Below are 57,671 nucleotides of genomic sequence, written 5' to 3' on the forward strand. Positions count from 1 at the left end.
CGTTATTAGTCATAATCTTACGCGATATCGTGTTCGGTGGTGCGGTAGTTCAGTCGGTTAGAATACCGGCCTGTCACGCCGGGGGTCGCGGGTTCGAGTCCCGTCCGCACCGCCACCCTCCTTTATAGGGGCGTAGTTCAATTGGTCGAGCACCGGTCTCCAAAACCGGGTGTTGGGGGTTCAAGTCCCTCCGCCCCTGCCCCTATTAGAAAAACACCTTGATAAAACGACTGACAGAGTCAGTCGTTCCTCAAGTTTTTTAACACAGCCGCTCTAGAATAGGAAAATTAAGAATTTGCTGTATAGATGCTTGCTGATCGCTATTTTGTAACCATACTGCGTATAAAGGACGGACTACAATTGGTGTATTTGGGACAGTTATCAGGTCTTTGTATATATTTTTCCAAAAATCAGGTAGGAAAGCGCATGCACTAGTCGTATAAATAAGCTCCCGTGTTACATGAGCTGAAGTTGTTGTTAGCAATGGTACATCACCATTGCCAAAAAGATAGCTTTCATGTTGTTGAAAGTCAGCACCCCATTCTAACTTAATATAATCATATTTTTCTCGGTTGTCTATTTTACTTGCTCGAAAAAGAGCAAGAGAGATATGACCAACCTGTTGGCTAATTAATTCATCCATTTTAGAGGGTTCCGTCGTGAGTAACAGATCGAGCTGCCTCTCATGGAGCTGCTTAACAAGCAGATGGCGCTGGGATACGCGTGCTTCAAGATACAGATTTTTTTTGTTCCCATATAGAGTTTGTAACCACGGTGTCAGATAAGCTTCCCATAGTGAAGCACTGGCACCTATTGAGATTTCATGATGCTGCTGTGTATGCAAAACTTCTTTTTTTGCTATCATCCATGTGCTCATCAGACTTTCCGCATAGGGTAGCAGTCGTTCGCCTGCAGAAGTTAGTCTTATATTGTTACGATGACGAGTGAAAAGATTAACGCCTAACTGATTTTCTATCTGACGGATGCGAAAACTGACGGCAGACTGTGTGAGATAGAGTGATTCTGCAGCCCGACCAAAATGACGAGTTCTGCTTACTTCTAGAAAGGTTTTCAGTAATTCCGTATCCACAGCTTCCTCCTAAAAAATATTTCTCACACAGATTTAAATGTTTTGTTGTACACATTGTCAAGCCTATCTAATACTCCGCGCCACTAATAAGCCTGTCCTAAGAGAATTAGGAGTACCCTAAGATGGCAAAAAGCTTCTCAACTACAAATCGTTTTTTTGATAATAAACATTATCCCCGTGGGTTTTCACGGCATGGTGATTTCACAATTAAAGAGGCCCAACTTCTAGAACGTTATGGTTTTGCTTTTAATGAGCTGGACTCAGAGAAGAGAGAACCGGTAACTGATGAAGAATGCTTGTTTTTAGAAGTATGTCGTGGGCTTCGTGAGCCCCAAACTGAAGCTGAGCGAGTGTGGGCAAAATATACTGCTCGTATTAAGTGTCCTAAAAGGTTTCACACTCTTTCAGGTGGTAAACCTCAGATGGATAACTTTGAAGATTACAGCGAAACCGATGATTAAGTAGGATGTCGTAATACATTCTGGCTATATTTTAAAGGGCGATGATAAGCAAGTATCAGTTGATTACTAGTGTAATAATCTCACTACTTTCCGCGAATAAGGACACGAAGTACATAAAGTATTCTATTAGCTAGCTAGATTAGAAATCGTGTAAGCCGAACAACTAGGGTATGTTGACATTCTATATATAGTTAAAAACAGTACAATCAATAGAGTGAAACGATCAGGAAATTCGTTCAAGTGCAACTTCTATTGGGGTAACCAGAGATCATACTGGCATTGATAATGCTAAGGCAGGCTAGGGTTGTTACGGAAAAACAGTAGAAGCTTGCTAGATAAGTGATTTTCGTGCAGGTACAAGAAAATTACTACCTCGTCTCATTTGAGCAATACCTGGAATTAGCTTAGAACTTTAAAGTTACATTGTGGTAATCATCTAGAAAAAGAAAGTTTTAAACTGAATTGAAAGTAAATAGCGACGTGTGATTTTCTAATTGTGTCATCATGAGCAAGGTTCGGTAGTAGAATTAATTTTTCAGTTTTATAGGAAATACGGTTTATGGATTAAATACATAGGGTGATTGAAGGAATTGGAAGTTGTGCTCCTTTAGTTTTCACCAAACAGTAACTGACACACTGATACGGTAACGTATGAATACCGATCAGGTTAGACTAAATAAGTTAATTGCACTTAATTTCGCTACAGGAGGATCTAAAGCAGAATCCGCCTATATATGCTAAATATATCAATTTAAATTAGAGATAAAGTACGGAAGTAATCTCATAATCTCTTTATTATGAGAAATTTATACCATATATCTTAAAAGTTGCTATTAGCCAATTAGCAGCTTGGTATAGTTTCGTATCTCATAATTGGTATCATTGGTAGCTCTCTTTTGATGGTTACTACATCACGGATCATTATAATACATACCCCCCTAATTTCTGAAGCCACTTAACGTTTTTTATATTCTAAAACAGAGCATTATTCCATGGGATAAGGTTGAGGTGTAGTTTCTGTCCTATTGAATAGAGACGGTTCAGACTCCCTATATCTATAGGTTGTGTCCGATGAGCACGAGAACTTTTTCCCATTTGGTACCTATTATAATCATAGAGAAAATTTCATTAATGAGCATTTAGTATTTTTAGATATACACCATGCATATATATGTTTCTAATATGCAGAGTCACAAATTTGCGTTTAGTTGTAAAAATAAATAAATAAGTAAGAATGAAAACAAGAAAAGGTGAATATTATGTCTTACACACTGCATTATAATACTCCGTATTTAAGGTAATTCTTTATGATGATTATCACAAACGTCTAGTAGTGTGCTATCACTGGGAACACATGTAGCATCTCTACGACTTTGCTAAAATTTATTTTTCCCTGTGCACATATAGCTTCGACAAATTAATGCTCGCGACCCATGAGGTTCTGTGCGATAAGATAATGGTCTGCAAAGTCCCTACATCCGTTTGCTAGCGTTCGTAGAGAATGTTGGTCTGAGTGTAACTCCAGTAGATAGATGTCTACATCACATATGCGACTATTATCGCTTTTGCATAGGGCGCGTATTTAAGAGATGACACTCTAGAAAATAGAATTACTGAAATAGTCTTATTTTGGAATTGTGTAGTCCCAAACACTTTGTTCACCGCAGCTAAAGCAATAAGCCATCTTTATTAGTGGGCAGCTAAGCACAATACAACTGCTATCAGGAAGATATTACCTTGGAAACTAACAGTTACATCTCTGAAGATGTTGGCGAAAATTTGTTTAAAGTAAAAGACGGTATTTTGTTTACTCTGCCTTTTACTTTTATTGTAGTGCTGGTCATTTCACTTGAGACGGCATTATTAAACTGGCAAATGATTTGGGCTGAGGTGCACAAGCAAGTATTATTGCGCAATTTGCTCTATCTGCGCGCTAGTATTCAGTGTTGGTGAACTTTGTAAAACTGAAGACAAATGCAGCTAGTTAGATCAAATAAATACATAATAAAAAATTAATTCAAACGTAACGGTCCCGTGTTATTTTTCAGATTGGAGCAAAAAGAGCATGCCTAAGTACCGTTCTACTACTACCACCCATGGCCGTAATATGGCGGGTGCTCGTGCCTTGTGGCGCGCGACAGGAATGACTAATGATGATTTTGGAAAACCAATTATCGCCGTAGTCAATTCATTCACTCAATTCGTTCCAGGGCATGTCCATTTGCGCGACATTGGAAAACTTATTGCCCAGCAAATCGAAGCAGAAGGTGGTGTGGCTAAAGAGTTCAATACCATTGCAGTAGATGATGGTATCGCTATGGGCCATAGTGGCATGCTCTATTCACTGCCGTCTCGCGAGTTGATTGCCGACTCAGTAGAATACATGATTAACGCGCACTGTGCTGACGCCATGGTTTGTATCTCTAATTGCGATAAAATTACTCCAGGCATGTTAATGGCTTCGCTACGCCTCAATATTCCAGTAATTTTTGTTTCCGGTGGTCCAATGGAAGCAGGAAAAACTAAACTCTCTGACCAGATTATCAAACTTGATCTGGTAGATGCGATGATGCAAGGCGTTAACCCTAATGTCAGTGATTCCGATAGTATGCAAATTGAACGTTCTGCGTGTCCAACTTGTGGTTCTTGTTCTGGCATGTTTACTGCTAACTCAATGAACTGCCTGATTGAAGCACTAGGATTGTCACCTCCCGGTAACGGCTCTTTACTAGCAACACACGCCGATCGCAAAGCGCTTTTTATCAAAGCAGGTAAATGCGTTGTTAATCTAACAAAACGATACTACGATCAAGATGATGAGAGCGTTCTACCACGTAATATTGTTAATAAAGCTGCATTTGAAAACGCTATGATGTTAGATATTGCCATGGGAGGTTCTACTAATACCGTTTTGCACTTACTCGCTGCTGCACAGGAAGGAGAAGTCGACTTCAGCATCTCTGATATCGACCGCCTATCACGAAAAGTGCCACATTTGTGTAAAGTTGCTCCTAGTACAGAAAAATATCATATGGAAGACGTACATCGTGCAGGTGGCGTTATCGGTATTCTTGGTGAGTTGGACCGTGCCGGTCTGTTGCATACTGAGGTACGCAACGTGTTTTGTATGAGTCTGCGCGAAATGCTAGATCGCTACGATATTATGCTCACTCAAAACGAAAAGGTAAAAATTATGTTCCGCGCCGGACCAGCAGGTATCCGTACTACTCAGGCTTTTTCTCAAAATTGTCGCTGGGATACGTTGGATGAGGATCGTCAGGAGGGATGTATTCGCACATGCGAGCATGCCTTCTCGCAGGATGGTGGCTTGGCAGTGCTCTACGGCAACTTGGCTGAATATGGCTGCATTGTAAAAACTGCTGGCGTGGATAAAAATATCCTAGTTTTTCAAGGCACAGCTAAAGTCTACGAAAGCCAGGAAGATGCAGTTAAAGCAATTCTCGACGGTAAAGTGGTCGCGGGTGATGTGGTAGTAATCCGTTATGAAGGGCCGAAAGGTGGACCAGGTATGCAAGAAATGCTCTACCCTACCACCTATTTAAAATCTATGGGCCTCGGTAAAAGTTGTGCGTTGATTACAGATGGTCGTTTCTCTGGGGGTACCTCAGGTCTGTCAATTGGTCATGCCTCACCGGAAGCAGCTAGCAAAGGCACGATCGCGCTGGTAAAAGATGGCGATATCATAGATATCAATATTCCGAACCGTAGTATTAGTGTGGCGTTGCTGGACAGCGAACTACATGCACGTCGTACAGAAGAAGAAGCGCGTGGCGATGAAGCTTATACGCCGCACAGCCGTGTGCGTCAAGTTTCATTTGCGTTGCGTGCCTACGCATACTTTGCCACCAGTGCTGATAAAGGTGCTGTGCGAGATAAGAGTAAGTTGGGAGGCTAACTAATGTTAGAGTATCAACAATTTCTACCCTCATCGCTTGATGGTGCGGAATATTTACGTGCAGTGCTGCGTGCACCGGTATATGAAATTGCACAGGTGACACCATTGCAAAAAATGGAAAAAATTTCCACGCGTTTTGACAATATAATTTTAGTAAAACGTGAAGATCAACAGCCAGTACATAGTTTTAAGCTACGTGGTGCTTATACAATGATTTTTGGATTGAACGAAAAGCAGAAAATGCAAGGTGTAATAACGGCATCAGCCGGAAATCACGCACAAGGAGTTGCTCTTTCTGCTAGTCGGCTCAACATCAAATCTTTGATTGTAATGCCGTTGCCTACGTCAGAAATCAAGGTTGATGCAGTACGCTCATTTGGCGGTAAGGTTTACATGTATGGAGCCAACTTTGACGAGGCGAAAGCTAAAGCAATTGAGCTAGCGGAGCAAAAAGGATATACCTTCATTCCGCCGTTTGACCATCCGGCTGTAATTGCAGGGCAGGGTACACTAGGGCTAGAATTGCTGCAGCAAGACGCGCATCTTGATCGTGTCTTTGTGCCAGTTGGCGGAGGTGGCCTCGTGGCCGGTATAGCAGTATTGATCAAACAGTTAATGCCACAGATTAAAATAATTGCAGTGGAATCGGAAGATTCTGCTTGCTTAAAGGCGGCACTAAATGCTGGAGAACCAGTAGATCTGCTACGTGTCGGGCTCTTTGCCGAAGGTGTCGCGGTAAAGCGCATTGGTAGCGAAACTTTTCGAATTTGTAAAGAATATCTTGATGATATTATCACTGTGGATAGCGACGCTATCTGTGCAGCGATGAAAGATCTTTTCGAGGATGTACGAGCGGTGGCAGAGCCATCAGGTGCGCTAGCATTGGCTGGTATGAAGAAATATATCCAGCAGGAAGATATTAAAGGTGAGCGTCTAGCTCACATTCTTTCGGGCGCGAATGTTAATTTTCATGCCTTACGCTATGTCTCCGAGCGCTGTGAACTAGGTGAGCAACGTGAGGCATTACTCGCTGTAACGATCCCCGAACAAAAGGGAAGTTTTCTAAAGTTTTGCCATACGCTGGGCGGACGTTCAGTTACTGAATTTAACTATCGTTATGCCGATGCCGATAACGCATGCATTTTTGTTGGAGTTTGTTTAACGCACGGGCTAGAGGAACGTATGGAGATCATTACCCAGCTTGTACAGGGTGGTTATCAGGTAGTGGATCTATCGGATGACGAAATGGCAAAACTGCACATACGCTATATGGTAGGAGGACGTCCCTTAAAACTGTTGTGTGAACGTTTATTTAGTTTTGAATTTCCAGAGGCGCCTGGCGCGCTGTTAAAATTTCTACAAACCCTCGGTCCATACTGGAATATCTCGCTTTTTCACTATCGTAGCCACGGTACCGATTATGGCCGTGTGCTAGCGGCTTTTGAGATAAACGATAATGAGCAGGGTTTTGAATCTCATTTAACCGCTCTAGGTTATGATTTTCATGATGAGGGAAATAATCCAGCGTTCCGTTTCTTTCTTGCAGGGCGGGTTAGTAGTCATAATAACAAATGCCAAAAGGCATGAATAAGCGGCTCAGAGAGCCGCTTTTTTTGTACACAAACTCCCAACTCTAGTGGGGTCGCCGACTCTACATTTTCTAGCTTCAGCACGCGATTACGCATTGACTCCGGGCTATTTTCTAACACTACGTCCGGCAACATTGCAATACCACAGCCAAGCGCTACCATGGATACAATTGCTTCATGCCCAGAAGAAACAGTAGAATAAATCAGCGGATTAGAGATGCGATAGCGCCTAAACCACAGATCGATGCTGCGGCGCGCGGGCCCCTGTTCTGGCATGATGAATGGGATCTGGTCCCAGTTAGGCGACTTTTGTATCGCTTGACTACGTACTGGACAGGGCAGTGCTGGAGCGATTAGCACTAGCGGTATTAGTCCTAGTGGAGTAAAAATAATGCTGGGACGTAGTAACTCGGGCCTGACGGTAATCGCTAGATCTGCTGCTCCATATTGTACTATCTTAATGGCGTCGGCGACGTTGCCGGTAGTGAGTTTGATCTCTACTTGTGGATAATCAGTGTAAAACCGATCTAGGAGCGGTGGTAAATTATTATAAGAAGCAGTTACTGAACAGAACAAACGTAGTTCGCCGTTTAGTGATGGGGTATTAAGATCCATTACATGGCGCAATTGCTGATACTGCAACAGCGTCTGCTGTGCAAACTGTCGCAGTTGCTCGCCTGCATCAGTGAGTCCAACAGTGCGGTTATCACGTAAGAAGAGGGTGTGTCCCAAATCTTCTTCAAGGCGTTGGATCTGACGAGAGAGCGTAGATGGACTGACATGCATGGTACGCGCGGTGCGTCCAAAGTGACAACTCTCTGCTAAATGAAGAAACAACTTTAGATCTCGTAAATTCATATATTTTACTTTTAAAGTAATCTTGCAAAATTTGCAAGTCAATATTGTTAATATATCAATTTAAGCAATATATTTCCTGGCATATGATGGTGTTATTCACGGCGCTGCTGACAGGGTTGTTACCTAACAACAGCAAATATAAAACATGATCGGAGTACCCATGACTAACTACTTTAACAAATTGAATCTGCGCAATCAGTTAGCGCAGTTAGGCAAATGTCGCTTCATGGCGCGTGATGAATTTGTCGACAGCATCAATTTTCTGAAAGGAAAAAAAGTGGTCATCGTGGGTTGTGGTGCTCAAGGTCTCAATCAGGGCCTGAACATGCGTGATTCTGGCTTAAACATCTCTTACGCACTTCGTGATGAAGCCATTGCTGAGAAACGGTCCTCTTGGTACAAAGCCACTGAAAAGGGTTTTAAAGTAGGTACCTACAAAGAGATAATTCCGCAAGCAGACTTAGTAGTTAATTTGACCCCGGATAAACAACACTCCGCTGTTGTGAAAGCCGTACAGCCGCTTATGAAAACCGGTGCTGCCCTAGGTTACTCACACGGCTTTAATATCGTTGAAGTGGGAGAAACAATTCGTAAAGACATCACCGTAGTAATGGTAGCACCAAAATGCCCAGGCACAGAAGTACGCGAAGAGTATAAACGTGGTTTTGGTGTACCCACCCTAATCGCTGTGCATCCAGAAAATGATCCGCAAGGTGAAGGCATGGCAATTGCTAAAGCCTGGGCTACAGCAATCGGTGGTAACCGCGCAGGTGTAATAGAATCCTCTTTTGTTGCAGAAGTAAAATCAGACCTTATGGGCGAGCAAACTGTTTTGTGCGGTATGTTACAAGCCGGTTCTCTTCTTTGCTTTAATAAGCTAGTTGAGGAAGGTCATGACGTGGGTTATATCGGAAAATTAATCCAATTTGGTTGGGAAACCATTACTGAATCTCTAAAATTTGGTGGGATTACGTTAATGATGGATCGCCTCTCAAACCCTGCTAAACTACGCGCTTACGCCTTATCAGAGCAGTTAAAAGAAATTTTAACACCATTGTTCCAAAAACATATGGATGATATTATTTCTGGAGATTTTTCTTCAAGAATGATGGCTGATTGGGCTAATAACGATAAAAAATTGCTTACTTGGCGTGAATATAGTGGTAAAACCGCTTTTGAAACCGCCCCGCAATATGAAGGCAAAATTAAAGAGCATGAGTACTATAATAAAGGCGTTCTGTTGGTCGCGATGGTGAAAGCAGGAGTTGAGTTAGCTTTTGAAACTATGGTTGCCGTAGGCATTATTGAAGAATCAGCTTATTATGAATCTTTACATGAGCTACCGTTGATCGCCAACACCATTGCCCGTAAACGTTTATATGAAATGAATTTAGTTATTTCTGATACTGCTGAATATGGCAACTATCTTTTTTCATTTACTGCAGTACCTTTGCTTAAAGAGTTTATGGCCATGCTGCAGCCGGGTGATTTAGGAAATGCGATTGTTGAGAGCACACAGATTGATAACGCACAGCTGCGCGACATTAACGAAGCAATTTATAAGCATCCAATCGAGATTGTCGGCCGCAAGCTACGTGGCTACATGAGCGATATGAAGTGTATCGCACGGCTGCAGGGCTGAAAACATGTAACACAGTATTCAATATAAAAATAAAAAACCCCCGGATTGCCGGGGTTTTTTATAAAAAATTACCATCTTTATTAATTCTTATTCAGGATAGAATTATCCTGATCATTAACGCCTATTGTAGGGTTAAGAGATAAAATGAGCATCTTTCCTTAGTAAGTTATCTTGACTATCTATGCAGGTACACAGTAGTCACAAGATACAAGATCTTAGTGCGGTGCTTTGCAATACAATTAGCATTATTCTATAATGTATGACTAAGCAGATATTTCACCAAGTAAGAAACATTCAGATTAATGTTCATTAACTTTTGACATTCATAGAACCAACATATCTAATCTAGTATATTAATCTTTTTTAAGAATTGATTTTGTGAGAAAAGTAACAAACAGCATAAACAGATGCTACTGCTTATCTTCTGATAAGCGATTACTAATGTGATTTTTTATAAACTCTAAGTAGAAGGACAGTTTTTTTAATTCTTTAATATTATTAACATTTAATAAACGGGTTAATTAGATACTTTTTTAAAAATTCTGAGGTGAGATCATGGCGTTATTTAGAACTCTAACTAAATAGTTTTCCGGGCGCTTTCACGAATTGCTAATATCGAAGCTCCGGTAAAAAAACCACTATAATGATCTCTAAAAAACAGCACTCATTAGATAATTTGCATTCCGATTATAAATCTAACTTAACGTAAATTGATAATCATACTTCCATCCTTGCGGGTGCCCAGCTATACAAAGTATAGTCTGTAACTTGAAATACACATGCATAGGTCTAGCGCGATTATCTTTCTTTCGTTAAATAATTAAATTTAAATTTTAAGATATAAAGTGGGGTTACCTTGTTTTTTGCAGTATTATGGACTCTATTTAAAATGAGGGCTCGTTGATTTTATCTATGAATATAGGTATCACTATTAAAGTAGTGATAATGTTCAGAAGAAAAATGTAAAAAAATTACGAAATCTTTTAGTTATTTCTGTTAAACGCGGCCAGTGATAAATATCGTTAAAGACAAGAAGATCTTTGATCTGTACTCTAAGTTGTCAGATTTCTTAATTTTAAATTGTTTCTTCATTGGTCAATATTCATATATCCACAAAACTTATTGACAAAAGAAAAAGGGAGATGGATATGAGAAGTTTGCTTCAATGCTGATTTTAGGCTCTGTTAATACCCTCTAAACGGAGAGGCAAGGGATGTGACAAATTTTAGCCTCAATGTTTTTTATGCTTAACCATTTGAATATGTTGTATATGTAGCAAAGGTAGTAATAGTAAATTAAATAAGACAGTCTTGCATTCGTGGTGATGACACCCCTGTGGTTTAGTTGTACGAATCGGTCTAGATATTGTGTTGCTCGTCATGAATTTGGTCTATCGATGATGAATGCTGCTTGAAGCATTCGCTCGTGTTGAATTTGATCAACAACCTTAATTTGATGATTGAGGTTCCGGTTATCTAGTGGGTATTGTGACGGTGGCAATTAGTCTCTTACCCTTTAGCTTACAGCCTTCCCATTTCTAAGGGAACTTAAAAGCTTTAAAGTGCCGCTAGTCAAGTGACACAATTTAATCTACAAAGATGACTATATTAACAATAACCGCTTGGGTCCAGTAGAATAAAGCACGTGATGCCAGCGAGACTAGGTGGTAGTATTTGTCTGTTCGACTCGTTACTTAAATAGTATGTTGCAGGTGTTACCAAATCAGATCATGGATACATCGTGTTTCGTAGTGATGTAGGTTGATAAACGGGGCAGTCAGTATGAGTTGGAAATGATTTCTGGGTTGCCGAATCGTCAGGTTGATTTCCTATTTCATAACGACATCAACTTTCCATCCCTTTTTGGACGATTTTCTGAATAGCACAGACAGGATATATTTATGCTTAACTGGACTCCGACCCAAAAGAATGTAGCATTTGGCAGCTTTGCCAGCTGGACTTTAGACGCATTTGATTTCTTTATTTTGGTGTTTGTTTTAAGTGATCTCGCGCAATACTTTCATAACGCTGTTTATGATATGTCAATCGCCATTATGTTGACACTAGTAGTACGCCCAATCGGAGCGCTTCTATTTGGTAGACTAGCAGAAAAATATGGCCGTAGACCCATTCTGATGCTCAACATAGTAATATTTTCACTATTTGAATTGCTCTCCGCCTGGTCGCCAAACTTCGTTACATTTCTCGCTTTTCGCATGTTTTATGGCATTGCGATGGGGGGTATTTGGGGTGTTGCGTCGTTGCTAGTAATGGAGACTATTCCTGACCGGTCGCGTGGGATAATGTCCGGGATCTTTCAGGGAGGCTATCCCTGTGGCTATTTGCTGGCGTCGATCACTTTTGGGCTATTTTTTGACATGGTGGGATGGCGCGGCATGTTTATGATTGGTGCACTGCCAATTTTGCTACTGCCGTTTATATACTTTAAGGTACCGGAATCGCCAGTCTGGCTGGCTGCGCGGAAGCATCAGAAGAGCAAGGGACTGTTGTTGATAATTCGTCAGTATTGGAAGCTGAGTATTTATATGGTGCTGCTCATGGCCTGCTTTAATTTCTTTAGTCATGGAACCCAAGATCTTTATCCTACTTTCTTAAAGCTGCAGCACCAGTTTGATTCGCACACCGTTAGCCTTATCGCAATTAGCTATAATATTGCTGCGATATTAGGTGGGATTTTCTTTGGTGCATTGTCCGAGCATATAGGGCGGAGGAAAGCGATTATACTGGCTTCACTTCTTTCATTGTTAGTTTTACCTCTCTGGGCTTTTTCTAGCAGTTTCTGGGTGATCGGATTAAGTGCTTTTCTGATGCAATTTATGGTACAGGGCGCGTGGGGAGTGGTGCCTACTTATCTCACTGAACTGGTTCCCGCTAACGCGCGGGCAGTACTTCCAGGCTTTGTCTACCAGTTAGGTAACGTAATCGCTTCGGTAAATACTATGTTGCAATCACGCATTGCTGAGGCTTATAACGGCAATTATGGCCTTGGAATGGCTATTGTTGCTGGAACGGTGGCGGTGCTTATCTGTTTGTTTGTTGCTTTTGGGCGCGAAACTCGCGGCATTGAAATTTCAGGCTCTGTATCGAAGCCGCCGTATTAAAAAAATGGGCTTGCGTCTCTAGTTCGCACATGTACTAATACTAAGGATTAATACACATGGCACTATGGATGATACTCCCTACGATTTTTAGTGGAAATAATCATATAAAATATGGTGCCTAAAATTTAGTATGTTCATTATCCTGCATGGAGACACATCGCTGATCATATGCCCCATCTCATGGGATTGATCTTAATACCAACGTATGCACGTCTTTTAGTATGTGTATCTTGTCCCTTTTCACACATATATATGTCACATAATATACTACGTATGAATTTAGTGATCTACATAAATATTTACTAGATAGAATTGAAAAGATTTGGAACCCTAGATTGACTACATGCATTAGTCAGTGCTTGCTGTATGGGTAAGGTTTTTCTGGTATTTCTTCAAGTAGAGAAGATATCCAACAAGTTACTTGGCAGATTCAGTATTATGAATTCGCTGAGGGTCTTGTCTTTTAATAAGAGAAACCAAATTATGTAGCATCTGAAACAATGATTAGACAGAGTAATTATTGCACAGTCTATGTTACTAGTGTGAATACTGGATTCATCGAAAGGGGTTCAGATGATTAACAACTCAAAATATATAGCCAACGATAATTACAAAAACTATACTTTACTTTTAGTCAACATTACATCCTTCCTTGCAGGTTTCGCTAATGCCAAAAAGAATACCTCTGGTTGGTATGCGCGGACAATTAGACGGTCTCCATCCGCACTGAACTGTAGTTTTTGTATTGTCTATCAATAGAAACACGGTAATGAATAATATACTATTATAGCTCATAGCATTGATAGTGCTGCGTAACGTACTATCAGACGTGATAAATTCCTATCAGATCGATATGTCTAGTGATTTTCTAGAATCACATTGTTTTTTAGTAGCAAATGAAGGATAGAGTATGACATCCAGTCGTGCCTGGCTCTTACAGCAGATGGGAATAACGCAGTATCACTTACGACGTCCGCACTTGCTACAAGGTGAAATCGCGACGAAGTTGATATTACCAGGTACAAAGCTGATTATTGTTTCTAACGTGTTCTTTGGGTTAAACGAACCGTTGGTAGGTGATGTACTGCGTGTCCTTAGTGTACAATTAGCGCAGGTGATAACATTGATGCCCGATCAGCTGCCAATGCTGCCCAAGTCTCTCAATTGCACCGGCTGGTTGATAGGTGTCAACGATCATCCGCATCCTTTCAAAGGAGTCATACTATACTCATCTTCTTTCGGTGAACTTCTTAGTAACGCTAGAGCTAAACGAATGCTCTGGCAACAGATGTGTAAATATGATAGCGATCTCTTTCCTCAAAGCTGAGGACTCTGCTCAGGCTTTTGCCATTGAGTGCCGCAGCCATGCTTTTCCTTGTTGGAACGAGCAGATGTTTGCTAGCAATCAGGGTAAGCGTTTTCTGAATTATCGTCTTGACGTTAACGGAGTAATGGCTGCATTAGCTATTACTCAGGTAGTGCTAGATGAGGCGACTCTGTTCAATATTGCCGTCGATCCCTCCTACCAGCGTTGTGGATATGGCCGTCAGCTATTGAATAACCTCATCAGGGAGCTAGAGAAGCGCGAGATAATAATACTCTGGCTGGAAGTACGTGCTTTAAATTATCCTGCTATCGCGTTGTACGAACAGCTTCATTTCCACCAGATCAGCCGTCGTCTTAACTACTATCCGACTGCTACCGGATATGAAGATGCCATTATCATGGCACTGACATTGTAGTTTTTTAAAAAAATTTTAATATTGAAGACTAGGATTACATAACTTTTTATTTTAACTTTTTCGTCGTTTTAGATGTTACGAGATATATCGAATGACTGATAGTGATGGCATTTATTGGGTAATAAATAATTCTTGTGAGTTAAGAGCAGAATAGCCCATTCTGTATTACGGTTAACCTTTAAGATTAACACCACAATAGTTTTAATATTCTGCAGTAGCCGTGTATTTAAAGAGCAAGGGAGGGATTCCTTCACTACTTTTCTATTCTAATGGTCATCTCTAAGTATATTATCGTACTGGTGTTGAAGGTCACCATTCTTCAATGGGATGATTAATAAAATTGCAGCAAGATAAGGACAGTCCTTGTTTTATATAAGTTACATCCCAGTATTCTTTAGATTTAGATATTAACAGCAATATACAATGATATTATTATAACAAATAAAAGCTTCAGTTAGCAGAAGTGCTATAGACAAATTAGCTTTTCAGATAATTTTTTGTTCCCCCTGTAGGAGTTCTAATGCTGAATATTCTTACTTGGTACGATTTGCGCGCTGGACTTTCTAGATGGCCGGGCCTATTTTTTCCCATGAGCTGCGAAAAAGTGATGCCGATGAATTATTGTGATGAACAGAAAGAATGGCTACTGTATGGGCGCGGGCTAAATAAACAGCAAATTAATGATTACCAGAATCAGCTAGGCACTACTATGGTAATCATCAGTGCTTGGCATATCGATGAGTATCAAATGGTGCGTTTAACAGGTTCACTTCCGCTGCATGCTACGAAATTGGCGCATGAAAACGGCTTTGATGTCGCACCATTGTGCAATATTCCTAATTTAAATACACCAGGACTACTAGTGATGGACATGGATTCTACTGCAATTCAGGTGGAGTGCATAGATGAGATCGCCAAACTAGCAGGTAAAGAAAAGTTGATAGTAAAAGTCACTGAGCGGGCAATGCGAGGCGAATTGGACTTCACCACCAGCCTACGTCAGCGCGTGGCAATACTGAAAGGCACAGGCATCAATATTCTAAAACAGGTGCGTGAGGAACTGCAGTTGATGCCGGGGCTAACCAAACTAGTACACAAGATGCAGGCTTTAAACTGGAAAATAGCAATAGTTTCCGGCGGTTTTACTTATTTTACCGAATACTTACGTGACAAGTTACATCTAGACTATGTCATCGCTAATGAACTTGAGATACACGATGGTAAGATGACCGGTGAAGTCCTGGGTCGGATTGTCGACGCGCAATGTAAAGCTGATACTTTGAAGGAATTGGTACATTATTTTGATATATTGCCGGGACAAACCGTCGCTATCGGCGACGGTGCTAATGATCTACCAATGATAAAGGCCTCAATGCTGGGTATAGCATATCATGGTACACCCATAGTAAACAAGAAGACAGCAGTGACTATTCAGCATGCCGATCTGATGGGGGTTTTTTGTATCCTCAGTAGTAGCCTGATTCACTAAAAGCGTACTAAGTAAGGGGACTAATTGGTCAAATCGGCAAAACGCGCCTTCGTTTGTAACGAATGCGGGTTAGACTATCCACGCTGGCAAGGGAGATGTAGCGCCTGCCACTCTTGGAATGTCATCACTGAAATACGTGTTACATCATCACCTCTGACTGCGGTTCAAAATGAGCGCATGCGTGGTGGATATGCTGGTAGTGCCAGAGGTACTAGTCCAGTACAGAAACTTTCAGAAATTAGCATAGAAATGATGCCACGTTTTTCTAGTGGATTTCAAGAGTTTGATCGAGTATTAGGAGGAGGTGTAGTGCCGGGTAGCGCCATACTGATAGGCGGTAACCCTGGTGCAGGTAAATCAACGCTGCTGCTGCAGGTGATATGCCGACTAGCTCAGGAGATGAACACTCTCTACGTTACCGGCGAAGAGTCACTGCAACAGGTGGCAATGCGCGCACACCGTATCGGTCTGCTGAGTGAAGACCTCAATATGTTATCCGAAACCAGTATTGAGCAGATCTGCTTTCTCGCAGAACACTATCAGCCAAAGCTGATAGTGATCGATTCTATCCAGGTTATGTATATGGCGGATATCCAGTCTTCGCCTGGTAGCGTAGCACAGGTTCGTGAAACTGCCTCTTATCTGACACGCTTCGCAAAAAAATATGGTGTGGTGATTGTTATGGTGGGTCATGTCACTAAAGATGGCTTATTGGCAGGTCCCAAAGTGCTGGAGCACTGTATTGATTGTTCACTATTACTGGAAGGTGACGCTGATTCACGCTTCCGTACATTGCGTAGCCATAAAAATCGTTTCGGGACGGTGAACGAGATTGGTATATTTGCCATGACTGCACAGGGTATGCGTGAAGTCAATAATCCATCGGCGATCTTTCTATCGCGTGGCGACGAGCTTACTGCCGGCAGTTCTGTGATGGTTTTGTGGGAAGGTACGCGTCCGTTACTGGTAGAAATTCAGGCTCTAGTGGATCACTCGATAACAGGTAACCCACGTCGTGTTGCGGTGGGGCTAGAGCAGAATCGATTAGCAATTCTGCTAGCAGTGTTGCACCGTCACGGTGGTCTTCAGATGTCTGAGCAAGATGTTTTCGTCAATGTGGTCGGTGGTGTGAAGGTCACTGAGACTAGCGCCGATCTTGCGCTATTACTGGCGATGGTGTCAAGCCTACGTGCCTATCCTTTGCCGCATGATTTAGTAATATTTGGCGAAGTGGGGCTAGCAGGCGAGATCCGACCAGTACCGAGCGGTCAAGAGCGTATTGTCGAAGCAGCCAAGCACGGCTTCAAACGTGCCATCGTCCCAGTAGGGAATACACCGAAGAAAACTATAGATGGTATGAAAATTTATGGTGTAAAAAGACTAGTCGACGCGCTGGCGACATTGGATGAATTTTAAGGGTTTAGTATAGATGAAATTGCCACTACTTTAATACACGCGGAGACACCATGAGGTCGTTCGATTATCTGAAAACAGCAATTCGCCAGCAGGGGCATACATTGCAACAGGTAGCGGATGCCAGTTGCATGACCAAGGGATATTTAAGCAAGTTGCTTGACGCTAAAATTAAAAGTCCCAGTGTGCAAAAATTAGAAGCGTTGCATCGTTTTTTAGGTCTTGAGTTTTTACGCGGTGATAAAACCGTTGGAGTAGTTTTCGGTAAATTTTATCCACTGCATACTGGTCATATTTATCTAATCCAGCGCGCCTGTAGCCAGATGGATGAGCTGCACATCATCATGGGACACGACGAGTTGCGTGACCGTGAGTTGTTTGAGAACAGTGCCATGTCACAGCAGCCGACTGTCGGTGATCGGTTGCGCTGGTTATTACAAACTTTTAAGTATCAGAAAAATATTATTATTTATTCATTTAATGAAGAGGGAATTGAGCCATATCCGTATGGCTGGCATATCTGGAGTAAAGGAGTAAAAACCTTTCTCAGAGAGAAAGGTATAACTCCTAACTACGTCTATACTAGTGAAATTGCGGACGCCGAGATGTACCAACAGCATCTAGGAATTAATACTATGCTGGTAGATCCAGTACGTTCTTTTATGAATATTAGCGGTACTCTGATTCGTCAAGATCCGTTCCGTTACTGGGAATTTATTCCCACCGAAGTAAAGCCCTTTTTCGTACGTACTGTTGCCATTCTCGGTGGAGAATCTAGCGGTAAATCAACATTAGTCAATAAGCTAGCTAACATTTTTAATACTACTAGTGCCTGGGAGTATAGATGTGACTACGTTTTTTCTCATCTTGGAGGCGATGAAATCGCGTTGCAATATTCAGATTATGATAAGATCGCTCTTGGTCAGGCGCAGTATATTGACTTTGCCGTAAAATATGCCAATAAAGTCACTTTTATCGACACGGACTTTATTACCATTCAGGCGTTTTGCCTAAAGCATGAAACCTGCGAACATCCTTTTTTACAAGCCTTGATCGACGAATATCATTTTGATTTAGTGATTTTGCTTGAGAATAACGTACCTTGGGCGGGAGATGGCTTGTACAACCCAGGTGGTAGCTCAGTAGATTGTTGCCAGTTTCAGTCGATACTTATAACAATGCTGCAAAAGAATAATGTTAATTTCGTCCATATGCGAGAGGATAATTATGACATACTGTTTTTACGTTGCGTTGAGTTGGTTAAGGAACTTCTGAACGGAAAGATTGAACATAAAGATTAAGAATCTTATCTAATCGGTATATGTATGACAACTTTCTTTCTAGCAGATGTATAGATGTATAAATGTATTGGGGGAGGATGTATATGAGAATGTGCTAGCCTAAGGTCAGGTAAGTGCTTTTTTTACATAGAGCATATTAATTCATGACGAGTTCTCTATTATTGGAATACTTATTGATATATTTAAAATGTTTGGATGTCGGAAGATAACGTGTTAGCATTTTTTCATAAATGTACTTGGTTTAGTTCCTCATCTTTGATAAGTTATATAAAATAACGTCATCGGTTAAGTTTAGAATTATGCACACAAATTTTGTTGTGCATTATTGATACAATTAACGTCTTTTATGTACAAAGCAGTTGTCGTAAAACACAATTTATGACAGTGTCATATGTTTTAAAAACCATTCAACAATGAATTTATTTAAAACAATACTTAGATATAAGTATTTTCAATAGATTATATTTTGTGGAATAGTGTATTAGAATCAATAAAATTTTTTAAAAAATACTCACCGTACTTAAGTCGACAAATTTTTCAACGTATTGGTGTACGGACTTATTACAGATAGGGTTATCATGGAAGTTGTGGCTGAATTAGGTTTTTTTAGAACCCTCACTGATTAGGATTAATTAATAATATTAGTATATCTATTATAAATGAAATATTCAGCACTGATTGATGGAAGCAAGCTGGCATACATAGTAGTTCTAACTCAGAAATAAAGTACTTATGGGAACCGATATTTTGGGGAATTTTGTAATTAATTAAAATGGGATCATGAAATTAACCTAATCTACAGAAAAAGTCTTACCTCAGAGGTGAGACAGGCGTTTTTATTATTTTAATGCTATGGGGAAAATATATTTCAGAGCAATTTGCACGGAAATACATTACTCTGTAAACCATTTTGGCTAGGGAGTGAAATCCCGGGATTCATAATCTTATTTGCTGGCCTAAATTAATGTCTTAATTATAAAGTGATCGGTTATAATATACACGCATATATATAAAATATAATAAGTTTATAAACTTGACATGCGTATCTTGATTAAGATTCTTTTTCTAAAACTCACAGCTAACTGGTGCAGAACATGTTCCCCCTACGACGTACTGCTTTCTCAGCACACTGTAAAGATTCTTATCGAATAGCAAGTAGAATTGTGGTTACTGGTTGTGGTATGCTTCCGTACTCGTTAGTGAGTACGGAAGCATAATGATGAATCAATTTCCTATTAAATTGTTGCAACACTCTTTTTCTGAAGAAAATTGGCAACGTTTTATTGCCCTAATGAAACAGGCCTATGCTGATAATTTAGCCCTACATCTATTACAGTTGATGCTAACGCCAGATGAGCGCGAAGCGATTGGTACGCGCTTGCGTATTGTAGAGGAATTAATGAGTGGTGTAATGAGCCAGCGCGAGCTTAAGAACGAACTAGGAGTAGGTATTGCGACTATTACACGGGGTTCAAACAGCTTGAAAGAAGCGCCTTATGAACTGCAATGCTGGTTAGAAGAACACTTGGGATGCGCTACAAGTAAAGTTAATCAAGTAGATAAGCAAAAGAGTAGTCCTTAAAAATAAGTATTTAAGGTAAATGTTGTAGCTCATCCAACTTTCCCCTGGGGAGGGACACATTGATAGCACTGCTTCATCTCATCTATCTTACTTAATTGAAAAGCATTCCTTTTAATAGACAAGACATTGAAATAAATAGAGTAACACGCCCATTAAATAAGTAAGTGAGCATGTGAAACATCTTGGTATCGCTTAGTTTATTGTTACAAGCCGAATCAGATTTGACTCCGCCTATTGAACGTCCCTAGTTTAAATAAACTCTACAGTACTGATTTAAAATACCGTTTAATAATAGTATGATTGTTTTTCCAGTAGTTATGGGCGTATCGGAATCAGATATTCTCAGTGAATTTCTTTTGGTAGCTCGCTGCCCTTATTACCTGTGTGCTTGTAAATAAAATTGCTCAATATTTTGGCCATAACGGCGTATAAGTCCTAGATTTGTCATAAATGTGCTATGGAGAAACAGGATAAATTCTTGACACTCATTGCTAACTCCATTGTAAATGAACTTTACATACCCTCCCGCTTCAAGGATCACAATTTATCCGGAGTACATGTTAACATCTTTATCGACGTCACGACGCAGGTGTAGCAAATCCTGCTCATCGTCCCTTTACTGACTATAACCTTAACCCTACCTGGTGCAGGCCATAGATTTTCTGGAGGAACAATGTCTATTTCTAGTAAAAATTGTTTGCAAAAATGTATAATCCTTCTATTACGGTGGCTGGAAATTTGCTCTAGACTAGAGTGATATATTTATGTTTGACTTACCAGCAATGTTTCCAGCAGCGTAACAAATGACAAGTGTTTCATATTATTGTTTTCAAAGATAATTTGGGGCCTAGTATCGAACGAGTTCCAGTCTGATGAGTGGTAATAATACTATGTAGCAGGAGATAGTCCTGTTAAACTGCTTTCTAAAGGCACCCATGAATTTAGATATACTGAGAATCAAATCAGTACTGCAAGGCATCTCCAGCTAGAATTGGACAACTAGTGAGGCGCAGCGCTATCTCCGCTTTTTATAGGCGACGAATACGAATATAGGTGCCTATCTTATGGCCCGTTACATTCTTAAATATATTTTTTAGATACCATTGAGAATAACCCACCTTTCTCGAAAAAACTGGATTGGTCCATAAAACATCCTTATACTCTCTGAGACACGGCTAATACGGTATCCGAATAAGAATAGCACTGACTGCACCGTAAGGGGGCGGGCAGTTTCTTTGGAAAATCATGCTATATTAACGCAAGGTTAGGAGGATTTGATTTAGTTAACGCGGACGATTACCATTATGTTATATGCTGCTCTTTTATTACCTTTGCAATGGTAACACTATGACAATATATCGCTTTTTTTCAGTTTCACTCTTTATGCTACTATTAGTAGCTCCGGCAATATCTGAGGAAATTGGCTCAGTAGATACGGTATTTAAGTTATTTGGACCCGATCATAAAATCGTGGTCGAAGCATTCGATGACCCAGATGTAAAAAATGTAACTTGCTATATTAGTCGTGCAAAAACCGGTGGAATTAAGGGTGGCTTGGGGCTAGCGGAAGATACTTCTGATATGGCGCTTTCATGCCAACAGATTGGCCCCGTCGAACTCAGCAACACCATTTCTAAAGGTAAAGCGCAGGGTGAGGTAGTATTCAAGAAACGCACCTCATTAGTATTTAAAAAACTGCAAGTTGTACGCTTTTTCGATCAGAAGCGTAATGCACTAATCTATTTGAGTTACTCTGATAGAGTCATCGAAGGCTCGCCGAAAAATGCGTTGAGTGCGGTCCCAATCATGCCTTGGCGAGAATAAAAAAGCTCATAAGTCTTTATATTTTTTAATTATTTCCTAGATTGCCGAGGAAGCGGTAATTTTCTTTGCGGAGTACTACTACTTTCGAAGGTGTGATTATATGGCTTTAGTCGTATCCATTCATCTTCTAAAACAGAAAGGAGTGACACAGAATTCGCTGCACGACAGTTTTTTATATGTCTGCTAAAAATGCACAGTATACGGTTGTTGATATTCATTCCCTAGAATGTGAATGAGGATTATCATTATATTCTCGGTGCTGAACAAAAAGTTCAACACCGGTGTTCAACTTATATATGATAAATAGATTAGTGATACTATCAATTCTCCGATTCAATCTGTAGACCAATAATTTCATCCACTTTATCTTCATCGCGATCTGTGCAAAATATCAGCATCTCAAGTGCTTATTTCTAGATTAAACGTAAGCAACGGGCAGTTGAACGATAGATTCATATATATTGATATCCAATCAAACATCATTCTTGGAATAAAAATGAATTCATTTGAACACTATGGGCAATTTTATGTTTTTTACCTAAAATTTTCTAATAAATCTAAAACATAATAAATGAAAGAAAAGTAAGTCATGAGAATGACCTTTTCCAGAAGAGAATCTCCTGGTAAATATTTTATATAGTATTAAGGTATATAATCCTATTTAAATAAAGTTAAATTAATATTTATTAATTTTTATTGAAAAATAAGTAGGTTTTATTTTCTATTTTATTTCTGTTTTAGCTTTCATCCCAACATGTGTTATTAGATTACGTATGATATTATTTTTAATCTTGAGAACAGTAGGCTCTCTTAATGATGTAATAGGTCGACATCTAACTAACATTTTCATAGTGATATACCTATGACTCAAATTTTTCAGGTAATTCATACGCTTTCTACACTGACTTGAATATATCAGACCTTTGAATAGCTATTTGAAGCAACTAAAAGTAGGCATCATTTCAATGATAATTGATAAACCGATTGACCAGCATATCAGTTAACACGGTACAGCATAATAGCACTATGCTATGCTGTACCAGATTCTTCAAGGGCAAAAGGATATAAAAAAACTCATAGATAAATTTTCCTGAAAAATTTATTTTTTGCAGAAAATCTAGATATAAAGAAAGTATATAGTTATCAACTAACTGTATACTATTTTTTGATATTAACTGCATAAATGAGCAGTGGTAAAAAATGTAGGTTAGATAAGTGTGTTGACTTAAGTTGCACTTTGCTTTATGTCTAGAAAATAGATATTTCTATAGGATAGATAGAAAAAATTTTAATGTATAACTTAACCAGCCTAAGAATTGCCGTTGTTACCGCCACGATTAAAACAAGGTAGGGACACGGGCTGGTACGTACAGTAAAAATAGGGAAAAGCCCGCAATGTTAGAAATGCGGGCTTTTTTTCGGCATAAATTTCAGGAGAAGCTTTAACATGCGAGTGCTGAAATTCGGCGGGACATCAGTAGAAAATGCGGAATGCTTTCTTCGTGTTGCTGATATTATGGAAAGCAATGTACAGCAGGGACAGGTTGCCACTGTGCTCTCTGCACCCGCGAAAATTACTAACCATCTTGTAGAGATGATTGAAAAGACTATCAGAGGACAGAATGCTTTTCCAAATATTAAAAATGCTGAGTACATATTTAACGAGTTGTTAAAGGGGCTTGCAAAAATACAGCCAGGATTTGATTATGAAGAGCAAAAGCTGCGAGTCGATTTAGAGTTCTCACACTTAAAAAAGGTGATGCACGGTATTAAACTGCTAGGGCAGTGTCCTGATAGCATTAATGCCGCTATCATCTGTTGCGGCGAAAAGCTCTCTGTTACTATCATGAAAGCGCTACTGTTGGTGCGTGGTCATGAGGTAACGGTTATCGATCCTGTAAAGAAGTTGCTAGCTGTAGGCCACTATCTTGAATCTAGCGTTGATATTGCTGAATCAAAACGACGTATCTTTGATATTCAGATCCCGCCACAAAATATGATCCTTATGGCAGGTTTGATCGCCGGAAATAAGCACGGTGAACTTGTAGTATTGGGCCGCAATGGTTCTGACTACTCTGCCGCGGTGTTGGCTGCCTGCCTAAATGCCGATTGTTGTGAGATCTGGACCGACGTAGATGGTATATATACCTGCGATCCGTGTCAAGTTCCTGACGCACGGTTGTTAAAGTCTATGTCTTATCAGGAAGCGATGGAACTCTCCTACTTCGGTGCTAAGGTACTACACCCACGCACCATCGCGCCTATTGCACAATTCCAGATCCCGTGCTTGATCAAAAATACAGCTAATCCCCAGGCGCCCGGGACACTGATATGCGGCGAAGGAGAGAATAATGAGAATCCAGTTAAAGGTATCACCAATTTAAATAACATGGTGATGTTCAACATTTCTGGTCCTGGTATGAAGGGAATGGTTGGGATGGCTGCGCGCGTCTTTTCTGCCATGTCTCGTACCGGTATTTCGGTCGTATTGATTACGCAGTCTTCTTCCGAATATAGCATCAGCTTTTGTGTACCACAGAGTGAACAGGAGAGAGTACGTCTCGTTCTGGAAGAGGAGTTCTATATGGAAATAAAGGATAACTTGCTCGATGTATTAGAGGTAACAGAGCAGCTAGCAGTGATCTCTGTGGTTGGTGATGGCATGCGTACTCAGTATGGCATTTCTTCTAAATTATTCTCGGCGCTGGCACGCGCTCATATCAATATCATAGCCATCGCACAGTGTTCGTCAGAGCGTTCTATCTCCGTAGTAGTTAGCAATACTGATGTTATAACTGGAGTACGTGTAGTACACCAGATGCTTTTTGATACAGATCAGGTGATTGAAGTTTTTGTGGTCGGGGTCGGTGGTGTTGGTAGTGCTTTGTTAAGTCAGCTGCAACGCCAGCAGCGATGGTTAAAGCGCAAGCATATTGATTTACGTGTATGCGGTATCGCGAATTCGCGCGCAATATTGACTAACGTGCACGGTATTGACTTAAGTAACTGGAAGGGAGCACTGGCAGATGCCAAAGATAAATTTAATCTTGGTTACCTGAGCCGTTTAGTGAAAGATTACCATCTACTTAATCCAGTAATTGTTGACTGTACTTCCAGTCAAACGGTAGCTGATCAGTACGCCGATTTCCTTTCTGACGGGTTCCATGTAGTGACACCGAATAAAAAGGCGAATACCTCATCTTGGGACTACTATCAACAGATACGTACAGCTGCGGCAAAAGCACGTCGAAAATTTCTTTACGACACTAATGTGGGTGCAGGCCTACCTGTAATTGAAAATCTACAAAACCTATTACACGCTGGTGACGAGCTGATTAAATTCTCAGGCATCCTTTCAGGATCGCTCTCTTTTATCTTTGGCAAGCTAGATGAAGGGATTTTGCTGTCTGAAGCAACGAAAATGGCATGCGAGATGGGTTTTACCGAACCTGATCCACGTGAAGATCTATCTGGAATAGATGTTGCTCGTAAAATTTTGATTTTAGCACGTGAAGCAGGGTACAAACTAGAGCTGAATGACATTGATATTGAACCACTGCTACCGGCTAGTTTTAATGCTATTACTAATGTTGATGAGTTTATGAAGTGTCTGCCAGATCTAGATAAGTTGTTTACCACGCGAGTTGCCAAAGCACGCAATGAAGGTAAAGTATTACGCTTCGTCGGAATTATCGAAGAGGGTGGTATTTGCAAAGTGAAGATCGAAGCAGTAGATAGCAATGATCCACTCTATAAAGTAAAGAATGGCGAAAATGCTTTAGCGTTTTACAGCCGCTATTATCAGCCAATTCCTCTAGTGCTGCGCGGATATGGCGCGGGAAATGATGTGACGGCAGCAGGTGTTTTTGCTGATCTGCTGCGTACCCTGTCGTGGAAGTTGGGAGTTTGATGATGGTGAAAATTTATGCACCTGCCTCAATTGGCAACGTTAGCGTCGGCTTTGACGTACTGGGTGCGGCAGTGTTGCCGGTAGATGGCACGCTACTGGGTGACTGCGTGACGGTAGAAGCGGCACAACACTTTTCATTATATAATAGCGGACGCTTTGTCAGTAAGTTACCCGATGATCCTAAGGAAAATATCGTCTATCAATGTTGGCAGCGCTTCTGCGAAGCAAGCGGTAAAAAAGTGCAGGTGGCAATGACACTGGAAAAGAATATGCCCATTGGTTCCGGACTCGGATCCAGTGCATGTTCGGTAGTTGGGGGCTTGATGGCAATGAATGAATTTTGCAACAGACCACTCAATGACATCCAACTGCTGACGCTAATGGGTGAGCTGGAAGGCCGTATTTCTGGCAGTGTACATTATGACAATGTTGCCCCGTGTTTCTTCGGTGGAATCCAGATAATTTTGGAGGAGGATGGTATAATTAGTCAGTCAGTGCCGGGATTTGACGACTGGCTGTGGGTTATAGCTTATCCCGGCATCAAAGTCTCTACCGCCGAAGCGCGCGCTATTTTGCCCTCGCAATATAGCAGGGAAGATGCGATTAAACATGGGCGTCTGATGGCAGGTTTTATTCACGCCTGCCATACTTGCCAGCCTTTGCTTGCCGCTACACTGATGCAGGATGTAATTGCCGAACCTTATCGTACAAAATTGCTGCCGGGCTTTGCAGAGGCACGCAATGCTACTGCCGATATTGGTGCATTGGCCTGTGGAATTTCCGGATCCGGCCCCACACTTTTTGCTGTTTGCAATCAAATGGAAACTGCTCAGCGAATGGCTAGCTGGCTCAGCCAGCACTATCTGCAAAATGATGAAGGCTTCGTCCATATTTGCCGTCTTGATACGGCTGGTGCATGTAAAATGGGATAAGGAAGGCATGAAACTCTACAACCTTAAAGATCATAAAGAGCAGGTCAGTTTTTCACAGGCTGTAAAACAGGGCCTGGGATCACAGCAAGGGCTGTTCTTTCCTCTTGAATTGCCTGAATTCGAGTTAACCGATATCGACGCAATATTAGAAATGGATTTTCTCAGCCGCAGTATTAAAATACTCTCTGCATATATCGGCGATGAAATCGCGCTGCAGCAGCTGTCTGAGAATGTGAAAAACGCTTTTTCATTTTCCGTACCGGTAGTACAAATCAGTGATAATATCGCCTGCCTTGAACTCTTTCACGGTCCAACACTAGCGTTTAAAGATTTTGGCGGCCGGTTTATGGCACAGATGCTATCGTATTTATCAGGAGCAGATGATGAGCAGATTACTATTTTAACCGCAACCTCTGGCGATACTGGCGCTGCAGTAGCACATGCTTTTTATGGTATGAAAAATATGCGTGTTGTCATCCTCTATCCGGAGGGGAAAATCAGTCTGTTGCAGGAGAAGCTTTTCTGTACGCTGGGCGGCAACATTGAAACCATCGCCATAGATGCTGATTTTGATACCTGCCAGGTATTGGTAAAACAGGCTTTTAATGATGAAATACTGAAAAAAGCAATTAGTCTAAACTCCGCTAATTCAATCAATATCAGCCGTCTACTGGCACAGATTTGCTACTATTTTGAAGCCATTTCACAGTTACCTCAAAAGAAGCGTAATCAGCTAGTAGTATCAGTGCCTAGCGGTAATTTTGGTAATCTCACTGCGGGCCTACTTGCTAAGTCACTTGGCCTTCCGATTAAGCGCTTTATCGCCGCTACTAACGCTAATGATACCGTACCGCGCTTTTTACAGGGAGGTAGCTGGACACCCAATGCTACGGTGGCCACGTTATCGAACGCAATGGATGTCAGTCAGCCAAACAACTGGCCGCGTGTGGAAGAATTGTTTCGCCGTAAAACGTGGCATTTAACTGATCTTGCCTACGGCTCAGTAAGTGACGAAATGACGTGCTCCACGATCTGCGAGTTAGCGAAGATTGATTATATTTCTGAGCCGCACGCAGCCATTGCCTATCGTCTACTGAGTGATCAACTAGAGGAAGGAGAGTTTGGTCTTTTCCTCTGCACGGCGCATCCAGCAAAATTTAAGGTGAGCGTAGAAGAGATTCTGCAACAGACGCTGCCTTTACCTAAAGCACTAGCAGACCGCACTGATCTACCGCTATTATCCTATCACATGAACGCCGATTTCGCATCGCTACGCGAGTTTCTGCTGAAATCTTGAGTGGGATCTGCGCGGATACAGTGTATTTCCATAGTGCTACTGTTCAAATTTTATCCTACTCGCTTGAGGACTCAAGCGTCATTTTAGTATGTGATGGGGGTGACGCATTGAGTTTGTCTACAGAGAGGTCACTTAACCCTTCTAAAGCCTTTCTTAATCTTTATTATTCTCATAATATTTAAAGATGATTATGATATTGCTGGTGGCTTGCACATCATGTTGTTAGAAGTAATCATCTACACGAGATATTTTACACCTTATTGATCTATAAAGTAATGCTACGTTACTTAGTTACTTAACGATTTATGAGACAACACAATTTTTTCTTTGGAATCAATTTATTTTTAATGATCTGTTTGCTCATTGAAAAAACTAATTTAATCAAGTATTTTTTAGATGCATAGGATGAATCTATCTGCAGTATTTATCCGATGTTAGGGTAATAAACATATCATTGCTCTGTGTCTAATTGTATTCAATGATTCCGTGAGTAAGTATTTTAAAGAAATTAAAATAGGTTCCCTGGCAGGGTATTATACACAGGTGCCACAAAGTAAAATTGAAACCTGTATCATTGAAGGCTGCTTCTGAAAATCTTTAAATATGTTATCATTTAAAATGAACAGCATAATCTTTATGCAATGCATTCTTAGGCTTATCATCGTGTTCTACCTCTATTAAAAATAATAATTTTCTTAACATCTAAACTAATCAATTTGCTTTTAAATAAACGTAATCTCGAAAGATTAATTACTAATCTACTATAACTAGCGACCTTAGTAGACAGGCTATCATGGTTTTTTCCTTGCCTGATTTTCTATCATTCTTTTACTATTCTTTTTTGTTTCACCGAATTGGGTTTCATTTAGGTAAATAATTTTAGGTAAATAATTTATGAATACTTTATGCATTGGCCTAATTTCTGTTTCCGATAGAGCTTCGAATGGCATTTATAGGGATCAGGGTATCCCTACTTTGGAAGCTTGGCTAAGTAGAGCGCTAATTACCCCTTTTACTACCGAAACGCGTTTAGTACCGGATGAGCAAAAGCTAATTGAACACGCAATCTGTGAACTAGTCGATGATTATTTTTGCCAGCTAGTACTCACTACTGGGGGCACTGGTCCTACGCGGCGCGACGTTACGCCAGATGCTACGCTGGCGGTCGCTGATCGAGAGATGCCTGGCTTCGGTGAGCAGATGCGCCAGATTAGCTTACAATTCGTACCCACCGCCATTCTATCGCGTCAAGTAGGTGTGATTCGTAAACAGTCGCTGGTACTTAATTTACCTGGACAGCCAAAGTCTCTTAAAGAGACACTAGAAGGATTAAGAGATACCGCAGGCAAGATACGAGTACCGGGTATTTTTTCTGCTGTACCTTATTGTTTACAGCTTCTTGATGGTCCTTATGTTGAGACTCATTGTAAAATTGTAGAATCTTTTCGTCCTAAACAGATATGATGCATGATCTAAGATTGTAATATCCAGGATCTTCTTAAGATTATGCATATATGGAATTCTTCACCTGTAAAAGGAGTAAGAATGATAAAATTCTATCGCGTGACGATCTCTATAATACCTTAGAATTTTCTCACTCTGATTGTAGTTGCTTTAATTTTTTTCACTGTGATTGTCAGTAGATTTTATCTTCTATCCAACATTTTCGACTATCTGCATCAATAAAATTAGAAGCGAAAATAATAATGTGCGATCATCGGCATTGTTCTGATAGCTCTTCTGGATGCAGAAAATGCCTGGTTTGTAGCAAATGCAAAAACACAGCGTAAGGTATTAAAATACGCTATGTGTAACGGATTGGACATGATTTGATAAGAGAGGTAGGTGATGATAATCTAATCGTATCGTATGCTTAGTATACTAAGCTCCACAAGTAAACCTAGCACCATTCCCCCCCCCAACCGCCCTTCTAGGTTAGAAAAATCGCACAAAACTTTCGATGTTAAAATATTTTTTATCTATACAAACCTAGTTGAATGAATCTTATTTCTCAGATAATCAAAAGTGTTGTGCATATCCATTTATGTTATCCATAGGGAAGGCTAATGTTTATTCCTATGCAGGGATAGTATCTATGTGAGATCCATAAATATGGATATGGCCTCATAATATATTTACTTATTTTCATTGTTAAAGATATATAAAATGTAATGCGCTATTAATTATAAATCTAATTTAATAGAGATTGATGCCAGTGCTAGCAAGGAATCTTTTTGTGGATATGGCATCCAGTATAAATAAGATACTATATTATTAGTTCTGTTATTGGTAGATTGATATATGCACAGGGCACTGAATCAAAACTGCTTTTGTCAAATCGTTTTTTTATAATTTCTTTTTTACTTAAAAAGTGAGTCCGATTTTGGTTGACTCTTCAACTATTGATATTCGGAAAAAATTTTCCTTTTAACCCTTGATGCGCTTTGAAGCGTCCCCATCTAATTATCATCGAGTGTTGTGAGCGCGGTAAAAAATAAACTAATAGTATTTAGGTTAGTAAAAAGCGCCTGTACAAAAGGTTCACAACCCAAATTAACTAGGAGACGTTTAGATGGGTAAGATTATTGGTATTGACCTAGGGACAACCAACTCTTGTGTTGCGATCATGGATGGGGCTAAAGCGCGCGTACTGGAGAATGCTGAGGGCGACCGTACGACTCCCTCAATTATTGCTTACACGCAGGATGGAGAAACTCTGGTCGGTCAACCGGCTAAACGTCAGGCGGTCACTAACCCGCAGAACACATTGTTCGCGATTAAACGCCTGATCGGCCGTCGTTTCAAGGATGAAGAAGTACAGCGCGATATTAAAATTATGCCGTACAAAATCACCTCTTCTGAAAACGGCGATGCTTGGCTGGAAGTAAAAGGCCAAAAGATGGCTCCTCCACAGATCTCTGCAGAGGTGCTGAAAAAAATGAAGAAGACCGCTGAAGATTATCTCGGTGAACCAGTGACCGAAGCGGTCATAACCGTGCCAGCCTACTTCAATGATGCTCAGCGTCAGGCGACCAAAGATGCGGGGCGTATCGCTGGCCTAGAAGTGAAACGTATTATCAATGAACCAACCGCTGCGGCGCTAGCTTACGGTATGGATAAAGGCAAGGGCAACCGCACCATTGCAGTCTATGATTTGGGAGGTGGTACTTTCGACATCTCTATTATCGAAATAGACGATGTGGACGGTGAAAAAACGTTTGAAGTTCTAGCTACCAATGGTGATACCCACTTGGGTGGCGAAGATTTCGACAGTCGTTTAATTAACCATTTAGTAGCAGAATTTAAGAAAGATCAAGGTATCGATCTACACAACGATCCGCTAGCAATGCAGCGTCTAAAAGAAGCTTCAGAGAAGGCAAAAATTGAGCTTTCTTCTGCACAGCAGAGTGATATTAATTTGCCATATATTACGGCAGATGCAAGTGGTCCAAAACACTTAAATATTAAAGTGACTCGCGCGAAGTTGGAGTCGCTAGTGGGGGATTTAGTTAGCCGTTCTATCGAGCCTTTAAAAGTGGCACTGCAAGATGCAGGACTGTCTGTTTCCAATATCAATGATGTAATCTTAGTCGGTGGTCAGACGCGTATGCCGATGGTGCAGGCTAAGGTAGCTGAATTTTTCGGTAAAGAGCCACGTAAAGACGTGAACCCAGATGAAGCAGTTGCTGTGGGCGCCGCAGTTCAAGGTGGTGTATTAGCAGGGGATGTAAAGGACGTACTGCTGCTAGACGTGACACCGCTGTCTCTGGGTATCGAAACTATGGGTGGCGTAATGACTTCACTGATTAGCAAGAATACCACTATCCCAACCAAACATAGCCAAGTCTTCTCGACTGCGGAAGATAATCAATCCGCCGTGACTATTCATGTGCTACAAGGTGAGCGTAAGCGTGCTAATGATAACAAATCGCTTGGTCAATTTAATCTAGATGGTATTCAGTCAGCGCCGCGCGGTATGCCGCAAATTGAAGTGACCTTCGATATTGATGCGGACGGTATTCTACATGTCTCTGCAAAGGACAAAAACAGTGGAAAAGAGCAGAAGATAACCATCAAAGCTTCTTCTGGCCTGAATGAGGGAGAAATCGAAAAAATGGTTCGCGATGCAGAAGCAAATGCTGAATCGGACCGCAAGTTTGAAGAACTAGTACAGACGCGTAACCACGGCGACCAGGTCGCACATAGTACTCGTAAGCAGTTAGAAGAAGATGGTGATAAACTTTCTACGGAAGATAAAGCGCCTATCGAATCAGCACTAAGCGAGCTTGAAGCTGCGTTAAAAGGTGAAGAGAAACAGGTTATAGATGATAAGATACAGTTACTGATGCAGGTTTCTGGCAAGCTTATTGAAGCAGCACAGCAGCGAGCGCAGGCAGCTGACGTGAATGTAGGCGACAGTTCTACGAAAAAAGATGATAATGTGGTTGACGCTGAATTCGAAGAAGTGAAGGACAACAAAAAATAATTGCCCATAACCGGGCACAACGGTTGGCCTGACAGCTGTTGAAACCAGCACGGGTGTAGGAAATTCTCTACGCCCGTGCGAGCATGTGAAGGGTTAAAAATGGCGAAAAGTGACTACTACGAGATTCTAGGCATCTCTAAATCCGCAGACGAACGTGAAATTAAAAAGGCGTATAAGCGCCTGGCAATGAAGTATCACCCAGATCGCAATCCGGATAACAAAAAGGCTGAAGCCAAATTTAAAGAGGTTAAAGAAGCTTATGAGATCTTAACTGATCCACAGAAACGTACGGCGTACGATCAATACGGCCATGCAGCGTTTGAACAAGGCGATATGGGTAGTGGATTTGGCGGCGGTGCAAATTTCAGCGATATTTTTGGTGATGTCTTTGGTGACATTTTTGGTGGCGGTCGTCGTCAACGCGCTGCACGCGGCTCCGATTTATGCTACAACATGGAGTTAACTCTAAAAGAAGCAGTGCGTGGTGTAACTAAAGAGATACGTATTCCGACGTTGCAGGAGTGCGATATCTGTCACGGCAGCGGCGCAAAAACGGGTACACAGTCACAAAACTGTCCAACTTGCCATGGCACAGGTCAGGTACAGATGCGTCAGGGCTTTTTTACCGTGCAACAGACATGTCCGACCTGTCAGGGTCGTGGCTCTGTGATTAAAGATCCTTGCAACGCCTGTCATGGCAGAGGCCGCATTGAAAAATCAAAAGTTTTATCAGTAAAAATTCCTTCAGGTGTGGATATGGGAGACCGTATCCGTCTCAGTGGTGAAGGAGAAGCAGGTGCGCAGGGCGCTCCCGCTGGGGATCTTTATGTTCAAGTATCAGTGAAGCAACACCCGATCTTCAAGAGAGAAGATAATAATCTCTACTGCGAAGTACCAATTAACTTCGCTATGGCGGCTCTAGGAGGCGAGATTGAAGTTCCTACACTGGATGGACGCGTGAAGCTGAAAGTTCCTTCTGAAACTCAGACGGACAAGTTATTCCGTATGCGTGGCAAAGGCGTACGATCTGTACGTGGAGGTACGGTTGGTGATCTACTATGCCGTGTAGTAGTTGAAACACCTGTTAATTTGAATGAAAAACAAAAAAAACTATTGCATGATCTTGGGGAAAGTTTCGGCGGACCAACTGGTGAGCATAATAGTCCACGTTCTAAGAGCTTTTTCGATGGTGTGAAGAAGTTTTTTGACGATTTAACCCGTTAATTACTGCATATTCTTGTTCCTTGATTTTCCATGAAAGTGTTGTAAACTACTGCAGTTATCGTCCCAAAGCTGTTTGCTGGGGAGTATTAATTACTTAGAAAGATGGCACAAATATTAGATAGCACTATGCATAGATGCTATGAGCCGGTGTAGTGCTGTTCGTTGCAGCTGCTTTGATGGGATAGTCCATTTAACTATTTTAACGTGCGCAGCGAAGTTATTGAAAATAATACAACATGCTGCGCATAAATATATGTATGTCTGTTGGGTAAAGATAGTTTTTTCACGCATGTTCGAGCAAATGATAGAGCGTAGCGCACTATCTAGTTTTCATAGGGGACCCTACTGCATAAAATCAGAAGAACTAGTAAAGAGAAGAACTGGTAAAATGCCGTTTTATTGAAAAACGGCATTAGTGTGTGTTTACGTCATCTTTTTGATCTGAGCAAAAAGATTGGCTTTGTATCGTGCTGCTTTATTCTTGTGAATAAGGCCTCTAGCGGCTTGACGATCTACAATAGGTTGCATTTTGTTGAATGCGTTCTCTGCAGCAGTTTTATCTTCAGACGCAATCGCGGAGTACACATTCTTAACTAATGTCCGCATCATAGAACGACGGCTTGCATTATGCTTACGACGTTTTTCAGATGTTATAGCACGTTTCTTAGCTGATTTAATATTAGCCAAGTGTTAACTCCTAGTTGTATTCTACACTGACAAAGTAAAGGCTGAGGACTACGCCTTTCGATCTGTTTTTTTGTCAAAATATTTATGTAAAAGCATCACCATCCTAAAACCGCTAGATCCTACCAGGTTCTCCTCTTTTAATACACCTTTTCATAATAAAATTTTTACATAAGCGTATTACATGTGCCAGGTTCGGGACAATGGCGTTTCATGCTTCAGAAAGGTACCACTCACTGGTTAACCTTCGCCAGTTTCAAGGATATAATTAGTCGATTTCCACCGGGTTGGGTCAGCCATGAAGTTTATCCGTGGTATTCATAATCTGAACGAGCAGCATCAGGGTTGCGTCTTGACGATTGGTAACTTTGACGGCGTACATCGTGGTCATCAAGCGTTAATGTCACGACTATGCAAAGAGGGAAATAAACGCCAGCTTCCGGTTATGGTGATGTTGTTTGAACCACAGCCGCTAGAGCTATTTGCTAGAAATAATGCACCTGCACGTCTGACAAGATTAAGGGAAAAACTTAAATATTTATCAGAAGCTAGAGTTGACTACGTGCTTTGCGTGCGCTTTGATCGTGGCTTTGCGACGCAGTCGGTACAGGATTTTATCACTGAGCTTCTAGTAAAGAAGCTCAGTGTTAAATATTTGGCTGTTGGCGATGATTTCCGCTTTGGTGCTGGTCGTCAGGGAGATTTCTTGTTATTACGGAGGGCCGGTGCTAAATATGGCTTTGACGTAGTTAGCACAGAAACTTTCTGCAACGGTGGCAGGCGTATTAGTAGCACAGCTGTTCGTCAGGCACTGGCTAATAATGATTTATCGTTGGCACAAACTCTACTGGGTCATCCTTTTAGTATTTCTGGACGAGTTGTTTATGGTGATGCGATAGGACGCACTATTGGTTTCCCCACCGCAAATCTTCTCTTACACCGCATTGTCTCGCCGATGAAAGGTGTTTATATAGTAGAAGTACTTGGCCTAGAGTCAAGGCCGATTCCAGGTATCGCCAATATAGGTAACCGGCCGACGGTAAGAGGAATACGCCAACAGCTTGAAGTTCACCTACTTGATATCAATATGCATCTATATGGAAAGCGTATTAATGTAGTGCTAAAGCATAAGATACGGGATGAGCAGTGCTTTTCATCGCTAGAAGCTTTGAAAGAACAAATTGCGAAAGACGTGATAATAGCTCGAGGCTTTTTTGGGCTTTAATACTAAAAAAAGTAAGGTAAATATACTCTTATGCATAATTATAAATCCACCCTAAATTTGCCAGAAACAAAATTTTCGATGCGTGGCGACCTTCCTATCCGCGAGCTGGGAATACTACAACGTTGGTATGATGATAACCTATACGACATCATACGCAAGGCTAAAAAAGGAAAGAAAACTTTTATTTTACATGATGGTCCTCCCTATGCAAACGGCAATATTCATATTGGTCACGCAGTTAACAAGATTTTAAAAGACATTATCATTAAGTCAAAAGGTATGGCAGGATTTGATTCTCCTTACGTTCCAGGTTGGGACTGTCATGGGCTACCAATTGAGTACAAAGTTGAACAGATGATCGGCAAGCCAGGTGAAAAAGTGACTGCATCAGAGTTCAGAGCAGCTTGCCGTAAATATGTTACCGAGCAAATAGGAAAGCAAAAAGCGGACTTTATCCGTCTCGGTGTACTGGGAGACTGGCAACATCCCTATATGACGATGAACTTCCAGACAGAAGCCAATATTATACGAGCATTTGGCAAAATTATCGGTAATGGTCATCTCCATAAAGGAGTAAAACCAGTGCACTGGTGTCTTGACTGCCGTTCAGCGTTAGCGGAAGCTGAAGTTGAGTACTTTGATAAAATTTCTCCTTCTATCGACGTGATCTTCACCACAGTTGATTCCAACGCAGTGCTCGCTAAATTCGGCTGCGTATCTGTCAACGGTCCGATCTCATTAGTCATTTGGACTACCACGCCTTGGACCATACCTGCTAACCGCGCGATCTCATTACATCCAGAGTTTGATTATCAACTTGTCCAGATCGACGGCCGTGCGCTGATCCTTGCAAAAGCTCTATTGGGTAATCTAATGAAGCGCATAGGTGTCATGAAGTGGAAGGTACTCGGGGAATGCAAAGGCGCGATGTTGGAACGTCTTACCTTCCAGCATCCTTTCCTAGTGAATATAGCGTCACCGGTGGTGCTAAGCGAGCACGTTATGCTTGATTCTGGTACTGGTGTTGTACATACCGCTCCCGGGCACGGTACGCACGACTATGTTGTCGGCAAGAAATATGCCATTGAAATAGCAAATATAGTCGGTCCGGATGGTACATATCTTCCGGGCACATATCCTACGTTGGATGGCCTGAATGTTTTTAAAGCTAATGACGTTATTGTGCAACTTCTGAAAGATAAGGGAGCACTACTACATATGGAAAGCATGTTACACAGTTATCCGCATTGCTGGCGCCATAAAACGCCAATTATATTCCGCGCTACTCCCCAGTGGTTTATTGGTATGGATCAGAACGGACTACGCACTCAGTCGCTGCAAGAAATCAAAAAAGTGCAGTGGATCCCAGATTGGGGCCGTGCGCGTATCAAGGCTATGGTCGAGAATCGTCCAGATTGGTGTATTTCTCGTCAGCGTACTTGGGGTATTCCGATGGCTCTCTTTGTACATAAAGATACGGAAGAGCTACATCCTAATACTCTATTATTGATAGAAAAAGTTGCCCAGTGCATTGAGCAGAATGGTATTCAAGCGTGGTGGGATCTAGATCCCCGTGATCTACTGGGACATGATGCTGACAATTACGTAAAGGTGCTGGATACTTTAGACGTTTGGTTCGATTCCGGATCTACCAGTTACTCAGTCGTTAACACACGTCCAGAATTTAGCGGTCATTCTGCAGATATGTATCTAGAAGGCTCTGACCAGCATCGCGGTTGGTTTATGTCATCACTAATGATCTCCACGGCAATGACAGGAAAAGCACCTTACCGCCAAGTCCTAACACATGGTTTTATCGTAGATGGTCAAGGCCATAAGATGTCTAAGTCAGTGGGTAATACCATATCCCCTCAGGATATAATAAACAAACTAGGTGCTGATATTCTGCGGTTATGGGTTGCCTCTACCGATTATTCCGGCGAGATGGCAGTCTCTGAGAGGATCTTGAAAAGTTCTGCTGATGTATATCGTCGCATCCGTAATACCGCACGGTTCCTACTAGCGAACCTTAAAGGCTTCAATCCCCAAGCTAATGCTGTTAAACCGGAAGAGATGGTTGTGCTAGATCGCTGGGCGGTGGGCTGTGCGCAGTCCGCTCAGAAGGATATCATCGCTTCCTATACCAAATATAATTTTCATGAAGTTATTCAACGTCTGATGCAATTCTGCTCAATAGAGATGGGCTCTTTTTATCTTGATATTATCAAGGATCGTCAGTACACCGTGAAGCAAGACAGCTTAGCACGTCGTAGCTGCCAAACCGCACTGTGGCATATTATTGAGGCATTAGTGCGCTGGATCGCACCGATCATGTCTCTTACTTCAGATGAAATATGGGGCTATCTACCAGGCAACCGCTCTCAGTATATTTTTACAGAAGAATGGTATCAAGGACTGTTTGGCCTGTCACATAACGAAGCGCTTAACAACGCCTACTGGACGGAGCTGATGAAGGTACGCGGTGAGGTCAACAAAGCGATCGAGAGGGTGCGAGCTGATAAACGCATCGGAGGAGCGCTAGAAGTTAGCGTCACACTTTATGCAGATGTGCCACTCTTATCTAAGTTACAGGCACTGGGCAGTGAGCTGCGTTTTGTGCTACTTACCTCAAATGCAATAGTGGCAGACTACGCGCTTGCTAGTGATGTAGCTCAGCAGAGCGAATTGGTGCAAGGTTTAAAAATTGCGCTGAGTAAAGCAGAAGGTGATAAATGCCCACGTTGCTGGCACTACACTAAGGATGTCGGACAGAACGTGGAACATATAGCTGTGTGCGGTCGTTGTTACAACAACTTGGCTGGTAGTGGCGAAGAGCGTAAATTTGCTTAATGTGTAAACCTATTCTCTCAACTGGGTTAAGGTGGATATGGCTGGTGTTGGTAGTTATCCTGATGGATATTTCCAGTAAACAGTGGGTAATGCATCACATGATGTTGTATGAAACGCAGCCAATAATGTTGTTCCTTAATTTCTTTTATACACGCAACTATGGTGCGGCGTTCAGCTTCCTGGCGAATAAAAGCGGTTGGCAGCGCTGGTTCTTTACGGGTGTTGCCATCTCTATCATAGTAGCGCTATTGGTTATCATGTATCGCAACTGCGCTAGCCAAAAAATCACTAATATTGCCTACGCGCTGATCATCGGTGGCTCCGCAGGCAATCTGTTTGATCGTGCTTATCATGGATTTGTTTTCGACTTTATTGATTTCTATGTTGGTGATTGGCATTTCGCAACCTTCAATATCGCTGACTGCGGAATTTGTATCGGGACTACGTTAGTGGTGTTGGATGGTTGTTTAGTCTATCTAGCAAACAAGAAACACAGGAAAAAGTGATGACAAGTTTTATAGAGCACAATGGCATGTTAGGTTCATTTTGAACTTAGCATAGTAAAGATTCACCGGGTCATAGAGGCAAATAATGTACATTCTGCTAGCTAATCCGCGCGGGTTTTGCGCTGGAGTCAATCGCGCCATTAGTATTGTGGAGGGTGCGTTAAATATGTATGGAGCTCCGGTCTACGTTCGTCACGAAGTAGTGCATAACCGCTATGTAGTGAATAGTCTGCACGAGCGAGGCGCAATTTTTATCGAAGAAATTAGCGAAGTTCCAGATAATGCTGTCCTAATTTTCTCTGCGCATGGTGTGTCACAGGTAGTACGTACCCAAGCTAAAGCGCGTAATCTTACCATGTTGTTTGATGCTACTTGCCCACTGGTAACGAAAGTTCATATGGAAGTTGCACGCGCTAGTCGTAAAGGAGTAGAGGCGATCCTTATAGGTCATGGAGGACATCCAGAAGTAGAGGGCACAATGGGCCAGTACAGCAATCCCAATGGAGGTATATATCTAGTGGAATCGCTTGAGGATGTATTTAAGCTCCAGATAAAGGATGAGAGGAATCTCTGTTTTATGACGCAGACTACGCTGTCGGTAGGCCATACTTCTGGGATTATTGATGCACTCCGTATACGGTTCCCGGGTATTATAGGTCCACGTAAGGAGGATATATGCTACGCTACCACTAATCGTCAGGAAGCAGTAAGCGTATTAGCACGCACTGCAGAGCTAGTACTGGTGGTGGGTTCGAATAACTCGTCTAATTCTAATCGTCTAGCAGAACTTGCGCATCAAGCTGGCAAATTGGTAAAGCTGATTGATTCAGCAGACGATATCCAAGAAAGTTGGGTCAAAGGGGTTGTGTGTACTGGCGTCACCGCAGGCGCATCAGCCCCGGAGATTCTAGTGCAACAGGTTATCCAACGTTTGTGTAAGCTAGGTGGTAAAACCATAATTGAGATGACCGGACGTAAAGAAAAAAAGATTGTGTTTGAAGTTCCCAAAGAATTACGTGTTGATGTGCATATTTTACAGTAGGGTAAGATTATCTTTACCCATAATTTGGAGATGCTTAATTTATAATTCTAATTATCTCGGATTAGCAATAGCTTGGTTATTAACTGAACATTATACTGATTGCACTAATATGCATTATTTGCATTAGGAATAAATAAATATGGAAAATTATCGAATTGCCATTGCAGGTACGTTAGGAAGTATGGGACGTAATTTAATTGAAGCGACGCAGCAGGCTGAGGGCGTTGAGATCAGCGCAGCATTAGTACGCTTAGGATCCTCTTTTGTGGGCAGAGATGTAGGTGAAGTGACAGGGCTGTGTAAAAACGGTGTCATCATTACTGATAATTTACAGAGCGTGATGAATGATTTCGATGTACTAGTGGACTTTACACGTCCTGAAGGCACTTTATACTATTTGGGTTTATGTCGTGAATACAAAAAAGCGATGGTAATTGGTACTACCGGCTTTGATAAAGGAGGTAAAGCGGCAATTCAGGCAGCTGCCGCTGATATAGGTATCGTCTTCTCTGCAAATTTCAGTGTTGGTATTAATTTGGTACTTAAGTTGATAGAGAAGACGGCGAAAGTAATGGGCGACTATGCAGACATAGAGATTGTTGAAGCTCATCATCGTCATAAAGTCGATGCCCCGTCAGGTACTGCACTGGCAATGGGGGAAGCTATTGCTGACGCTATGAGCTGGAATTTCGATGAGCATGTTATCTATGCGCGTAAAGATTATACCGGCGAGCGCAAGCCCCAAACTATTGGTTTTGCCACAGTACGTGCTGGCGATATTATTGGTGATCACACAGCTATGTTTGCTGATATTGGCGAACGTGTAGAGATTACTCATAAAGCATCCAGTCGCATGATCTTTGCGAAAGGTGCAGTTAAGGCAGCTTTGTGGTTAAAGGACAAAAAATCCGGAATTTACGATATGCATGATGTGTTGGATTTATCCATGTTGTGAATATTACGAAACATAATTATATAGTGGTTGCTGTAATTTAAAAAATATCAAGTGAATCACTTAATGCGGTCATCTCTGAAAATCTTGTCGAGAAATTTTCCTTTACTTTCTACGTATAATTAATCTGTCATAAGTTTAGCTTTTTAGTATTCATTGACTTATAAATTGATCATATTTTCGCAATTTGCCGAGATTTTTCTTCTAAGATCAGCAAAGGCAAAAAATAGCTCGGATTGTAGACAATCAATAGGCTACTCATTAGAATGGTCTCAATTTAACGAGAATCTACTATTATGGTGATTTTACTTAGATTCATGGCTTAATTATTGAGTTAATATGCACATGTTCTGACTGTTTATCACCTGGAGGATGTTTTGATTAAGTCAGCACTCTTGGTTCTGGAAGACGGAACCCAATTTCACGGTCGGGCCATTGGGGTAACGGGATCGGCCGTGGGGGAGGTTGTTTTTAATACGTCAATGACCGGTTATCAAGAAATTCTTACTGATCCTTCCTATTCCCATCAATTAGTTACCCTCACTTACCCCCATATCGGAAATGTTGGCACTAACGCTGACGATGCAGAATCAGCCCAAATTCATGCACGAGGGTTAGTTATCCGTGATTTACCTCTTATTGCCAGTAACTTTCGTAGCAACGAGAGTTTGTCGGCTTATCTTCAGCGCAACAATATCGTAGCTATCGCTGATATAGACACGCGAAAGTTGACACGTTTATTGCGTGATAAAGGGGCACAGAATGGCTGTATCATAGCTGGCGATAACATAGACGAAGAGAAGGCGCTACGGAAAGCGCAGTCCTTTCCTGGTCTAAAAGGAATAGATTTAGTAGAAAAAATTACAACAAAAGAACCTTACATCTGGTTGCAAGGCTCCTGGAATCTAAAATATGGGTTACTGGGAGAACGACAGCGCGCTGATGCGCTCCCTTATCATGTCGTGGCCTATGATTATGGTGTTAAATTTAATATATTTCGTATGTTAGTGGATCGTGGCTGTCGCCTGACAGTAATGCCGGCGAAGACCCCTGCACATGAGGTGTTAAAACTTAATCCGGACGGTATTTTTCTTTCTAATGGGCCAGGAGATCCGGAGCCATGCTACTATGCTATAACAGCAATTAAGAATTTTCTCAAAACTGACATTCCCATGTTTGGTATTTGTTTCGGCCACCAGCTGCTAGCACTGGCGAGTGGGGCAAAAACTATAAAAATGAAGCTCGGTCATCACGGCAGTAACCATCCGGTACAAGATATAACCAATAATCATATTATAATCACAACACAAAACCATGGTTTCGCAGTTGATGACTCCCACTTGCCTTCTAATCTACGTGTGACGCACGTTTCACTGTTTGACAAAACTGTACAGGGCATTCACCGTACCGATAAACCTGCGTTTAGCTTCCAAGGACATCCAGAAGCGAGTCCAGGACCATATGATGCAGCACCACTGTTTGACCACTTTATTAAACTGATCGAAGCCTACCGTTCAAAAGCTAGGTAATCAGGAATCCTAAAATGCCGAAACGTATAGATATAAAATCCATCCTTATATTGGGGGCTGGCCCGATTGTTATTGGTCAGGCTTGTGAATTTGATTATTCCGGTGCGCAAGCATGTAAAGCACTACGTGAAGAAGGGTACCGTGTTATTTTGGTTAATTCTAATCCAGCGACCATTATGACAGATCCGGAGATGGCAGATGCTACTTACATTGAGCCTATCTGCTGGGAAATAGTATGCAAAATTATTAAAAAAGAGCGCCCGGATGCAGTGTTGCCGACCATGGGGGGGCAGACAGCACTAAATTGTGCGTTAGAGTTGGAGCGTCGGGGTGTGCTAGAAGAGTTCGGCGTCGAAATGATTGGTGCCACGGCAGACGCTATTAATAAGGCAGAAGATCGTCAGCACTTCGATAAGGCAATGAAAGCTATTGGCCTGGAAACCGCGCGTTCAGGCATCGCTCATACCATAGAAGAAGCGCTGCAAGTTACCGAAGAGGTTGGTTTCCCATGTATCATTCGTCCTTCATTCACCATGGGCGGAACCGGAGGAGGTATCGCCTATAATCGAGAAGATTTTGAAGAGATTTGCGTACTGGGCTTAGATCAATCACCAACTAATGAGCTACTTATTGACGAATCACTGATTGGCTGGAAAGAGTATGAAATGGAGGTGGTGCGTGATAAGAATGATAATTGCATCGTAGTTTGCTCTATCGAGAATTTCGATTCCATGGGCATTCATACCGGAGACTCTATCACTGTGGCACCAGCGCAGACTCTAACCGATAAAGAGTATCAGATCATGCGTAACGCTTCACTAGCGGTGCTGCGTGAGATAGGATTGGAAACAGGTGGTTCTAATGTGCAGTTTGCGGTCAATCCAGATAATGGACGCCTGATTGTTATTGAGATGAATCCGCGTGTATCGCGCTCTTCTGCGCTTGCGTCTAAAGCAACTGGGTTTCCAATCGCTAAGGTGGCAGCTAAGCTGGCTGTCGGCTTTACGCTTGATGAGCTGATGAATGATATCACCTGCGGCCTGACCCCAGCATCGTTTGAGCCTTCTATCGACTACGTAGTTACTAAAATACCACGCTTTAACTTTGAAAAGTTCGCTGGTGCTAACGACCGTCTAACTACCCAGATGAAATCAATGGGTGAGGTTATGGCAATTGGTCGTACTTTCCAAGAATCAATACAAAAAGCCTTGCGCAGCTTAGAAGTAGGTGCAACCGGATTTGATCCAAAAGTTTCTCTTGACGACACTGATGTTCTAATGTACATCCGCCGTGAGTTAAAATATGCCGGTGCCGAGCGTATCTGGTACATTACCGATGCGTTCCGTGCGGGCATGTCCGTGGATACTATTTATAACCTCACCAAAATCGACCGGTGGTTCTTAGTCCAGATTGAAGAACTGGTACGTCTGGAAGAATGTGTTTTATCTAAAGGGGTTAATAGCCTGAGTCGACATTTTCTACGTGTGCTAAAGCGTAAAGGTTTTGCTGATGCGCGTCTAGCAGCGCTAGCGGGAATTACTGAAGGTGAGATTCGTAAGTTGCGCGAGCAGTACAACCTGCATCCAGTATATAAGCGTGTTGATACCTGCGCTGCCGAGTTTGCTACTAATACTGCCTATATGTACTCTACCTATGAAGATGAGTGCGAGTCTAACCCAAACCATGATCGCGAAAAAATTATAGTGCTGGGAGGTGGACCAAACCGTATTGGACAAGGTATTGAGTTCGATTACTGCTGTGTTCATGCTGCGTTGGCACTACGTGAAGATGGTTTTGAAACTATTATGGTAAACTGCAACCCTGAAACTCTCTCTACTGACTACGACATCTCTGACCGTCTCTACTTTGAACCGATCACTTTAGAGGATGTGCTGGAAATTGTGCGAATTGAAAAGCCAAAAGGCGTGATCGTGCAGTATGGTGGCCAAACTCCTCTGAAACTGGCGCGGGCGCTGGAAGCGGCTGGAGTACCAATAATTGGCACCAGTCCAGATGCTATTGATCGAGCAGAAGACCGCGAACGTTTTCAAAAGGTTGTTGAGCACCTGAATTTGAAGCAACCTTCTAATGCTACAGTGACCACATTTGAGCAAGCAGTTGAAAAAGCAGCTCGAATCGGTTATCCGTTGGTAGTACGTCCTTCTTATGTACTAGGCGGTCGTGCAATGGAAATCATCTATGATGAGATCGATTTGAAGTGCTACTTTCATAACGCCGTTTCTGTCTCTAATGATGCGCCGGTTCTACTAGACGGCTTTTTGGATGATGCAGTAGAAGTAGATGTCGATGCAATCTGTGATGGTGAGCATGTACTGATTGGCGGCATCATGGAACACATCGAGCAGGCAGGTGTGCATTCTGGCGACTCTGCCTGTTCACTGCCAGCCTATACGTTGAACCAGGATATTCAGAACGTGATGCGCCAGCAAGTGGAAAAATTGGCCTTTGAACTCAAAGTACATGGCTTAATGAATGTGCAGTTCGCAGTGAAGGACAATGAGGTATATCTAATTGAGGTTAACCCTCGTGTCGCACGTACTGTGCCTTTCGTCTCTAAAGCCACCGGCGTACCATTAGCGAAAGTAGCAGCACGTGTAATCACGGGCAAAACCCTAGCAAAGCAGGGTATAACTAAAGAAGTGATTCCGCCTTACTATTCAGTTAAAGAGGTAGTACTGCCGTTCAAGAAATTCCAAGGTGTTGATCCAATTCTTGGACCGGAAATGCGTTCTACCGGCGAAGTGATGGGCATCGGTCGTACCTTTGCTGAAGCGTTCTCAAAAGCTATGCTGGCTGCACAGAGCAATATGAAGAAAAGCGGGCGTGCCCTACTGTCTGTACGTGAAGGCGACAAGAAGCGTATCGTAGATCTAGCGGCAAAGCTATTGAAAGTTGGTTTTGAGCTGGACGCTACGCACGGCACTGCAGTTGTACTAAGTGAAGCTGGTATTAATCCACGTCTAGTGAATAAAGTACACGAAGGAAGTCCGCATATTCAGGATCGTCTAAAAAATGGTGAGTACGCCTATATCGTCAATACTACTGCGGGGCGTCAGGCGATTGAAGATTCATACATAATTCGTCATAGCGCGCTACAGTACAAAGTACACTATGATACTACTCTAAACGGAGGTTTTGCTACTGCGTTGTCGCTGAATGCCGACCCAACGGAAAAAATTATTTCTGTCCAAGAGATGCACGCATTAATTAAGAGTTAAGGGTTTAACTACATTAGACCAACAATTATTCAGTCGATTTTTTATAAAGAATATTTCAGGTTAATAAATAATATTAAAAATAGAAATTTTCCCGTGTTTATCTTTGGTTTAGGTTTAGTATTGATAATAGAGCTAATGACTCTTTCTCCGTTCATTGTTTGAACGTAATTACTGACTGAAGTGCAGTGGCATTGTCATGAAAAGGTAATCCAAGCAATAGCAAATAGCAGTTTAATAACACTCAATAGTAAAATATGGTATATAGAAGTTAAAATTTTTATATTTATCCGGTTTTGGCGAAAGAATAAATCGCCTTTACTTAAGTAAAATAAGCCAATTTCTTATCTGTGAGTTTTTTAACATGATTAGTTTGATCGCGGCACTAGCAGCGGAACGAGTTATTGGTATAAGAGGTACCATACCGTGGAAATTACCGGCAGATTTAGCATGGTTTAAACGTAACACATTAAATAAGCCTGTAATTATGGGTCGTGTAACCTTTGAATCTATTGGTCGCCCGCTTCCTGGGAGGCTCAATATTGTGGTTAGCCACCAGCCAGGTATCGCGGAAGGCGTCACTTGGATGACATCGCTGGATAAGGCAATTAAAGAAGTAGGCAACGTAACGGAGATTATGGTAATTGGTGGAGGACGGATATATGAGCAGATGATTAAGCAATCTCACCGCCTATACCTTACCCATATTAATGTAGAAGTGGAAGGAGATACGCAATTTCCTCATTATAAACTAGAAGAGTGGCACTCAACCTTTAGCGAGTTGCATAATGTAGACGAGCAGAATTCTTACAGCTACCGTTTCGAAATTCTTGAACGCTGTTAAGCGTTGACTTTGTCAGAGACAAAGTTCTTTTTCAGCGCGTTTCCTAAAAAGAATATTTCATTGGAACGATATCCTTCATCTGATGGCAGTTAGAGGCCTGAGTGTAATAACGTTGGCCTTCCCAGTGCAATAATGTTAATACACCACCCCAGCAACAGCCGGTGTCTAACCCGATAATACTTTGCGGTGTGCCTTTGCCTTCCAAAGAAGCCCAGTGACCAAAAATCTGGGTGTAACCGTTAGGCAACTTGCTAGGAATTGCGAACCATGGCCTTAGTGGCGGCACCGCGAAATTGGGTGCTTCCTTCAGGTGCATATCGAGTTGTCCATTGGGAAAACAGAAACGCATGCGTGTCAGGGCAGTAGCGATGAAGCGCAGTCGTGATAAACCCTTAAGCTCCGGTGTCCAATGATTTGGCATATCTCCATACATTGCATCTAGAAATATCGGATAGCGATCACTTGCAAGGACTGACTCAAGCTCATACGCACAAGCTTTAGCTGTTTCAAGATCCCACTGTGGCGTAATGCCAGCATGCGTCATTACTAACTTTTTCTCTTTATCCACCTGCAGTAAAGGTTGGCAACGTAGCCAGTCAATTAATTGATTTGCTTCTTCTGCTTGCAGCAGCGCTCTCAGGCGATCCTTCAAGGTATTGCTACTAATACCGGCAAATACCGCCAACAGATGCAAATCGTGATTGCCTAGTACCATGCGCACGCTTGAGCCTAGTGATCTTATATAGCGCAACACCTCAAGCGACCTTGGACCACGTGCCACTAGATCGCCAGTAAGCCATAACGTATCCTGTTTAGGCGTAAATTCTACTTGCTTCAATAAGGCTCGTAGTTCATCATAACAGCCGTGGATATCTCCAACTAGATACGTACTCATGAAAATCATCCTAAATAAAAAACCAGCATATATCTATATAAAAAATCACGAAATTAGTGTATATGGGTTTCTAATGCAAGGCGGAAAACAGGAATGTCGACGTGGAAAGTTTTGCCTTCTTCATCCTGCATTACATAATGACCTTGCATAGTGCCTATCGGTGTTTCGATAACTGCACCACTAGTATACTGAAACTCACTACCCGGTGCAATGACCGGTTGTTTTCCTACGACTCCTTCGCTTTGAACTTCGGTTTCTCGTCCATTGCCATTAGTGATTATCCAGTAACGTCCCTTTAATTGAACTGCGTTCCGGCCTAGATTGCGGATAGTCATTGTGTAGGCAAATACATAGCGTTCCTCCTCTGGCGAGGATTGAGACGCAATATAGAGGCTTTGTGCCTGAATAGAGATCCGGGCCGACTCACTCATGTATTACTCCCAATATTTATTTTGATGCATCTTCAACCAGTTGGCTAACTGGCAATATTGTGCCACCGTGACATTTTCCGCTCGTAATCTTGCATCAATACCTAGCACGTCTAGCGTGTCGAGAGAAAAAAGATGCCCAAGACTATTGCGTAATGTCTTACGGCGCTTACTAAAAGCTTCGATAGTGATGTTGCTTAGGATGTACGTATCAATCACCGGATACGGTAGTTCAACAAAAGGAACTAAACGTACTACTACCGACTCAACTTTAGGCGGAGGCGTAAAAGCGTACGACGGTACTTCAAGAACCGGGATTACTCGGCAATAATATTGCGCCATCACGCTAAGGCGGCCGTAGGCTTTGCTGCCTGGTTTAGCGATAAGACGGTTAGCTACCTCCTTCTGTAGCATGAAATGCATATCTTTAACGGAGCTAGTATAGCTGAAAAGGTGAAACATTAGCGGTGTCGCAATATTGTATGGTAGGTTGCCAAACACTCGCAGCCGCTGGCCTTTTTGCTGCGCCAAAAGAGAAAAATCAAAAGTCATTGCATCCTGCTGGTAGATGGTCAGCTTAGCACTGAGGAAAGGATGTTTTTGTAGACGCGTGGCTAAGTCACGATCTAGTTCGATTACTGTTAAAGTGTCAAGATATTGGCTGATAGGCTCGGTCAGAGCACCAAGGCCCGGACCTATTTCGACCAGCTCTTCGCTACATTGTGCGTGTATAGCGGTGACAATATTTTCTATAACATTATTATCTTTCAGGAAATTCTGCCCAAAACGTTTACGAGCATAGTATCCTTGATGAACACGATTATTCATTACTGCTCTTGATCATAGTGATGGCAAAATTAAGCGCCGCAATAAAACTGGACGCTTTTGCTTGACCTAAGCCGGCTAGTTCTAGTGCAGTGCCGTGGTCAACGGATGTACGAATAAATGGCAGGCCAAGTGTGAGATTTACTGCATTACCAAATCCTTGAAATTTTAACACTGGTAAACCCTGATCATGATACATTGCCAGCACTGCATCAGCATGCTGTAAATATTTTGGCTGAAAAAGGGTATCTGCAGGAAGCGGACCGGTTAGTTGAATACCTTGTTGACGAAGCATATTCAACACTGGAATAATAATGTCAATTTCTTCACGCCCCATATGCCCTCCTTCACCCGCGTGGGGATTAAGCCCGCAAATTAAAATATGTGGTTGTGGGATAGCAAACTTTTGCTGTAGATTACGATGCAGAATAATAATTATATCCTGCAGACTATTTTGTGTAATGGCTGAAGAAACATCTTTTAATGGCAGATGCGTTGTCGCCAGTGCTACACGCAGCTCTTCCGTTGCTAGCATCATCACCACGCGATGACTACCTGCACGATTTGCGAAAAACTCGGTATGTCCGGTAAAATGGATGCCCGCATCGTTTATTATACCTTTATGAACTGGACCTGTGATCAAGGCTGCGAATTCGCCGTTAAGGCAGCCGTCGCAAGCACGTGCTAAAGTTGCGAGTACATAGGGACTATTAGCTGTTTCAAGAACGCCTGGGGTCACTGGCTGTGCGGTCTTAATAGGAAGAATGGTCAATGTACCTGCTTGCTGTGGCTGCGCTGTAACATCGGGCTGATATTCTTTCAGAGTTAGTAGCACACCTAAGAGAGAGGCGCGTTTATGCATCACTTGCGGCGACGCACATACTACTAGTTCAAAAGGCCAGCTCTGCTGGGACATCTGAATAGTAAGATCTGGACCAATCCCGGCAGGTTCACCGGGCGTAATGACAATACGCAAGTTACTGATCATTGTGGGACAGAATCTTTATATAAGATTCAGAAAGTTGTTCCTGCATCCAAGACTGCGATTCTTCGTTAAATTTGCGGTTGAATAGCATGCGATAAGCGTTCTCCCTCTGCTCCTCATCCCTTTGATCTATTTGACGCACATCGAGAAGTTGAATAATATGACAGCCAATAGAGGAATAAAATATCTGGCTGACCTGACCTTTCTGCAAATGCAGCAAGGTCTCGTAGAAAACAGGGTCAAGATCTTGCGGTGAGAACCAGCCTAGGTCACCACCGTATTGAGCAGACTGTGGATCTTCAGAGAACTTTTTCGCAGCAGCTACGAAAGTGATCTTGCGGCTGCGAATATCAGAGGCAATGTTTTCTAGTTTTATCTTCGCTTGGGCTCTGGGTATAACTGGAGACAACTTCAGCATAATATGGCGTGCACGCCATTCGGTTTTTGCAAATTTTTTACTCGCAACTTTTAAGTCATTAACCTTTAGAATATACAAACCGAATCTGGAATAGATTGGTCCGATGATATCGCCTTTCTTAGCGGTTGACAGCGCATCTATAAAAATGGTTGGGAAATCTTCAAGTTTTTCCCATCCCATATTACTATTTCTTATCGATATTGGACTAAGGGAGTGAATAACCACTAACTTATCAAAATCCATACCTCTTTTTAGGTCGGTTATTAACTGTTTAGCTAGTATTGCCTGATCTTCTATTTGCTGCTGTGACACATTTTCCGGCAGAGGCAGAAAAATTTGTCTGACATTTAGCTCGGTATCCTGGTTATTTTCTTCGCCTATCTGCCGGGCGAGCATATTTACTTCGTGTGGAAGGATATTAAAGCGACGACGCACTGCGTCGTCGCGTACTCTGGCTATCAAGATCTCCTTACGAATTTGCATTCGATACTCTCTATAATTTATACCGGAATAGGCTAAGCTACTACGCAGCTGTTCAATATTTATGTGATTATTCATAGCAATCATTGTGATCGCTTGGTCAAGTTGCTGATTGCTGATCTGTAGGCCTGCTCTTTCACCCATCTGTAAAATTATGTTGTCCATAATCTGCTTTTCAAGTACTTCTTGACGTAATATTTTTTCATCCGGCAATTGTTGGCCAGCATATCGCGATTGTATCCTTACAAGGTGTAGTATATGCTCTATTTCACTTTCCAGAATGATGCTATCGTTCACAATAGCAGCTACTTTATCAACCAATTGTGGTGCTGAGAACGCAGCATTGACAATTACCATAACACCTAGAATCAGCGTTATCCAATTCTTCATAATTTTCCCATTTTTGTTTCTGCATTGCGGTAATAATCAATTAGATATCACAATATCAGAAGGCACGTTGGTAAGGGATGATGCTGTTATTCAGCATTTGGTCGATACCTGACCCATAACCAGTGGTTAAACCACGCAGCTCAATATTAAATGAGATTTGGTTGTCATACTTACTGTCGTTGTTTTCCCAACCATTAATCTTGCGTTCGTAGCCAATGCGTAAAGCGTAGCAGCAAGAGCTATATTGAAGACCAATAAGCTGAGAAGTTAATTTGCTATTGCGCGTATCATAATAATACGCTCCCACCATTGACCAGTTATCTACAATCGGCCAACTAGCTGTGCCGCCTACTTGTGAAATTCCTTTTTCATATATTGGGTTGTTCGTGAGCAAGGAGTCGTTAAGTAAGGTAGACATATATTCGGGGTTACCATAGCGATAGTTCAATTGTAAAATACGATCTGGATCACGACGGTACTCCAGTACAGCATTGCCGTGCGAGATGTTCTCAAAACGAGAATCATATTGTAGTTCGCCATGCATACCCCAACTATTGTTAAATTTCCAATAGGTGTCGCCGGCCCACATTAGGCTGCCTATACCCTTGTTTTCTCTTTTAGTCTGATTGACACCGGTACGTGAAGGGGTCAATGAATATATTTGACCAATTGAAAAATTAATGCGTTCAAACATATCTTGATCATAAATACGTGTGGTAACGCCCATAGCTACTTCATTGGCAGATGCAATACGATCTAATCCGCTATAGGTGCGCCGGTCTCTAAATAGGCTCGTATAGTCAGTCTGCAACAGTGTTGAGTCGTAAGGATAGATATTGCTCTGGTTACGATAGGCAGTATAAAGATACTGAACGCGTGGTTCTAAAGTCTGAGTGTAACCTGCATTCCAGTCCATGCTGCGGTCAAAAAACAGACTCCCATTGATCTTCAATTGCGGTATAGTACGGGTTACAGAGCTCTTCAATTTCCTACTTTCATTGTTTTCAATACCCCCCCCCCCAATAGCGTTATAGTAATCCAGAGAGTTTTGATGGTAGTACGTTGCGAAAAATTTAAATTGAGCATCTAGGTTGGCCCAGTTGTTAGAGAGCGGTAAATCAAGCGTTGGTTCTATATGTAAGCGTATTGCTTCATATTTCTTCTTATTAATGTTAGTAAACTTCACTGCTTGCGCATAAATGCGCCCGTCAAAAGGACCAATACCCTTCTGGTAGAAATTTAATTCAAGCTGTGGTTGTGCGCGATAAATATTATATTTGCTCGTATCTCTAAATACTTGAAAATCCCTACTAAAGAGGGTAGCATCCCAGTTTGCGGCAGCATAACCGATACTGAATTTCTGCGTTGTATAGCCGTTAGCTGAGCTGTAATATTTCGAATTAAGATCGTTGAAGTAGTAAGGGTCGCTCACCCTACTGTAATCAGTGTTTAAGCGCCAATGCTCATTATATACGCCATTGTGCTGCCAGTAAAAAAACCAGCGGTCATCGCTCTCATCTGTCCCGATGCCGCGTCTTGCTTTATTTTTGTGATACTGATCGTCTGATGGAAGATAATCAAATTCCATCAAGCCTGCGCCGAAGTGAGTCAGATATCGGAATTCATTTTCTAGTTGAATGCCACGTTTTGACATATAGTGTGGTATAATTGTGGCGTCTGCCCGTGATTCGATATTCCAATAGTAGGGCAGCACAAACTCATAACCTTTACTGCTACCATAATTCACGTGCGGTATTAGGAACCCAGAACGTCGACGATTTCCAATCGGTAACTGTAAATAGGGGGTGTAGAAAATCGGTACTGAATGCAATTTAAAGCGAGCATTCCAGATCTTTACCACCTCTTCCTCACGATCTTCGATTACCTTAGAGCCTACTATATTCCAATTATTGTCTTCAGGTAGACAGGAGGTGAAGCTACCGTTTTCAAGGATGGTGTAGCGGTTATTATTGCGCTGTTTTATCAAATCAGCGGTGCCATATCCATGGCGACCTACCATCTGATAATTGCCATTCCAGACGTTGATATCTTTGTTGTTCAGATTTGACCAAGCTTTCTGACCTTTGAGAACAATATTATTATCGGCATAGAGAACATTCCCCATCGCGTCGATGGTACGAATTAGTGTCTTTTGCCCTTGCTGTTGTCGCTGATGTAGCTGTATTTCATCCGAATGCAGGAGGCTATCCCCCTGCTGAATATCTACATTTCCTGTAAATACCGTGTAGTCAGGATATTTTGACTTAGCTGTATCAGAGTGGATCGTGACAGGCCACTCATTTGTCTGGTCAGTAACCAGTGGTCGGTTGAACCGTGGTACTCCAAACATACACTGCGACATAAGATCGTCCGCTAGAACAGACTGACTGGAAATCGCTACGCTAACCAATATGGTAGTTATAAGTTTTTTCATACGTTGTATCGAGAATTCCATGAAAATTGGCATAATGCCAATTTGAGTAGGAAATTAATATACTGTTCAGTTTTGCGATAATGATAAATTCTGTATATTGACATTGATGTTAGATCCTGGGATAAGTAACAGGTATAGTAGTGGAATTATCAGCCACGCGCATGGCGAATTAAACAGTTTCTATTCTAGTGGATAAAAGTTATTGAGAAATTACTGGGTGAATGAGTGTATGTGTATATTTCTAATAAATTAGTTCTTAAAGGACGACTGCTCCAGAACAGAGCAGTCGTCTAAATTAGATTTACCTCGGCGCACCACGCACGTACAACCACTGCTTGAGACAGCTGATCAACTAGTGGCATATCGGCAGAGGATAAAAGAGTGGATATTCTGCCGATATGCCACTATACGTTCATAGCTTTTTTACGTTCCGCGAATACGCGACTGTCTTTTTATGTTTTCCACAAGACGAAGATCGGGAACTAACGACAGATAGCGGGGCTTATTTACCACCATGATGTGCGCATATTTCTATTTTTTTCTTCTTAATTGATAAAAAAATGGGGAGGAAGAATACCGCAGCCACACATGTATATAATTACTAATACGTAAATATGAGGAGAAGGGATAGTATATTCAGTAGCCAGCTAGCTTACTTCATATTACTCAACTATCGGTGATGATACTCCCTTCGCACCAGTGCGCGTTGACCTAATCAGTGTCTACTCTTATAAGATATAAGGTTCATATCCTGAAACACTGTATTTCTCTTTCAAGGAAAATTAAGATGCTGCATGGGTACACTTTATAGCCCTTTATTTAATACCGCTATTTATAGATCGCATTTTCACACAGGGACACTATGAGTTACCTTTCATGTTTTTGAGAAGTTATTGAGCGTGTTGCGGAATAGCATTCTGTGGCAAGTGCTATCATGGACTCTCTGGTTTTTCTATTCTTCCATTCTATTCACTTAATTCAAAAACGCAGGCTGGTTCTGTTCATAATTAAAAATAGCAGCCTCATGTTGTAGTGTCAGACTTATGTTATCAAGACCGTTCAGCATGCAGTGACGGTGAAGGTTGTCGATATCAAAAGAGTAAACTTTATTGCCTGCATCCACCATCTGCGCTTTAAGGTCAACGGTAAAACGGATGCCAGGGTGAGCATCGACCAGCTTAAACATCTCTTCAACCTGCTCGGTGCAGAGACGAACCGGAAGAAGTTGGTTGCTAAAGCTATTGCCATAAAAGATATCTGCGAAACTCGGCGCAATTACTACACGAAAGCCAAAATCAGTCAGCGCCCACAGTGCATGTTCACGTGAAGAGCCACAACCAAAGTTTTCACGCGCGAGCAGAATACTGGCACCCTGAAATTCCGATTTATTTAGTATAAAACTAGGGGTTGGTACTGTACCGGCGTCATCTTCAAAACGCCAGTCGTGAAATAGGTGCATACCAAAGCCGGTGCGAGTCACCTTCTGCAAAAACTGCTTGGGAATGATGGCGTCGGTGTCAACGTTCGCCACGTCTAGTGGAACGACAATGCCGTTATGATGAGTAAATTTATTCGTCATGACTAATCTCCTGTTATGTTAGATCACGTATATCTGCAAAATGGCCAGAAACAGCTGCCGCTGCGGCCATTGCTGGACTGACCAGATGCGTGCGTCCACCGCGGCCCTGACGACCTTCAAAATTACGGTTGCTGGTTGAGGCACAGCGCTCGCCAGGATTCAAACGGTCGTTATTCATCGCTAGACACATAGAGCAACCAGGTAAACGCCATTCAAAACCTGCTTCGAGGAAAATTTTGTCCAAACCTTCTGCTTCTGCCTGTGCTTTTACTGGTCCAGAGCCCGGTACTACCATCGCGAAGACACCTGGTGCAACTTTACGACCTTTAGCAATAGCCGCCGCATCACGCAAATCTTCAATACGCGAATTAGTACAGGAACCGATAAACACCTTATCGATTGTCACGTCAGTCAAACGGATGCCAGGCTTCAAATCCATGTAAGATAGAGCTTTTTCAGCAGAGTTGCGCTTAATTGGATCGGGGAAGGAGCGAGGGTTAGGAATTAATTGATCTACAGCGATAACTTGACTCGGGTTTGTCCCCCAGGTTACCTGAGGTGCAATATTGGCGGCGTTTAGGGTTATGACGGTGTCATACTGCGCTCCTTCGTCAGATTTTAGGGTACGCCAGTATTCTACAGCCTCCTTCCATTCTTTATCTCGCGGTGCGAACGGACGGCCTTTTAAGTAGTTTAAAGTAGTATCGTCGGGCGCTACCAGGCCCGCTTTAGCGCCCATCTCAATCGCCATATTGCACAGCGTCATGCGCCCCTCCATACTTAGTGCTTGTATGGCTGAGCCACAAAACTCCACGACATGGCTAGTACCACCAGCATTGCCAGTCTTTCCAATAAGCGCTAGCACAATATCTTTGGCGGTAATACCTGGTGCAGCATTCCCTAGTACTTCTATTTTCATGCTCTTGGCACGCCCCTGCTTTAAAGTCTGTGTAGAGAACACATGTTCAACTTCGGAGGTCCCTATACCAAAAGCTAGTGCACCGAATGCACCGTGCGTGGTGGTATGTGAATCGCCACAAACAATGGTCATACCAGGTAATGTTATACCTTGCTCAGGTCCGATAACGTGCACTATGCCTTGCAAGGGGTGGGTTAGATCGTAGAGCTGCACGCCAAAATCGGCGCAGTTCTTCATAAGCTTCTGCATCTGAATACGCGCCAACTCGCCGGAGGCGTTGATATCTTTAGTCTGGGTCGAAACATTGTGATCCATAGTAGCGAATGTTTTCGATGGCTGACGTACTTTACGGTTGTGCAGACGCAAACTATCAAAGGCCTGTGGCGATGTCACTTCATGGATTAGGTGACGATCGATATATAACAGAGGCATTTCATTTGGCGTTTCATAAATGACGTGTGAATCAAACAATTTTTGGTATAAATTTTTCATTACTTTATATTCCCTCAGCGATACAGCAGGCAATGATATTGCCCATTTCATCCGTTGTGACGGAGGGGCTGTTGCCAGCTAAATCTCTAGTGCGATAGCCTGCCTCTAGCACATGACTGATAGCACTCTCGATACTGTAAGCAGCGGCATCCGCATTCAGGCTATAACGTAGTAGTAGTGAAAGTGATAAGATCTGAGCTACCGGGTTGGCAATATTCTGTCCGGCGATATCTGGTGCAGAACCACCCGCCGATTCGTATAAACCAAAACTCTCTTCATTGAGGCTGGCCGACGGTAACATTCCAATTGAGCCAGCGATTATCGCGCATTCATCAGATATAATGTCGCCAAACAAGTTAGAGCAAAGTAGCACGTCGAACTGTAATGGATCCTTAATCAATTGCATGGTAGCATTGTCAATGTACATATGGCTTAGGTGTACATCCGGATAATTTTTTGCCACTTCATTTACAATTTCGCGCCACATAACTGAGGTTTGAAGCACATTAGCTTTGTCTATAGAAGTAACTTTATTGCGACGTTTACGCGCTGCTTCAAAAGCAACTCGGGCAATGCGTTCAATTTCAAAACGGTGATAAACTTCGGTGTCAAAGGCGCGTTCATGCGTTCCGCTGCCTTCGCGTCCTTTCGGCTGACCGAAATAAATGCCACTTGTCAGCTCTCGCACGCACAAAATATCAAAACCTTTAGCTGCAATATCTGCACGTAATGGGCAAAACGATTCCAGACCTTGATATAGCACAGCTGGACGTAAGTTACTAAATAATTTAAAATGTTTTCGCAGTCGCAGCAGTGCACCGCTCTCCGGCTGAGAGGCAGAAGGTAGATTCTCCCACCTTGGGCCACCAACTGAGCCAAACAAGATTGCGTCGGCTTGCTCACATCCTTCAATGGTAGAAAGTGGCAACGGTTCGCCGTGACGCTCGATGGCAATGCCGCCAACGTTATATTCACTAGTGGTAATGCGCATATCAAATCGTTTACGAATAGCTTCCAACACCTTTAGGGCTTGTACCATGACTTCAGGGCCTATACCGTCGCCAGGTAATACTGCGATATG

38 protein-coding genes, 2 tRNA genes and 1 pseudogene (1 of these 41 running past the window's edge) are annotated in these 57,671 nt (G+C 42.1%); 29 read left to right on the forward strand and 12 right to left on the reverse strand.

Annotation, left to right across the window (positions count from 1 at the left end; translation table 11 throughout):
- Nucleotides 1-38 precede the first annotated feature (38 nt).
- Together FD729_RS03435 and FD729_RS03440 are read left to right on the forward strand one after the other, a co-directional pair.
- Nucleotides 39-115: transfer RNA gene (locus tag FD729_RS03435), tRNA-Asp, on the forward strand.
- Nucleotides 116-126: 11 nt separating this feature from the next.
- Nucleotides 127-199, forward strand: a tRNA-Trp gene (locus tag FD729_RS03440).
- A 60-nt stretch (nt 200-259) separates the two neighbouring features.
- Here the strand turns inward: FD729_RS03440 and hdfR are convergent.
- A complete protein-coding gene (hdfR, locus tag FD729_RS03445; RefSeq protein ID WP_159931892.1) occupies nt 260-1,090 on the reverse strand; it encodes an HTH-type transcriptional regulator HdfR in 831 nt (276 codons plus the stop codon).
- A gap of 122 nt (nt 1,091-1,212) precedes the next feature.
- Between hdfR and FD729_RS03450 the strand changes: the two genes are divergently transcribed.
- The 4 genes from FD729_RS03450 (at nt 1,213) to ilvA (ending at nt 7,054) form a co-directional block, all read left to right on the forward strand.
- Nucleotides 1,213-1,551, forward strand: coding sequence for a DUF413 domain-containing protein (locus FD729_RS03450; RefSeq protein ID WP_159931893.1), 339 nt, complete (start codon nt 1,213-1,215; stop codon nt 1,549-1,551).
- Nucleotides 1,552-3,288: 1,737 nt separating this feature from the next.
- Nucleotides 3,289-3,504: a hypothetical protein gene (locus FD729_RS03455; protein ID WP_159931894.1), complete on the forward strand. Its 216-nt coding sequence runs from the start codon at nt 3,289-3,291 to the stop codon at nt 3,502-3,504.
- Between the two features lie 112 nt (nt 3,505-3,616).
- On the forward strand, nt 3,617-5,467 hold the full coding sequence (gene ilvD, locus FD729_RS03460; RefSeq protein ID WP_159931895.1) for a dihydroxy-acid dehydratase: 1,851 nt from the start codon (nt 3,617-3,619) through the stop codon (nt 5,465-5,467).
- 3 nt (nt 5,468-5,470) lie between these two features.
- The gene (gene ilvA / locus FD729_RS03465) at nt 5,471-7,054 is read left to right on the forward strand and encodes a threonine ammonia-lyase, biosynthetic (protein WP_159931896.1); all 1,584 of its coding nucleotides are present in this window, start codon (nt 5,471-5,473) and stop codon (nt 7,052-7,054) included.
- Here the strand turns inward: ilvA and ilvY are convergent.
- Nucleotides 7,027-7,914 carry an HTH-type transcriptional activator IlvY gene (gene ilvY, locus FD729_RS03470; protein ID WP_159931897.1) on the reverse strand — a complete coding sequence of 296 codons (888 nt, stop codon included), beginning with the start codon at nt 7,912-7,914 and terminating at the stop codon, nt 7,027-7,029. The genes ilvA and ilvY overlap by 28 nt on opposite strands.
- Before the next feature lie 160 nt (nt 7,915-8,074).
- On the opposite strand from ilvY, the gene ilvC reads away from it, so the two are divergent.
- The 15 genes from ilvC to dnaJ all read left to right on the forward strand — a co-directional run bounded on the left by ilvC (nt 8,075) and on the right by dnaJ (nt 33,877).
- Nucleotides 8,075-9,556 (forward strand): ketol-acid reductoisomerase, encoded by a 1,482-nt coding sequence (ilvC, locus tag FD729_RS03475; RefSeq protein ID WP_159931898.1) that lies wholly within the window; start codon nt 8,075-8,077, stop codon nt 9,554-9,556.
- A 1,900-nt stretch (nt 9,557-11,456) separates the two neighbouring features.
- Entirely contained in the window at nt 11,457-12,677 is a 1,221-nt protein-coding gene (locus tag FD729_RS03480) for an MFS transporter (protein WP_159931899.1), read from the forward strand.
- 910 nt (nt 12,678-13,587) lie between these two features.
- Nucleotides 13,588-14,004 carry a DNA polymerase III subunit psi gene (locus FD729_RS03485; RefSeq protein ID WP_159931900.1) on the forward strand — a complete coding sequence of 139 codons (417 nt, stop codon included), beginning with the start codon at nt 13,588-13,590 and terminating at the stop codon, nt 14,002-14,004.
- Nucleotides 13,976-14,419 carry a ribosomal protein S18-alanine N-acetyltransferase gene (gene rimI / locus FD729_RS03490; protein WP_159931901.1) on the forward strand — a complete coding sequence of 148 codons (444 nt, stop codon included), beginning with the start codon at nt 13,976-13,978 and terminating at the stop codon, nt 14,417-14,419. The genes FD729_RS03485 and rimI overlap by 29 nt, the downstream gene beginning before the upstream one ends.
- A 520-nt stretch (nt 14,420-14,939) precedes the next feature.
- Entirely contained in the window at nt 14,940-15,908 is a 969-nt protein-coding gene (gene serB / locus FD729_RS03495) for a phosphoserine phosphatase (RefSeq protein WP_159931902.1), read from the forward strand.
- A gap of 24 nt (nt 15,909-15,932) precedes the next feature.
- Nucleotides 15,933-17,324: a DNA repair protein RadA gene (radA, locus tag FD729_RS03500; protein WP_159931903.1), complete on the forward strand. Its 1,392-nt coding sequence runs from the start codon at nt 15,933-15,935 to the stop codon at nt 17,322-17,324.
- Nucleotides 17,325-17,374: 50 nt separating this feature from the next.
- On the forward strand, nt 17,375-18,622 hold the full coding sequence (nadR, locus tag FD729_RS03505) for a multifunctional transcriptional regulator/nicotinamide-nucleotide adenylyltransferase/ribosylnicotinamide kinase NadR (protein WP_159931904.1): 1,248 nt from the start codon (nt 17,375-17,377) through the stop codon (nt 18,620-18,622).
- A gap of 1,216 nt (nt 18,623-19,838) precedes the next feature.
- A complete protein-coding gene (trpR, locus tag FD729_RS03510) occupies nt 19,839-20,204 on the forward strand; it encodes a trp operon repressor (RefSeq protein WP_370461867.1) in 366 nt (121 codons plus the stop codon).
- Between the two features lie 1,383 nt (nt 20,205-21,587).
- On the forward strand, nt 21,588-22,028 hold the full coding sequence (gene creA, locus FD729_RS03515) for a protein CreA (protein WP_370461870.1): 441 nt from the start codon (nt 21,588-21,590) through the stop codon (nt 22,026-22,028).
- A 1,447-nt stretch (nt 22,029-23,475) separates the two neighbouring features.
- Complete coding sequence (gene thrA, locus FD729_RS03520) at nt 23,476-25,938, forward strand: bifunctional aspartate kinase/homoserine dehydrogenase I (protein ID WP_159931906.1); 2,463 nt, start codon at nt 23,476-23,478, stop codon at nt 25,936-25,938.
- Between the two features lie 2 nt (nt 25,939-25,940).
- Nucleotides 25,941-26,870, forward strand: coding sequence for a homoserine kinase (thrB, locus tag FD729_RS03525; protein ID WP_159931985.1), 930 nt, complete (start codon nt 25,941-25,943; stop codon nt 26,868-26,870).
- A 7-nt stretch (nt 26,871-26,877) separates the two neighbouring features.
- Nucleotides 26,878-28,167: a threonine synthase gene (gene thrC, locus FD729_RS03530; protein WP_159931907.1), complete on the forward strand. Its 1,290-nt coding sequence runs from the start codon at nt 26,878-26,880 to the stop codon at nt 28,165-28,167.
- Nucleotides 28,168-29,061: 894 nt separating this feature from the next.
- Nucleotides 29,062-29,631, forward strand: a complete 570-nt coding sequence (gene mog / locus FD729_RS03535) for a molybdopterin adenylyltransferase (protein WP_159931908.1) — start codon at nt 29,062-29,064, stop codon at nt 29,629-29,631.
- A gap of 1,108 nt (nt 29,632-30,739) precedes the next feature.
- Entirely contained in the window at nt 30,740-32,653 is a 1,914-nt protein-coding gene (gene dnaK / locus FD729_RS03540; RefSeq protein WP_159931909.1) for a molecular chaperone DnaK, read from the forward strand.
- 99 nt (nt 32,654-32,752) lie between these two features.
- Nucleotides 32,753-33,877, forward strand: a complete 1,125-nt coding sequence (dnaJ, locus tag FD729_RS03545; protein WP_159931910.1) for a molecular chaperone DnaJ — start codon at nt 32,753-32,755, stop codon at nt 33,875-33,877.
- A 423-nt stretch (nt 33,878-34,300) separates the two neighbouring features.
- On the opposite strand, the gene rpsT is transcribed toward dnaJ, so the two are convergent.
- A complete protein-coding gene (gene rpsT, locus FD729_RS03550; protein ID WP_159931911.1) occupies nt 34,301-34,564 on the reverse strand; it encodes a 30S ribosomal protein S20 in 264 nt (87 codons plus the stop codon).
- A gap of 295 nt (nt 34,565-34,859) precedes the next feature.
- On the opposite strand from rpsT, the gene ribF reads away from it, so the two are divergent.
- The 8 genes from ribF to folA all read left to right on the forward strand — a co-directional run bounded on the left by ribF (nt 34,860) and on the right by folA (nt 46,745).
- Complete coding sequence (gene ribF, locus FD729_RS03555) at nt 34,860-35,786, forward strand: bifunctional riboflavin kinase/FAD synthetase (RefSeq protein ID WP_159931912.1); 927 nt, start codon at nt 34,860-34,862, stop codon at nt 35,784-35,786.
- A 30-nt stretch (nt 35,787-35,816) separates the two neighbouring features.
- Nucleotides 35,817-38,636, forward strand: coding sequence for an isoleucine--tRNA ligase (gene ileS / locus FD729_RS03560; protein WP_159931913.1), 2,820 nt, complete (start codon nt 35,817-35,819; stop codon nt 38,634-38,636).
- Nucleotides 38,636-39,142, forward strand: a complete 507-nt coding sequence (lspA, locus tag FD729_RS03565; RefSeq protein WP_159931914.1) for a signal peptidase II — start codon at nt 38,636-38,638, stop codon at nt 39,140-39,142. The genes ileS and lspA overlap by 1 nt, the downstream gene beginning before the upstream one ends.
- Before the next feature lie 85 nt (nt 39,143-39,227).
- Nucleotides 39,228-40,184: a 4-hydroxy-3-methylbut-2-enyl diphosphate reductase gene (gene ispH, locus FD729_RS03570; protein WP_159931915.1), complete on the forward strand. Its 957-nt coding sequence runs from the start codon at nt 39,228-39,230 to the stop codon at nt 40,182-40,184.
- Nucleotides 40,185-40,323: 139 nt separating this feature from the next.
- On the forward strand, nt 40,324-41,139 hold the full coding sequence (gene dapB / locus FD729_RS03575; RefSeq protein WP_159931916.1) for a 4-hydroxy-tetrahydrodipicolinate reductase: 816 nt from the start codon (nt 40,324-40,326) through the stop codon (nt 41,137-41,139).
- 374 nt (nt 41,140-41,513) lie between these two features.
- Complete coding sequence (gene carA / locus FD729_RS03580) at nt 41,514-42,665, forward strand: glutamine-hydrolyzing carbamoyl-phosphate synthase small subunit (protein ID WP_159931917.1); 1,152 nt, start codon at nt 41,514-41,516, stop codon at nt 42,663-42,665.
- A 14-nt stretch (nt 42,666-42,679) separates the two neighbouring features.
- The gene (gene carB, locus FD729_RS03585; protein ID WP_159931918.1) at nt 42,680-45,904 is read left to right on the forward strand and encodes a carbamoyl-phosphate synthase large subunit; all 3,225 of its coding nucleotides are present in this window, start codon (nt 42,680-42,682) and stop codon (nt 45,902-45,904) included.
- 361 nt (nt 45,905-46,265) lie between these two features.
- Nucleotides 46,266-46,745, forward strand: coding sequence for a type 3 dihydrofolate reductase (gene folA, locus FD729_RS03590; RefSeq protein WP_159931919.1), 480 nt, complete (start codon nt 46,266-46,268; stop codon nt 46,743-46,745).
- 43 nt (nt 46,746-46,788) lie between these two features.
- Here the strand turns inward: folA and apaH are convergent, their stop codons facing one another.
- From apaH to leuB, 9 genes and pseudogenes are all read right to left on the reverse strand, one after another.
- Nucleotides 46,789-47,640, reverse strand: coding sequence for a bis(5'-nucleosyl)-tetraphosphatase (symmetrical) ApaH (apaH, locus tag FD729_RS03595; protein WP_159931920.1), 852 nt, complete (start codon nt 47,638-47,640; stop codon nt 46,789-46,791).
- A 53-nt stretch (nt 47,641-47,693) separates the two neighbouring features.
- Nucleotides 47,694-48,071, reverse strand: coding sequence for a Co2+/Mg2+ efflux protein ApaG (gene apaG, locus FD729_RS03600; protein WP_159931921.1), 378 nt, complete (start codon nt 48,069-48,071; stop codon nt 47,694-47,696).
- A gap of 3 nt (nt 48,072-48,074) precedes the next feature.
- Nucleotides 48,075-48,896: a 16S rRNA (adenine(1518)-N(6)/adenine(1519)-N(6))-dimethyltransferase RsmA gene (gene rsmA, locus FD729_RS03605; protein ID WP_159931922.1), complete on the reverse strand. Its 822-nt coding sequence runs from the start codon at nt 48,894-48,896 to the stop codon at nt 48,075-48,077.
- Nucleotides 48,889-49,881, reverse strand: a complete 993-nt coding sequence (gene pdxA, locus FD729_RS03610; protein WP_159931923.1) for a 4-hydroxythreonine-4-phosphate dehydrogenase PdxA — start codon at nt 49,879-49,881, stop codon at nt 48,889-48,891. Before pdxA ends, rsmA begins: the two co-directional genes overlap by 8 nt.
- Nucleotides 49,871-51,172 (reverse strand): annotated as a pseudogene (gene surA / locus FD729_RS03615) (peptidylprolyl isomerase SurA); the annotation flags it as partial. The gene pdxA and the pseudogene surA, both read right to left, overlap by 11 nt.
- A gap of 49 nt (nt 51,173-51,221) precedes the next feature.
- Nucleotides 51,222-53,600: an LPS assembly protein LptD gene (lptD, locus tag FD729_RS03620; RefSeq protein WP_159931925.1), complete on the reverse strand. Its 2,379-nt coding sequence runs from the start codon at nt 53,598-53,600 to the stop codon at nt 51,222-51,224.
- 973 nt (nt 53,601-54,573) lie between these two features.
- Nucleotides 54,574-55,179 carry a 3-isopropylmalate dehydratase small subunit gene (leuD, locus tag FD729_RS03625; RefSeq protein WP_159931926.1) on the reverse strand — a complete coding sequence of 202 codons (606 nt, stop codon included), beginning with the start codon at nt 55,177-55,179 and terminating at the stop codon, nt 54,574-54,576.
- Nucleotides 55,180-55,192: 13 nt separating this feature from the next.
- Nucleotides 55,193-56,590: a 3-isopropylmalate dehydratase large subunit gene (leuC, locus tag FD729_RS03630; RefSeq protein ID WP_159931927.1), complete on the reverse strand. Its 1,398-nt coding sequence runs from the start codon at nt 56,588-56,590 to the stop codon at nt 55,193-55,195.
- A gap of 4 nt (nt 56,591-56,594) precedes the next feature.
- On the reverse strand, nt 56,595-57,671 hold the 3' portion of the coding sequence (gene leuB / locus FD729_RS03635) for a 3-isopropylmalate dehydrogenase (RefSeq protein ID WP_159931928.1). It continues 18 nt past the right edge of the window; the window shows 1,077 of its 1,095 coding nt (coding positions 19-1,095); its start codon lies beyond the right edge, outside the window — the gene reads right to left on this strand; its stop codon occupies nt 56,595-56,597.

This window comes from Pantoea sp. Nvir (assembly GCF_009829915.1).
Taxonomy (GTDB): domain Bacteria; phylum Pseudomonadota; class Gammaproteobacteria; order Enterobacterales; family Enterobacteriaceae; genus Pantoea.

Bases quoted from the DNA above. Each gene is read 5' to 3' on its own strand.
- FD729_RS03450 (WP_159931893.1), top strand. From the start codon at position 1,213: ATGGCAAAAAGCTTCTCAACTACAAATCGTTTTTTTGATAATAAACAT.
- ilvD (WP_159931895.1), top strand. From the start codon at position 3,617: ATGCCTAAGTACCGTTCTACTACTACCACCCATGGCCGTAATATGGCG.
- ilvA (WP_159931896.1), top strand. From the start codon at position 5,471: ATGTTAGAGTATCAACAATTTCTACCCTCATCGCTTGATGGTGCGGAA.
- ilvY (WP_159931897.1), bottom strand. From the start codon at position 7,914: ATGAATTTACGAGATCTAAAGTTGTTTCTTCATTTAGCAGAGAGTTGT.
- ilvC (WP_159931898.1), top strand. From the start codon at position 8,075: ATGACTAACTACTTTAACAAATTGAATCTGCGCAATCAGTTAGCGCAG.
- FD729_RS03480 (WP_159931899.1), top strand. From the start codon at position 11,457: ATGCTTAACTGGACTCCGACCCAAAAGAATGTAGCATTTGGCAGCTTT.
- FD729_RS03485 (WP_159931900.1), top strand. From the start codon at position 13,588: ATGACATCCAGTCGTGCCTGGCTCTTACAGCAGATGGGAATAACGCAG.
- rimI (WP_159931901.1), top strand. From the start codon at position 13,976: ATGATAGCGATCTCTTTCCTCAAAGCTGAGGACTCTGCTCAGGCTTTT.
- serB (WP_159931902.1), top strand. From the start codon at position 14,940: ATGCTGAATATTCTTACTTGGTACGATTTGCGCGCTGGACTTTCTAGA.
- nadR (WP_159931904.1), top strand. From the start codon at position 17,375: ATGAGGTCGTTCGATTATCTGAAAACAGCAATTCGCCAGCAGGGGCAT.
- trpR (WP_370461867.1), top strand. From the start codon at position 19,839: ATGATGAATCAATTTCCTATTAAATTGTTGCAACACTCTTTTTCTGAA.
- creA (WP_370461870.1), top strand. From the start codon at position 21,588: ATGCTACTATTAGTAGCTCCGGCAATATCTGAGGAAATTGGCTCAGTA.
- thrA (WP_159931906.1), top strand. From the start codon at position 23,476: ATGCGAGTGCTGAAATTCGGCGGGACATCAGTAGAAAATGCGGAATGC.
- thrB (WP_159931985.1), top strand. From the start codon at position 25,941: ATGGTGAAAATTTATGCACCTGCCTCAATTGGCAACGTTAGCGTCGGC.
- thrC (WP_159931907.1), top strand. From the start codon at position 26,878: ATGAAACTCTACAACCTTAAAGATCATAAAGAGCAGGTCAGTTTTTCA.
- mog (WP_159931908.1), top strand. From the start codon at position 29,062: ATGAATACTTTATGCATTGGCCTAATTTCTGTTTCCGATAGAGCTTCG.
- dnaK (WP_159931909.1), top strand. From the start codon at position 30,740: ATGGGTAAGATTATTGGTATTGACCTAGGGACAACCAACTCTTGTGTT.
- dnaJ (WP_159931910.1), top strand. From the start codon at position 32,753: ATGGCGAAAAGTGACTACTACGAGATTCTAGGCATCTCTAAATCCGCA.
- ribF (WP_159931912.1), top strand. From the start codon at position 34,860: ATGAAGTTTATCCGTGGTATTCATAATCTGAACGAGCAGCATCAGGGT.
- ileS (WP_159931913.1), top strand. From the start codon at position 35,817: ATGCATAATTATAAATCCACCCTAAATTTGCCAGAAACAAAATTTTCG.
- lspA (WP_159931914.1), top strand. From the start codon at position 38,636: ATGTGTAAACCTATTCTCTCAACTGGGTTAAGGTGGATATGGCTGGTG.
- ispH (WP_159931915.1), top strand. From the start codon at position 39,228: ATGTACATTCTGCTAGCTAATCCGCGCGGGTTTTGCGCTGGAGTCAAT.
- dapB (WP_159931916.1), top strand. From the start codon at position 40,324: ATGGAAAATTATCGAATTGCCATTGCAGGTACGTTAGGAAGTATGGGA.
- carB (WP_159931918.1), top strand. From the start codon at position 42,680: ATGCCGAAACGTATAGATATAAAATCCATCCTTATATTGGGGGCTGGC.
- folA (WP_159931919.1), top strand. From the start codon at position 46,266: ATGATTAGTTTGATCGCGGCACTAGCAGCGGAACGAGTTATTGGTATA.
- apaH (WP_159931920.1), bottom strand. From the start codon at position 47,640: ATGAGTACGTATCTAGTTGGAGATATCCACGGCTGTTATGATGAACTA.
- apaG (WP_159931921.1), bottom strand. From the start codon at position 48,071: ATGAGTGAGTCGGCCCGGATCTCTATTCAGGCACAAAGCCTCTATATT.
- rsmA (WP_159931922.1), bottom strand. From the start codon at position 48,896: ATGAATAATCGTGTTCATCAAGGATACTATGCTCGTAAACGTTTTGGG.
- pdxA (WP_159931923.1), bottom strand. From the start codon at position 49,881: ATGATCAGTAACTTGCGTATTGTCATTACGCCCGGTGAACCTGCCGGG.
- lptD (WP_159931925.1), bottom strand. From the start codon at position 53,600: ATGAAAAAACTTATAACTACCATATTGGTTAGCGTAGCGATTTCCAGT.
- leuD (WP_159931926.1), bottom strand. From the start codon at position 55,179: ATGACGAATAAATTTACTCATCATAACGGCATTGTCGTTCCACTAGAC.
- leuC (WP_159931927.1), bottom strand. From the start codon at position 56,590: ATGAAAAATTTATACCAAAAATTGTTTGATTCACACGTCATTTATGAA.